Origin of the sequence: Curtobacterium sp. NPDC089185 (assembly GCF_040685235.1) — a bacterium.
In the GTDB taxonomy this organism is placed as follows: Bacteria; Actinomycetota; Actinomycetes; order Actinomycetales; family Microbacteriaceae; genus Curtobacterium; species Curtobacterium citri.
Genome location: NZ_JBFBHK010000004.1, coordinates 1 through 55,558 on the forward strand (window position 1 = coordinate 1; position 55,558 = coordinate 55,558).

Below are 55,558 nucleotides of genomic sequence, written 5' to 3' on the forward strand. Positions count from 1 at the left end.
CCCTGGTCATCGTCGAAAGCCTGAAGGACGCGCAGAGCCTTCTGGCCGAGATCGACGCCCTGGCCCAGGTTTGCGACGCGGGCACCAAGGTGCTGGCACCGCGCCTCCCGTCCGTTCGTGGTCGGATGTCGACCGCAGGATCAGGCGATCCGCTTGAACGCCTTGTCGACGTAGCGGTCGATCGTCGCGCGCGCCTCGCGCGCGTACCGGTCGACGGTGGCCGTCCGCTCCGCGTCCGGCTGGTACGCGCGGTCGAGCCGCGCAGTGGCCGCAGCGAGGACCGCGTCGGTCAGCTGCGGGTTGAGCGGCAGGATCGGGCCCTGCGTGTGCGTGCCGAACGAGGTGCCGACGATCGCGCCCTCGACCGGGGCCCCGGCCTGGTTGCCGCCGCCGGACACGACGTCGGCGAAGGGCTCGACGCCGGCGCCGAGCTCGATGCGGGTGGCGTGGTCCTCGAACCCCGCGAGGCGCGTCGACGCACCGCCGAGCAGCGGGTACCGCGTGTCGAGCACGAAGTAGTTGACCCGTCGCTCAGCGCCGCGGACGGCACGCGCGTCGAACACCCCGAAGCCCGCCACCGGCGCGCCCTCGGTCGGCACGACCTCGTTCGTCGCCAGGTCGAACCCGCCGCCGACCGCGACGACCGGGACACCGGCGGCTGCGAGGTCGCGGACCGCACCGCCGACGCGCGTGACGTCGGCGCCGAGCGAACGCATGGCGCTGAGCGGGCCGTTGCCGACGACGACCACGTCCGCCGTCGCGGGCACCGGGTCGCCCGGCGCGTACTCGACGACCTCGGTGGCGATGTCCGCGGCCTCGGCACGGCGGACGAGCGCCGCGACGTTGCCGCGGTCGCCCGAGACGCCCATCTGGCGCGGGTAGACGTGCAGGATGGTCAACCGGTCGGCGGTCATGCCGTCTTCTCCATGTCGCCGTGGCCGAGGGCCTTGCGGGCGATCATCATGATCTCGTAGTTGACGATGAAGTTCTTCGTGCCGCTCGACGTCGCACCGAGACCCTGCATGTGCCTGATGGCGGCCTCGACGTCGGGCTCCACGCGGCCGATGCGGACACCGGCGTGCTCGAGCGCGATCGCGATCTGCCAGGCCTTGTCGCCCGAGACGACGTCGACGTGGTCGAGCTTCGAGAAGTCGATGTCGTAGATCCACGAGATGTCCGGCGTGCCCTCGTCGATCGCCATGAGGACCTGCTCCGGGTGGTCCGGCAGGGCGTCGAGGTTGAGCTGCAGGCTCGCGGCGTTCTTGAACATCGTGAACTCGGCGGACTCCCCCGCGATGGGCAGCCGCTCACCGCGCCCGTACGCCGGCTTCATCGTGCCGAACGCCTTCGTGACGGCGTCCGCGCGGAACTGCGCTCCGAGCGCGGCACTCGCGGTGGCCGTCGCGGCGGCGGCGTCGACCGCGTAGTGCAGCCCCCGCGCCGGCAGGCGGACCGGGATGTCCGTCCCGTCGAACCGCACGGTCGCACCGTCGCCGGTGTTCGTCACGACCTCGGACTCGGCCGGGTTCGGTTCCCCCGCGGTGCGGTCGAAGTCGTCGGCGTTCTGCAGGCCGTTCGGGGCGGCGGCCACGACCTCGGCACTCGCGCCGAAGCGGAGCACGCGCTGGCCGGAGCGACCGACGTACGCGTCGAGGAACTGGTCGTCGCGGTTCGTGACGACGTTCGCGGTCGACAGCGCAGCGGTGTCGAGCATCATCGTCGCGACGCGCTCGGTCTCGAAGAACCGGTAGAGCTGGTCGACCTGGACGTTGAGCATCGTCACCGTCGACGGCGACAGGATGCCGGCGAGCTCGACCGCGAAGGCCTCGTCGACCTCGAGGATGCCGATGTCCGCCTTGAGCCGACCGGTCAGCGACACCTCGGACAGGAGCGCCGAGGCGATGCCCTGCGGCAGGTTGGCACCCGAGGGGTTCGTGAAGACGCGGAGGCCGTGCGCCCGGACGATGTCCGAGATCATGTGCGTCGTCGTGGACTTGCCGTTCGACCCGAGCACGAAGACGACGCCGTTCGGGAACTGCTTCGTCACGTGCTGCAGGAAGTCCGGCACGAGCTTCAGGACGATGTAGCCCGGGTAGGCGGATCCACCGCCCCGCGCTCGTGCGAGGGCGCGGAGGATCCGCCCGACCAGGATCGGGACGAGGAAGCGCATGCCGGCTTACTCGAGGTAGTCGCGGAGCGACTGCGACCGGGACGGGTGGCGGAGCTTCGCCATCGTCTTCGACTCGATCTGGCGGATCCGCTCGCGCGTCACGCCGAACGTGTCACCGATCTGGTCGAGGGTCTTCGGCTGGCCGTCACCGAGGCCGAAGCGCATGCGGATGACGCCCGCCTCGCGCTCGGACAGGGAGTCGAGCAGGCTCTCGAGCTGCTTCTGCAGCATCGTGAAGCCCACCGCGTCGGCCGGCACGACCGCCTCGGTGTCCTCGATCAGGTCGCCGAACTCCGAGTCGCCGTCCTCACCCAGCGGGGTGTGGAGCGAGATCGGCTCGCGACCGTACTTCTGGACCTCGACGACCTTCTCCGGGGTCATGTCGAGCTCGCGGGCGAGCTCTTCCGGCGTGGGCTCGCGACCGAGGTCCTGGAGCATCTGGCGCTGCACGCGGGCGAGCTTGTTGATGACCTCGACCATGTGCACCGGGATGCGGATGGTGCGGGCCTGGTCGGCCATCGCGCGGGTGATCGCCTGACGGATCCACCACGTGGCGTAGGTCGAGAACTTGAAGCCCTTGGTGTAGTCGAACTTCTCGACCGCACGGATCAGGCCCAGGTTGCCCTCCTGGATGAGGTCCAGGAACTGCATGCCGCGGCCGGTGTACCGCTTCGCGAGCGAGACGACGAGACGGAGGTTCGCGCCGAGCAGGTGCGACTTCGCGCGCTGACCGTCACGGGCGACCCAGCGGAGCTCGCGCTCCTCGGGCTTCGACAGACCGGTCGAGTGCTGGAGCTTGTCCTCCGCGAACAGGCCGGCCTCGATGCGCATCGCGAGCTCGACCTCCTGCTCGGCGTTGAGCAGCGCGACCTTGCCGATCTGCTTGAGGTAGTCCTTCACCGGGTCGGCGGTCGCACCCGTGATGGTGGTCGAGTAGACCGGTGCCTCGTCGTCGTCGGACTGCGAGATGACGAGCGCGCCCGCGGCGACCGCAGCGGCGGCGTCCGGCTTGGCGGTCTTGTCCTCGGTGTCGTCCGTCGTGTCCTCGGCGTCGGTGTCGTCGGGGGTCTCGACGGCGTCGTCGGCGGGCTCGACGGCCGCGTCGTCCTCGTCCTCGTCGTCGGCCTGCTTCTTCGCGCGGGTCGACGCCTTCTTCGGTGCGGCCTTCTTCGCGGCGGTGGTCTTCGCTGCGGTGGTCCTCGTGGCGCGCTTCTTCGGCGCAGCCTTCCCCTCGGCCGCGTCGGCGTCGTCCGCCGCGACGGCCTCGGGCTCGTTGTCCTTCGTGGGATCGATCGTCGTGCTCCGGGCAGCCATGCGATCACCTCTCTCGTCGTGCCACGTTCGTGGGGTCGTGGCCTCCCTCGCCGCCCAGGGCCTGGGCCGCAGTCCCCCGCGTCGTCAGGTCCTACCGTTCCGGGCAGCATGAGGACCCATGTCAAGTCCCCCGACTTCCACGGCGCGGTGCAGTGCCGTGGAGATCCGGGGCCCGATGGGTCCGTCCTCCATTATTGCACGGCCTTCTTCCGCAGGCGTGCAACCAGTGCAACCCAGAGCGGGCCCACCCGTATTCCGTCCTGCGCGTGCATGTCCCGCCGGGTCCGCCGGCGGGCGAGCAGGAGCATCACGACGCCGAGACCGACCACGACGTACTGCACCGTCAGCGCCACGCGGAAGTTCTCCCAGTCGAAGACCGTCCGCCCGGTCGCCCCGGAGACGACGTCGAGCAGGGTGCCGATGAGGAACATCATCACGAAGGCCGCGAGGAAGCCGCCGACGTTCACCACGCCGTTCGCCGAACCGAGGGACCCGACGGGGTTGAAGCTCCGCGCGAAGTCGAAGCCGATGAGCGACCCGGGCCCGCCGACGCCCATCGCGAGCACGAGGAGCACGAGCAGCCACGTCGGCGGGTGCCCGGGCCAGAGCAGCACGGCCGTCCAGACGACCCCGAGCGCCAGGACGATGCCGAGCACCAGGTTCGATCGGCGGAGCGGGAAGCGCGCGCAGAGCACGCCGAGCACCGGGCCGGCGACGAATCCCGTGACGACGATCACCGTGAGGAACCCGGCCGCCTCGCTCGGGGTGTAGCCGAGACCACGGAGCATCGGGACGCCCCAGAGCAGGGAGAACACCGTGCCCGAGGACTGCGTGACGTAGTGCGACCAGAACCCGAGCTGCGTGCCGGGGCGCCGGAGCGCGTGCCCGAACGTGTGGAACGCGCCGCGCCACGAGTGCGGGAGGGGCAGCGGGATCGTGTCGGTGCGGACCGGCACCGGACCGTTCCGCACGAAGGCCACCGCGAGCAGCAGGCCCACCAGGCTCGCGGCCGCCGCGACGCCGAAGGCCGGCGTCCACCCCGCCGTGTGCAGGAGCACGGCGAACGGGAAGGCCGAGAGGACCTGGCCGACCTGGCCGAGGTTGCCCGTCCACTGCGAGATCTGCGGCAGGATCCGGCCGCTGAACCACATCGGCACGAGCCGGATGACCGAGATGAACGTCATGGCGTCACCGGCACCGACGAGCACCCGTCCCGCGATCGCCGGTCCGATCGTCGGCGAGAAGGCCACGACGGCCTGCCCGACCACGAGGAGGGCGGCCCCGAGGAGCACGAGCTTCCGCGGCCCGACACGGTCGAGCGCGATGCCGACGGGGATCTGCAGACCGGCGTAGACGGCGATCTGCACGACGGCGAGCGTCGACAGGACCGCCGCGGAGACCGCGAAGCGGTCCTGCGCGTCGACCCCGGAGACGCCGAGGGACGAGCGCTGCACCACGGCGAGGACGTAGGCGAGCACCGCGACGCCCCAGACGAGGAAGGCACGGCGGGAGTTCACCCGACCAGGCTAGCGACGTGCGCACCGCGCCCGGACCGACCTGTGGAGGACGCGGTGTGCGGGGCGGACGGTGGATCAGCCTCCCGGCCGCGACCGGTGCCGGCGACGCGCCGTCAGTCCGTGGGGGCGTCCCCGTCGGGTCGACGGTCGGCGAGGAAGCGTTCCAGCTCCGCGGCGATCGCGTCGGCCGTCGGGACCTGCCCGTCGACACCGGTCAGCGGCGACGCGACCGCGTTGCCCTCCATGTAGGTGTCGTGCCGTTCCTCGAGCACGGCGACCAGGCGCTGCAGCTCGGGGTTGCCGGCGACCTGCTCGTCGACGCGCGTGCGGAACTCGCGGTCGGCCTCGCGCAGGGCGTCGGTCGGGAAGATCAGGCCCGTGGCGGCCGAGATGCTCGACAGGCCCGTGACGGCGGCGTCCGGGAACTCGGTGTCGCCGAGGTAGTGCGGCACGAGGAGGACGAGCCCGGTGACCTGCTCGCCGAGCTGCGTCAGCCGGTGCTCGACGAGGTGCAGGACGTTCGCGGGAGCCTGCGTCTCGGGCTTCCACACGCTCATCTGCTCGACGAGGTCGGCCCGGGTGCCGGACACGGTCAGGTTGATCGTCCGGGTGTGCGGCACGGGCATCGGGATGGACTGCAACCACGTCGTGTCCGCCACGCCGAGGTCGTCGGCGAGCCCGGTGACGGCGTCGACGAAGCGGTTCCACTGGAAGTCCGGCTCGTACCCGGTGAGGAACAGGAACGGCTGCCCGAGCTCGTCGCGCACGAGGTGCAGTGCGAGGCGAGGGGGCTCGACCGCCGTGATGTGGTCGTGCTCGAAGGTGATCACCGGTCGCCGTGCGCGCCAGTCGAGGAGCACGTCGGGGTCGAACTCGGCGACCAGCTCGTGGTCGAGCCCGTCGAGGATGGACGACGTCACCTGCGCGACCGCGGACCCGGCGTCCACGAAGCCGGTCAGGCCCGCGACCAGGTGCAGCCCGGCCGGGACGGTCGGTGCGCCGACGGCGACGGTGTACAGGTCCTCAGGGTGGTCCACGTCCCCATGCTAGGCGGCGCCCCCGACCGTCCCGTGCGCGGTCCCGACGCTCTCGGCGAACACGTGCTGGATAGGCTTGCCGCATGGTCCGACCGACGCTCTCCACCACCTCCACGACCCTCTCCGACGTCGACGCCGACGTCCTCGTGCTCGGCGTCCGCGCCGGCACCGACGGCGGCGCGCCCGCGATCGCGCCGAGCGCGGCGGGCACCCCCGACGCGCTCGCCGACCTCGACCTCGGTTCGATCGGCGTCACCGGCGCGAAGGACCAGCTCGTCCGGCTCCCCGGCACCGGCGTCGCCGCGGCCGGCATCGCGCTGGTCGGCCTCGGGACGGCCCTCGACGCCGCCGCCGTGCGCGCCGCCGCGGGCAGCGCCGTCCGCCAGCTCCCCCAGGTGTCGTCCATCGCCCTCGCGCTGCCGACCGACTCGGCCGAGCTCGTCGAGGCGGCACTCGAGGGTGCCGCACTCGGTGCGTACGCGTTCACCCGGCACAAGGGAACCGGCACGACCGGCCCGACCCGGGGCGACCAGCGGATCGAGGTCGTCGCGCCCGCCGACACCGCGGCGGACGCGACCGTCCGCCCGGCGATCGTCGCCGACGCCGCGGCGCTCGTGCGCGACCTGGTCAACACCGCCGCCGGCGACCTCGGCCCCGCGGACGTCGCCGACGTCGCCGTGGCCCAGGCCGAGGGCCTCCCCCTCACCGTCGAGGTCCTCGACGAGCACCAGCTCGAGGAGCAGGGCTTCGGCGGGATCGCCGGGGTCGGCCGCGGTTCCGAGCGCCCGCCGCGCCTGGTCGTCGTCCGCTACGAGCCGGCGTCCGCGAGCAGGCACCTCGCCCTGGTCGGCAAGGGGATCACGTTCGACTCGGGCGGCCTCTCGCTCAAGCCCGCCGCGTCGATGCTCGGCATGAAGACCGACATGACCGGCGCCGCGACCGTGCTCGCCGCGACGATCGCCGCGGCCCGCCTCGGGCTCGACACGCGCGTGACGGCCTGGCTCTGCCTCGCCGAGAACATGCCCTCCGGGTCCGCGACCCGTCCGGGCGACGTCCTGACGCTGAAGAACGGCAAGACCGTCGAGGTCACGAACACCGACGCCGAGGGCCGGCTCGTCCTCGGCGACGGAATGGCCGCGGCCTCGCTCGAGCAGCCCGACGCGATCGTCGACGTCGCGACGCTGACCGGCGCGCAGGTCGTCGCACTCGGCGACCGCACCACCGGCCTGATGGGCAGCGACGACCTCGTCGCACGGGTCCGGGCGGTGGCCGACGCCGCCGCCGAGCCGATCTGGCCGATGCCGCTGCCCGAGGAGCTCGACGCACGGCTCGCCAGCGACGTCGCCGACATGGTGAACGCGACCGTCGGCAACCCCGCCGGCGGGATGCTCCTGGCCGGCAAGTTCCTCGAGCGGTTCGTCGGCGAGGGCATCGAGTGGGCGCACCTCGACATCGCCGGCCCGTCCGAGCACAAGGGCGGCGGCTACGGCTGGCTCGGCAAGGGTGCCACCGGCGTCATGGTGCGCACGCTCGTCGGACTCGCAGAAGAGCTCCAGTCCAGGTAGTAGGTTGGACCCGGCGGGCTGCGCACCGACGCGCGCCCGCCGGAACCAGCGGGACGGGACCGGAACCATGCGGTCCGACCGTCGGACGCCGCCGCCGCGGTGTCCAGCGGGGTCCGACCCGGGCCCCGACACGCACGAGGGAGTTGCACCAGGTGACGGAACAGACTTACGACGTCGTGGTCCTCGGTGGCGGTAGTGGTGGCTACGCGGCCGCGCTCCGGGCCGCCGAGCTCGGCATGAGCGTCGCGCTCATCGAGGGAGACAAGCTCGGGGGCACCTGCCTGCACCGCGGCTGCATCCCGACCAAGGCGCTGCTGCACGCCGCCGAGGTCGCCGACGCCACCCGCGACGCCGAGCAGTACGGCGTCATCGCCGAGTTCGCCGGCGTCGAGGTGCCCAAGGTCATCGACTACCAGCAGGGCGTCATCAACTCGAAGTACAAGGGCCTGCAGGGCCTGGTCAAGGCGCGCGGCATCACCGTCGTCCAGGGCTGGGGCCGCCTGACCTCGCAGAACACCGTGCAGGTCGGCGACCAGACGGTCACCGGTCGCAACGTCGTGCTGGCCACCGGCTCGTACTCGAAGTCCCTGCCGGGCCTCGAGATCGGCGGCCGCGTGATCACGTCCGAGACCGCGCTCAAGATGGACTACGTCCCGAACAAGGTCGTCATCCTCGGCGGCGGCGTCATCGGTGTCGAGTTCGCCAGCGTCTGGAAGTCCTTCGGCGCCGAGGTCACCATCGTCGAGGGCCTCCCCCACCTCATCCCCGCCGAGGACGAGTCGATGTCGAAGCAGCTCGAGCGCGCGTTCCGCAAGCGCGGCATCGAGTTCTCGCTCGGCATCCGGTTCGACCACGTCGACCAGCACGAGAACGGCGTGGTCGTCACGCTCGAGGACGGCAAGACCTTCGAGGGCGACGTCCTCCTCGTCGCGGTCGGCCGCGGCCCGCTCACGCAGAACATGGGCTTCGACGAGGTCGGCGTGGCGATGGACCGCGGGTTCGTCACCACGGACGAGCGCCTCGCCACGAACCTGCCGAACGTCTACGCGGTCGGCGACATCGTCCCCGGTCTGCAGCTCGCGCACCGCGGCTTCCAGCAGGGCATCTTCGTCGCCGAGGAGATCGCGGGCCTGAACCCGGTCGTCATCTCCGACACGAACATCCCGAAGGTCACCTACTCCGACCCGGAGGTCGCCTCCGTCGGGCTGTCCCAGGCCAAGGCCGAGGAGCAGTACGGCAGCGACAAGGTCGACACCTACGAGTACAACCTCGCCGGCAACGGCCGCAGCCACATCATCGGCACCTCGGGCGCCGTCAAGGTGGTCCGCGTCGTCGACGGCCCGGTCGTCGGTGTGAGCATGATCGGCGCGCGCGTCGGCGAGCTCATCGGGGAGGCGCAGCTCGCCGTCAACTGGGAGGCACACCCGGAGGACGTCGCGCCGCTCGTCCACGCGCACCCGACGCAGAACGAGGCACTGGGCGAGGCCTTCCTCCACCTCGCGGGCAAGCCGCTGCACGCGCTGTGACCACCACGGCACCCGTGCGCACCGAGACAATGACCACCACCACCACAGCAACCCGCGAACAGGAGCCCACCCGATGAGCGAATCCGTCAACCTCCCGGCGCTCGGCGAGAGCGTCACCGAGGGCACGGTGACCCGATGGCTGAAGAACGTCGGTGACCGCGTCGAGGTCGACGAGCCGCTGCTCGAGGTCTCGACCGACAAGGTCGACACCGAGATCCCGTCGCCGATCGCCGGCACCGTCGAGGAGATCCTCGTCCAGGAGGACGAGACCGTCGAGGTCGGGACGCCGCTCGTGAAGATCGGCGACGGTTCCGGTTCGGGTTCCGACTCCGGTTCGTCCGACGGCCAGGCGGCCGACCAGGGCGCCGACGAGGCAGCAGCCGACTCGAGCGAGCCCGAGACGGCACCGAGCACCGAGCAGCCCGAGGAGCAGAAGGCTCCGGAGCCGCAGCAGGCCGACCCGGCGCCGGGTGGTCAGACCCAGCCCGCCGCCCCGCAGGCGCCGTCGGCTCCCCCGGTCCCGCAGGCCGCTCCGGTCCCGCCGCCCGCTGCCGTGCCGGCAGCGGTCCCCGCCCCGGCTCCGGCCGCTGCCCCGGCTCCGGCCGCTGCTCCGGCCCCGGCTGCTGCGCCCGCGGCATCTGGCGCGAACGCCTCGGCGTCCGTCCCGACGCCCAACCAGGACGCCTCGGCGACCGGCTACGTGACGCCCCTCGTCCGCAAGCTCGCGAACGAGCAGGGTGTCGACCTGTCGACCGTCACCGGCACGGGTGTCGGTGGGCGGATCCGCAAGGAGGACGTGCTCGCCGCCGCCGAGCAGGCGAAGTCGGCGGGTGCTCCGGCCCCCGCCGCCGCGCAGTCCGGCCCGTTCGTCGCCGAGACCTCGCCGCTCCGCGGGACGCGCGAGAAGATGTCGCGCCTCCGCAAGGTCGTCGCCGAGCGTGCCGTGCAGTCGATGACCTCGACCGCGCAGCTCACCAGCGTCGTCGAGGTCGACGTGACCAAGGTCGCGCAGTTCCGAGACGCCAACAAGGCCGCCTTCCAGGAGCAGACCGGCTCGAAGCTGAGCTTCATGCCGTTCTTCGCCCTCGCGGCGTCCGAGGCGCTCAAGGCCCACCCGAAGATCAACTCCACGGTCGAGGGCGACGAGATCGTCTACCCGGACCACGAGAACGTCGCGATCGCGGTGGACACCGAGCGCGGCCTGCTCACCCCGGTGATCAAGGACGCGTCGGGCCTGTCGCTCGCCGACTTCTCGAAGGCGATCGCCGACCTGGCCGAGCGCACGCGCAACAACCAGCTCAAGCCCGACGAGCTCGCGGGCGGCACGTTCACGCTGACCAACACCGGTTCGCGCGGCGCGCTGTTCGACACGCCCGTCGTGTTCCTGCCGCAGTCGGCGATCCTCGGCACGGGCATCGTCACGAAGCGCCCGGCGGTCGTCAAGGTCGACGGGCAGGAGGCGATCGCCATCCGTTCGTTCGTCTACCTCGCGCTGTCGTACGACCACCGGATCATCGACGGCGCCGACGCGTCGCGGTACCTCGTCGCGGTGAAGAACCGCCTCGAGGAGGGCAACTTCGGCCCGAACCTCGGCTACTGAGTCGACGGTCCGATCCACACCGGACGGCCCCGGTCCCGCGCAGGGACCGGGGCCGTCCGGCGTTCCGGGAGGGAGCACCGGGTCGTCCGGTCTCCACGTCGGTCAGCGGACACCGACCGCAGCGGCGACCAGCCCGCCGGTCACCAGGGTCCCGACGAGCGCGATCCGGACCGGCAGCCGGCGGGTGCTCCCGACCGGGATGCCCCGTTCGACGAGGTCGCGTGCGAGGGCGACGAGCGCAGCCCCGGCGGCGGTGCCCACGGCGGTGCTCGCTGCCGCGGCCCGCGCTTCCTGCCCGGGGACGGTCGTCGCTCCGTCGTCGAAGGTCGCTCCGTCGTCGAAGAGCGCACCGAGCGGCCGCGTCCACCGCACCGGCCGCGGCGGTGCCGCCGCGAGCACGAGTGCGAGTGCGGCGCGCACGTCGTCCGCACCACCGTCGACCGCGGCGTCGAGGACGGGATCGAGGGACTCCCGGACCGGGGTGCGCGCGTCGACGCGGTCCCACACCGTCCGCGCCGCCAGCACGAGCTGCCGCGACCCGTCCGCGTCCCGCGGCGAACGAGTCGGTCGGCCCACCGGTACCGTCACCGACTCGGTCGGCGTGGTGCCCGACGCCGGGTCGTCGCGGCAGGGCGGCACCGCGCCGGGCGGACGATCGGCGACGAGCACGGCGCCGGCCTCGTCCACGCCGATCTCCTCGACGGAGAGCACCCCGAGCTCCAGGGCCCCGGCCCGTGCTCGGGCGGCCAGCTGCAGCAGCGGCACGGTGAGCGTCACGGCGACGCCCTCGGTCGGGGTGCCGACGACGTCGAGGGCCTCGTCGAGGGCACGCACGGGCGGACGGAGCACCTCGACCGCCGGGTGGCCGTTCGGACAGCGCCCGGCGCGGAGCACGGGCACGAGGTGGGTACCGCACCCCGCGGACCGGTCGGCGAGCCACCGCGCGAATGCGGGCGGGTCCGCGGCACCGCACCAGTGGTCGGTGGAGTCGGTCGTGGTCACGGTGACCAGCGTGACGGAGCCGGTGCGGGCCTCCCGTCCGCAGGAGCAGACCTGTGGAGGACCGTGTTCGCCCACAGCCTGAGCAGCGGCGGTCTGCGGCGGATGACCGAGGCCGTATCCTGGTCGCATGGCACGCAGCACTCCCCAAGCGCCCAAGGCGAAGGAGCCGGGTCGTCTCAAGCAGATGTACCAGGTCTTCACCATGACCCGTCGGGCCGACCCGAAGTCCGTCTGGTGGTTCCTGCTGGCGTTCGTCGGCCCCGTCGTCCTCGGCGTCCTGCTCGCCCTGCTCCTGCCGGGTCAGAACTGGCTCGCGATCACGCTCTGGATCCTCGCCGGCGTCCTGCTCGGTGTGCTGCTGTTCCTCATCGTCCTCGGTCGGCTCGCCGAGCGCGCCGCCTACTCCCAGATCGCCGGCCAGCCCGGTGCCGTCGGCGCGGTGCTCTCGAACTCCCTGCGTCGTCAGTGGCGGTCGAGCGAGATGCCCGTCGCCGTCCACGGCCGGTCGCAGGCCGCGGTCTACCGCGCGGTCGGCACGCCGGGCGTCATCCTGATCACCGAGGGGCAGCGTGGCAACCTCAAGCGCCAGGTCGACGAGGAGCGCCGCAAGGTGCAGCGCATCGTCCCGAACGTCCCGGTGCACGTCGTGCACGTGGACGACGACACGGACGGCGTGACCCTGCACAAGCTGCCCAAGGCGATGAACCAGTACAAGAAGGCGCTGAACCGGAACGAGGTCCTGGCGGTCGCGAACCGACTCGACTCGATGACCCACGGTCCCGCCGCGGCGATCCCGAAGGGCATGGACCCGATGCGTGCGCGGGCCGGGCGTCCGCGCTGATCTGCGTTCCCCTCTGCCGAGCGACGCCCCCGACCGTGCCAGGTCGGGGCGTCGTCGTGTCGGGGGCGTCGTCGTGTCGCGGGCTCCCGAGTGCCGCCGTCGGTCGTGCGCGTGCATCTTCCGACATCCCGCGCGTCGATCGACCGGTGCGGTGTCGGATCATGCGCGCGTACAGGGTGCACGGGCATCTTCCGACATCACACGCGTCGATCGACAGCTGCGGTGTCGGATCATGCGCGCGTACAGGGTGCACGTGCATCTTCCGACATCCCGCGCGTCGATCGACCGGTGCGGCGTCGCAGACCGCGCGAGCCCCGGCCACGCGCAGCCCGCCGCCGCGGCCCCCGCCGGGTCAGCGCCGGACGAGCACCGTCCCGGCGATGCGGTCGTGCGCCCCGCGGCTGTCGCGGTCGATGATGAGCGCGGGGACGACCAGGCAGAGCAGGACCGTCCGGACGACCGGCCGCCACACCCCGACGTAGCCCCCGCGGATCGGGACGACGCGCAGGCCGACGCAGACGTGGCCGAACGACCCCGACAGCAGGCAGATGAACAGCACCTGCAGCGCCGCGAAGATCGCGAGCTGGATCCAGGTGTGCGCGATGTCGCCCGAGCCCTCGAGCGGTGACCACACCCCCGTGACGAACGCGACGAGGTCGGCGAGGGCACCGTCGATCAGCAGCGCGACGACCCGGCGACCGATGCGCCCGACGCTCCGCGGGCCCTCCTCGGGGAGCCCCAGGTCCTTGCCCGGCCAGCCGTCCGGGTGCTCCCCGCTCGGGTGTGCGGAGGACGCGGAGGGCGGGGTGGTGCTGCGGGCCATGCCCCCAGGGTAGGCGACCGCACCGACGTAACACGCCCGAAACAATGCAGTCATGTCCGGGAAACCCGGTGTCAATAGCCTCGTCGGAGGTGCACCTGCGGCATCCATCGACATCACCTACCCCCCAGGAGATCGACACACATGTTCAGCGATTCCTCCGAGGTCCTGGCCTTCATCAAGGACACGGACGTCAAGTTCCTCGACATCCGATTCACCGACCTGCCCGGTGTGCAGCAGCACTTCAACATCCCGGCGTCCACGGTCGACGAGGACTTCTTCTCGGTCGGACAGCTCTTCGACGGCTCCTCGATCCGCGGCTTCGCGTCGATCCACGAGTCGGACATGCAGCTCATCCCTGACGTGACGACCGCCTACATCGACCAGTTCCGCGCCGAGCGCACGCTGATCATGGTCTTCGACATCTACAACCCGCGGAACGGCGAGATCTACGGTCGCGACCCGCGTCAGGTGGCGAAGAAGGCCGAGAAGTACCTCGCGTCGACCGGCATCGCGGACACCGCGTTCTTCGCCCCCGAGGCCGAGTTCTACATCTTCGACGACGTCCGCTACTCGGTCACGCAGAACAAGTCGTTCTACTCCGTCGACTCGGAGGAGGGCGCCTGGAACACCGGCCGCGAGGAAGAGGGCGGGAACCTCGCCAACAAGACCCCGTACAAGGGCGGCTACTTCCCGGTCTCCCCCGTCGACAAGACGGCGGACCTGCGCGACGACATCACCCTGAAGCTGATCGAGGCGGGCTTCACGCTCGAGCGCTCGCACCACGAGGTGGGCACCGGCGGCCAGCAGGAGATCAACTACAAGTTCGACACGATGGTCCACGCCGCGGACGACATCCTGAAGTTCAAGTACATCGTCAAGAACACGGCCGACCAGTGGGGCAAGGTCGCCACGTTCATGCCGAAGCCGCTCTTCGGTGACAACGGCTCGGGCATGCACACGCACCAGTCGCTGTGGAACGACGGCAAGCCGCTGTTCTACGACGAGAACGGCTACGGCGGACTGTCCGACACCGCGCGCTGGTACATCGGCGGCCTGCTGAAGCACGCCCCGGCGCTGCTCGCCTTCACGAACCCGTCGATCAACTCGTACCACCGCCTGGTCAAGGGCTTCGAGGCGCCGGTCAACCTGGTCTACTCGGCCGGCAACCGCTCGGCGGCGATCCGCATCCCGATCACGGGCACCAACCCGAAGGCCAAGCGCATCGAGTTCCGCGCGCCGGACGCCTCGGGCAACCCGTACCTCGCCTTCGCCGCACAGCTCATGGCGGGCCTCGACGGCATCCAGAACCGCATCGAGCCGCACGAGCCGGTCGACAAGGACCTGTACGAGCTCCCCCCGGAGGAGGCCAAGGGCATCCCGCAGGTGCCGGGCTCCCTCGACGAGGCGCTCGAGGCGCTCGAGGCGGACCACGAGTTCCTCACGAAGGGCAACGTCTTCACCGAGGACCTCATCCAGACCTGGATCGACTACAAGCGCGAGAACGAGATCCTCCCGCTGGCGCAGCGCCCGCACCCGTTCGAGTACGAGCTCTACTTCGGCGTCTGATCCCCGCTGAGCACGAAGGGCCCCGCACCGTCTCGGTGCGGGGCCCTTCCGCGTGCGGCGGGGCGGTGCAGGTGACGGCCTGGAGGCCCGGTGCCGGTCCGGCGGACCGACACCGGGCCTCCAGGCGGTCGCCGCACCCGCCTGCCCGATCCTTCCCAGGACGGTTGCGATGGCTGGCAGGAACGGGCGTACCCGGTCGGAACGAACGACCAGCCAAGCCCGGCGCGACCAGGTACGCCCGGGACGACCAGGTACGCCCGGGCCCACCCGGCGCGACCGCTGCGGCCCCGCGGGCACGGAAACGGGGCCCGCGCCGCCCCCGGCACGGACCCCGTCTCGCACGGACGCGACGACTACCGCGCTGTCACCAGCACGTCGTTCGCCCCCGCGGCCACGCTCACGGGCGCACCCGTGACCGGCGTGGGCCGCCCCAGGGAACGGACGGACCACCCCGCTTCCACCCAGTCGGCGACCGGGAGGCAGTTGCGGGCGTCGATGACGGTCCGGCGCCCGACGAGGGCTCCGAGCGCCGTCGGCGACGCCTGCACGATGTCGTCCCACTCGGTGAGGACGAGGACGACGTCGGCACCCTCGACCGCGTCCTCCTTCGACGCCGCGTAGGACAGCGTCGGGAAGGAGCGCCGGGCCGTCTCGTTCGCCTCCGGGTCCCAGAGCGTGACCTGGGCACCCCGGAGGTGCAGCGCGGCGGCCACGTTGAGGGCCGGCGAGTCGCGCACGTCGTCCGTGAGCGGCTTGAACGCGGCACCGATGACGGCGACGCGACGGTTGAGCACCGAGCCGCCGAGCGCCTCGATGGTCATGTCGATGACGCGCTCGCGCTGCCCCATGTTGATCTCGTCGACCTGCTGCATGAGGCCGACGACCCGACCGGCACCGATCTCGTTCGCACGGTGCATGAGCGCCCGGATGTCCTTCGGCAGGCAGCCGCCCCCGAAGCCGAGGCCGGCGTCGAGGAACTTCCGGCCGATGCGGACGTCGTGCCCGAGCGCGTCGGCGAGCGTCGTGACGTCCGCGCCGGTGATCGCGCACATCTCGGAGATCGCGTTGATGAACGAGATCTTCGTGGCGAGGAAGGCGTTCGCACTGACCTTCACGAGCTCCGCGGTGGCGAGGTCCGTCGTGATGACCGGTGTGCCCTCGGCGATCGGTGCCGCGTAGACCTCGCGCATGACGGCGTCCGCGGCGGCGGAGGCACCGCCCCAGACGAGCCGGTCCGGGTGCAGGGTGTCATCGACGGCCTTGCCCTCGCGGAGGAACTCGGGGTTCCAGACGAGCTCGGCGGCGATGCCCGACGGCGTGAACTCGCGGACGATGCCGCGGAGCCGTTCGGCGGTGCCGACCGGGACGGTCGACTTGCCGACGATGAGACCGGGGTGTGTGAGGTGCTCGGCGACACCGCGGGTGGCGGCCTCGACGTAGGACAGGTTCGCGGCGTGCGACCCGGCCTTCTGCGGGGTGCCGACGCAGACGAAGTGGACGTCGGCTGCCGCGACCGCCTCGGCGATGTCGGCGGTGAACCGGAGCTTCCCGGTCGCGACGTGCTTCGTGATGAGCTCGGGCAGGCCCGGCTCGTAGAAGGGGACCTCGCCGGCGGACAGCGCCGCCAGCTTGGCCGGATCGACGTCGACGCCGATGGTGTCGAAGCCCATCTCGGCCATGGCGGCCGCGTGGGTGGCGCCGAGGTAGCCGGTGCCGATGACGGAGATGACGGGGGCCGGGCGCACGTCGGCGCCGTCCTGCTGCTGTTCGCTCACTGTTCCTTCACTTCCTGGAGGTCGTACCCGATGTCGTCGCGCCGGATCCCCGTGCTGAACGCCGCGAGGCTGTCCTTGCGGGAGTTCAGGCGCCAGTCGTTGGTCGCGCGCTTGCCGTCCGTGACCGAGGTCGCCACCTCGCTGAAGTACGCGAAGCCGATGACGTCGCCGTTCGCGGGGTCGGCCAGGGCGGCGAAGAGCGAGGTGAACCACGCCGCCTTCTGCGACTCCGACACGGCGGTGCCGGACTCGGTCGCACCGATCTCGTTGAGCACGATCGGCTTGCCGGGCGCGATCTGCCGGAGCTGCCCGAGGGTGGCGTCGAACGTCTTGGCGAAGGTCGCCGGGTCGCCGGCGTTCCGGTAGTAGCCGCTCATGCCGACCCAGTCGACGTACTGCGCGCCGGGGTAGTACTTCGCCGTGTAGTCGACGGTGCGGTAGGTGTCGCTGCCGAGGTCGTCGATGCGCGTCGGCGACCAGTTCCAGATGACCTCGTCGTTGGCGCCGTTCGCCTCGAAGACCTGCCAGACGTGCTGCCACATCTGTCGGTACGTGCCCGGGGCGTTCTGCGGCCGCTCCACCTTCGACGGGTTGAAGGGCTGCTCGGACCAGTTGTACCAGGAGCCGTTCATCTCGTGGTCGAGGCGGATGACGATCGGCTGTCCGTTCGCCTTCACGGCCTGCGCGTACTTCGTGAGGTAGGCGTCGAAGTCACCGTCGATGACGTCCTGGTTCGAGTACCCGGGCACGTTCGGCTTGTCGTTGCCGACGTTCAGCGGCTTGGTCTCCCAGGTCATCATCGGGAGTCGGCCGTTCGCCCACGAACGCTGCACGGCGCTCGCGTTGAAGTCCTGGTCGAAGCCCTGGAAGAACCCGACCATGTTCGAGGCCTTGCCGACCTGCTGCTGGACCTCGTCGTACTCGGCCCAGTTGAAGGGCGCCTGCGCCGTGTAGAGGCCGTACCACCGGGCCTGCTGCGCGAGGACCTCGGCCTTGGTGGGGGCGGCGGGGAGCGTCGGGGACGGGTCCTTCGACGGACCACCGTTGCCGGTGCCGACCGGGTGCGTCGACCCGGACCCGTTCGATCCTGCGACGCCGCCGTGGTCCACGGCGGAACCGGTGCTGCCACCGTTCGTGCCGCTGCCCCCGCCGCTCGTGCCGCCGCCCCCGCCGCCGGCCCCGCCCTTGCCGGCGAGGCCCTCGGCACGGCTCTTCGCGGCACCGAGCTGCGACTGCAGCGACGCGAGCTGGGCCTTGAGCGTCGTGATCTGGTCGCTCCGGGAACCGGACTGTGCGTCGGTCGACTCGAGCTTGCCCTCGAGCTCCCAGATGCGCTGCTGGGCGGCGTCGAGCTTCGCCGTGAGCTCAGCGGCGGTGGGCTGCGCCGCCTGCTTCTTCGGGGTGACCCCGAGGGCGGTCTGGACGGCGGAGGACACCGGGCCGCTGGGCGAGACCCAGACGGTCCAGGTGATGAGGCCGAGCACGAGGACGATCGCGGTCGTGCCGATCGCGGTCCGTCGGGCGTGCTTGCTGGACTGTGCCCACCAGGTGCTGGTGGACCGGATGAGGTCAGACAATGAGGAACGCCTCCAGGGCGAAGATCGCGAACCCGATGAGGTACGGGATCGCCGCGTAGGGGTTGAGGCGACGACGTGCCGTCGTCGGAGCCGGGCGGGCCGCGGGTGCAGCCGAGGCCGCGACGGCCGCCGAGCGCCGCGTGGCGAGCACCGTGGCGGTCGAGTTCGTGGTGGCGTCGGGTCCGAAGAGCTCGTCGAACGCCCGGTCGGCGGCGGCCTGGTCGGTCCGGCCCTGCTCGCCGAGGTCCACCGGGCTCACCGGCGGTGCGCCGAGTGCGGCGGGCTGCACGGCGTCGGCGGGGTCCTCCTGCACCGGACCGCCGGCGTACGCCCCGGCACGGGTGCCCCAGCCGGACGCGTGCGCCAGGCGGAAGAAGCCGATGAGCCGGATCGGCATGAGGAAGAACGTCGACACGATGATGAACATCGGCAGGCGGAAGAAGTCGCTCGGCTTCTCGGCCAGGTGGCGCATCTGTCGGATCGCCATGCTCAGCACGCTCGAGACGACCATCAGGCCGGCGACGTAGACGAAGCCCGTCGAGAAGCCGTACTGCTGCAGGATGCCCTGGTACAGGTTCTCGCCCTGCCCGGTGACCGCCCGGTAGATCCAGCCGGCGATCACGCCGAAGAGCATGAACGGCAGGATGATGTCGGTCAGGAAGAAGACCGCCAGGATCGGCGCGTGGCCGAGCATCCAGGGCAGCATCCGGAGCGTGTTGTACTGCGAGCCACGCGCCCAGCGCAGCTGCTGCTTGAACAGCTTCTTCACCTGCAGCGGAGCGTCCGTGTACACCAGCGAGGTGTACTGGTAGACGGTCCGGTACCCCTCCTTGAGCGTCAGGTTCGTCAGGGTCCGGTCGTCGGACACCTCGAGGAAGACACCCATGAACTCCTCGTGCATGAACCGGTCCATGACGCGGGCCAGGATGCTGCGGCGGAACGCGATGGTCCGTCCGGGCAGGCAGCCGATCTGCCCGAGCACGCTCTGCGCGGGCATCGAGTAGAGCGCCCGGGAGTTCTCGAGCCAGTCCGCCCAGCGGGTGATCCAGGAGCGGGTCGGCTCGAGGATGCGCTGCCGGGTGGTCACGCCCCCGACGGACTCGTCGGCGAACGGCTTGAGCAGCTCGTCGAGCGTGCCGGGCGTCCAGACCGTGTCCGAGTCGACGAGGATCGTGATGTCGCCGTTCGACATCTCGGTCCCGACCTTCACGGCGTTGCGCTTGCCGGGGATCGGGGTGTGGGTCCAGCGGACGAGCGGGGCGAACTCGTCGCAGACCCCTTCCAGCGCCTCGTTGCGGGCGCCGTTGATGACGACGATGATCTCGCCCGGACGCTGCTCGACCATGCGGCCGATCACGTCACGGAAGAGGTCGAGCGGCTCGTCCACGACGGGGACGACCACGCTGGTCGTCCCGACGAAGGTGCCGGTGTAGGGGCGGTAGCGGGCCGACAGGATGACCTTGAGCAGCCAGAGCAACCAGATCACCGCGGAGTACACGGCGAACAGGTAGAACTCGGGGTGCCCTTCGACCATCTGCCGGATCTGCAGAATGAAGGTGAACATCGATCCCTGCTTCAACGTTCGAGGTGGGGATTCCGCTTCATCGAGGAACCAGTGGTCGGTTCGGGTGAGGCAATTGAGACAGAAGCCGGGCACCGGCGCAACGCGCCCCTCGTGCGGGGGTACCGTCGCTTCGTTCCGGGGTACAACACTGTCCTCCACCGGCGGTCGCGAGCGTGTCCGCACTGCTGCTGACAGCAGCAGTGCGGACCGGACGGTGGCTCGCGACGCCGCTCGCGGTCGGTCGAGCGGCCGGGAGGCACGACCGCACCACCCGGGGAAAGCCCTGTTCAGGAGATGGTGCGGTCCGCGCGGCGCTCGCTCAGCGCGCGTCCGTCGCCGCGCCGGACCACCCTGTGCCCCCGCTGAACGGAGACATCCCGCGGGGGACCCACCGGGGTACGCAGTCTCGGCGACCGGGGTACGGATCCGCCCGCGCGGAAGTCGCTACTGACGACATGTCATCTTCGCGTGCTCCGCGTCGTCCCGGGCGTGTCGCCGCGGGGTACCGACCGTCGGGGCAGCCTCGTCAGGCGCCGTAGAACTCGCGCTCGAACACCTGCCGAGCACGCCGCGTGACGCCCAGGTAGTCCTCCTCGAGCAGCGAGGCGGACCCGGGCGGGTACTCCAGGAGGCGAGCGATGCCCTCGAGCTGGACCCGGTCCACGGGCAGGACGTCGGTCGTCCGCCCGGACCAGAGCACGAGCGCGCTCCGGGTGCGGGAGGCGAAGCGCCAGGCGGCCTCGAGCCGCTCGGCGTCCTCGGGGGCGACGAGGTCGGCCGCGGTGGCGGCGTGGAGGGCCTCGAGGGTCGACGTCGTCCGGAGGCCCGGGACGGTCGTGGCGTGCTGCAGCTGCAGGAGCTGGACGAACCACTCGACGTCGCTCAGCGAGCCGCGCCCGAGCTTGAGGTGCCGGGCGGGGTCGGCGCCGCGGGGCAGCCGTTCGGACTCGACGCGCGCCTTGATCCGGCGGACCTCACGGACCTCGCGGTCGTCGATGTGCTCCGGGTACCGGGTGCGGTCGGCCAGGTGCTCGAAGTCCCGCAGGAGCCGGTCGTCGCCGACGGCACCGCGGGCACGGAGGAGCGCCTGCGCCTCCCACGTCAACGACCACCGCGCGTAGTAGGCGCCGTACGACTCGAGCGTCCGCACCACGGGACCGTTCTTCCCCTCCGGACGCAGGTCGATGTCGAGCTCGAACGGGTGGACGGCGTCGTCGGTCAGCCGCGACAGCTCACGGACGATCCGCTGCGCCGCCCGCGAGGCCTGCTCGGACTCGAGGCCCTCCGGTGCCCGGTACACGTAGAGCACGTCCGCGTCGGAGCCGAAGCCGAGCTCCCGGCCGCCGAACCGACCCATCGCGACGATGCCGAACGCGAGTCCCTCGGGAGCGTCCCGTCGCGCGAGGGTGAGCGCTCCGGTCAGGGTGGCCTCGGAGACGTCGGACAGCGCCGGACCGAGCGCGTCCACGTCGAGGTGTCCCAGGACCGCGGCCATGCCGAGCCGGAGCGTCTCGCGACGTCGGGCGGACCGCACGAGCGCAGCGGCACCGTCGACGTCGTCGCCGTGCCGGGCGGTCGTCGCGGCGTGCTCGGCGAGCAGCGACGCCAGCGGGCGGGGCCGGAGGAGCGCCTCCGGCTCGTCGAGCCACGCGACGGCCTCCGGGAAGCGCTCGAGGAGCCCGGCGAGGAACGCGGACTCGGACAGCACGGTCGTCAGCGAGTGCGCCGCGCCGGAGGAGTCGCGGAGCATGCGGAGGAACCAGCTCGACTCCCCCAGGGTGTCGCTCAGGCGCCGGAACGCGAGCAGGGCGCGGTCCGGAGCCGGCCCCTCGGCCATCCAGCGCAGCAGCACCGGGAGCAGGTTGCGCTGGATCGCGGCCCGTCGACTCGTGCCCTGCGTGAGCGCGCGGATGTGCCCGAGCGCGCCCGAGGGGTCCGCGAAGCCGATCGCGCCGAGTCGGTCGGCCGCCTGGTCGCTCGTCAGCACGATCTCGCCGTCCGTCGCCGCCACGGCGGAGAGCAGCGGACGGTAGAACAGCCGCTCGTGCAGCCCCCGGACCTCGAGCTTCACCCCGCGCCAGCGCTGCTCGAGCGCGACGGCGGAGGTCGCGAGGCCGGTCGAGCGCGCGAGGATCCGGAGCTCGTCGGGGTCGTCCGGCATGAGGTGGGTGCGCTGCAGGCGCCGGAGCTGGATGCGGTGCTCGAGCAGGCGCAGCAGGGCGTAGTCCGGCCCGAACCGGGCGGCCTCGGACCGGCCGACGTACCCGGCGGCCGCGAGGGCGTCCATCGCCTCGAGCGTCGACCGCACCCGCACCGTCTCGTCGTCGCGCCCGTGCACGAGCTGCAGCAGCTGCACCGTGAACTCGACGTCCCGCAGCCCGCCGGGCCCGAGCTTGAGCTGCCGGTCGACCTCGGCGTCCGGGATGTGCTCGGTGACGCGCTCCCGCATCCGCTGCACCGACTCGACGAACCCGGGCCGCCCGGCCGAGGTCCACACGAACGTGGCCACCGCGGCGGCGTACCGCTCCCCCAGGTCGCGGCTGCCGGCGATGGGACGCGCCTTCAGCAGCGCCTGGAACTCCCACCCCTTCGCCCACCGCTCGTAGTACGCGACGTGCGAGTCGAGCGTGCGGACGAGCGCGCCGTCCTTGCCCTCCGGCCGGAGGTTCGCGTCCACCTCCCACAGTGCGGGCTCCGCCGCGAGGTCGGTGATCGCGTGCGTCGCGGCGATCGCCAGGCGCGTCGCGATGAGCACGGCACGGTCGGTGCCGACGCCCGTGTCGGCCGCGTCGTCGCGCGTCGGTTCGGTGACGAAGATGACGTCGACGTCGCTGACGTAGTTGAGCTCGCGGGCGCCGGCCTTGCCCATCGCGATCACGGCCAGGGGCGTCGTTGCCACGTCGGCGGCCGGGAAGGGCACCTCGCGGCGTGCCACGCCCACCGCGGCCTCGAGCGCGGCACCGGCGAGGTCGGCGAGACCGGCCGCGACGGCGGGGAACGCGGCCGTGGGGGCCGGGTGGAGCACGTCGAAGAGCGCGATCTGCGCGAGGTGTCGCCGGTAGCGCACGCGCAGGCGGAGCCGGGCGTCCTCCCCCGTGGCGCCGTCGACGGCCTCGGCCAACGATGCGGTGTACTCGTCCTGCGTCCACGGCGGGGTGACCGGGTCGAGCAGCAGCGCGATCTCCGCGGGCCGACGGTGCAGGAACTCCCCCAGCCCGACCGAGGCCCCGAGCAGGCGGACGAGCCGCTCGGTCGCGGCCTCGTCGGCCAGGACGGGGCGGAGCTCGTCCGGCGCGCGGTCGAGGAGCCGTTCCAGCAGGCGCAGCGCGCCGTCCGGGTCGGCCGTCGACTCCCACAGTGCCGGGGCGTCCGCGACCGGCACCCGCGCGTCGGGGCCGGTGCGGGCCTCCAGTCCGGCGATCCGTTCGAGGCTCTCCGACAGCTCCGCGAAGCCCAGGCGGGCCAACTCGGAACGGGACGTCCGCGTCCGACCGGTCATGTGGTGCGCTCCGGGCGTGCTGCTAGAGCGCGCCGAGGTTGGTGTTCAGCTCGAACGGCGTGACCTGGTCGCGGTAGGCCTTCCACTCCTGCCGCTTGTTGAGCAGCACGAAGTTGAAGACCTGCTCGCCGAGCGTCTCGGCGACGAGCTCGGAGTCCTCCATCAGGCCGAGGGCGTGGTCGAGGCTCGCCGGGAGCTGCTTGTAGCCGAGGGCCTTGCGCTCGGCGTCGGACAGGCTCCAGACGTTGTCCTCGGCCTCCGGCGGGAGCTCGTAGCCCTCGTCGATGCCCTTGAGACCAGCGGCCAGCAGGAGCGAGTAGGCCAGGTACGGGTTGGCCGCGGAGTCGATGCCGCGGTACTCGACCCGAGCCGACTGGCCCTTGTTCGGCTTGTACAGCGGGACGCGGACGAGCGCCGAGCGGTTGTTGTGGCCCCAGGTCACGAACGACGGGGCCTCGTCGCCGCCCCAGAGCCGCTTGTACGAGTTGACGAACTGGTTCGTCACCGCGGTGATCTCGGGGGCGTGGCGCAGCACCCCGGCGATGAAGTGCTTCGCGGTCTGCGAGAGCTGGTACTCGCCGCCCGCCTCGTAGAAGGCGTTCTGGTCGCCCTCGAACAGCGACACGTGCGTGTGCATGCCCGAGCCCGGCTGGCCGGAGAGCGGCTTCGGCATGAAGGTGGCGTAGACGCCCTGCTCGATCGCGACCTCCTTCACCACCGTGCGGAAGGTCATGATGTTGTCCGCCATGGTGAGGGCGTCGGCGTAGCGCAGGTCGATCTCGTTCTGCCCGGGACCGGCCTCGTGGTGGGAGAACTCGACGGAGATGCCGAGGTCCTCGAGCATCCGCACGGAGCGGCGGCGGAAGTCGTGCGCGCTGCCGCCGGGGACGTTGTCGAAGTAGCCGGCCTGGTCGACGGGCTGCGGCCCGCCGTCCTTCCAGTCGCGGCTCTTCAGGAGGTAGAACTCGATCTCCGGGTGCGTGTAGAACGTGAAGCCGCGGTCGCTCGCCTTGGCCAGCGTGCGCTTCAGGACGTTCCGCGGATCGGCGACGGCGGGCTGCCCGTCCGGCGTCGTGATGTCGCAGAACATGCGCGCGGTCGGGTCGATCTCGCCCCGCCACGGCAGGATCTGGAACGTCGAGGGGTCCGGGTGCGCGAGCACGTCGGCCTCGTAGCTGCGGGTCAGGCCCTCGATCGCGGAGCCGTCGAACCCGATGCCCTCCGCGAACGCGCCCTCGACCTCGGCCGGGGCGATCGCGACGGACTTCAGCGTGCCGATGACGTCGGTGAACCAGAGTCGGATGAACTTGATGCCCCGCTCCTCGATGGTGCGGAGCACGAAGTCCGTCTGCTTGTCCATGGACGCCCTTTCCGTGGTGCTGCTGGGGCCTCCAGCCTATTGGTCCCCGTCGTCCCAGCGCTCGTTGTTCGCCTTGATGCGGTCCAGGGCGTGTTGCGCCTCGTCACGCGTCGCGAACGGGCCGATGCGGTCGCGCTGCGGGGACTGCGGGCCCTGCTCGACCTGCCCGGTCTTGTCGTTGAACCACCACTGGGACTCGATGCGTTCGTCGCTCATGGCGCCACCGTACCCACGGGGGCCGGGCCACGCCCGGGCGCGCTGCGCGCTGGGCCGAGGCTCGCGCTGGCGGACAGGTTCGCGCGTCGGGACCGCGAGTCTCGTCCGCGGGGCCGAGCCTCGTGTGCGCCCCGCGCCCGACGCGACGGCCTGGAGGCCCGGTGCCGGCCCGCCGGGCGCGCACCGGTCCTCCAGGCGCTCGCCCTGCGGCGGGGCCGGGCCGCGGGCGCGACGGGCTCGTGCCGCACCCGGTTAGAGTGGTCGCCATGCCCCGGGACGCACACGGACACCTGACCGCCGGCCGGATCTCCCCCCAGCGCCCCGTCCCGAAGGACATCGAGCGCCCCGAGTACGTCGGGCGCGCCGAGCCGCACGAGCACGGTCTCGGCGACACCTACACGCCCGACGAGGTCGAGCGGATCCGGGCGGCCGGCCGCATCGCCTCGCGGGCGATCGACGCCGTGGGCGAGGCGATCCGTCCGGGCGTCACCACCGACGAGCTCGACCGCATCGGCCACGAGTACGTCGTGTCGCACGGCGCCTACCCCTCGACGCTCGGCTACCGCGGGTACCCGAAGTCGCTGTGCTCGAGCCTCAACGAGGTCATCTGCCACGGCATCCCGGACGACACCGTGCTGCAGGAGGGCGACCTGGTCAACATCGACGTCACCGCCTTCAAGGACGGGATGCACGGCGACACGAACCGCACGTTCGTCGTCGGCGAGGCATCGCAGGAGGTGCAGGACCTGGTCGACCGCACGCGGCTCGCGCTCGAGCGCGGCATCAAGGCGGTCGCCCCGGGCCGCCAGGTCAACGTCATCGGCCGCGCCATCGAGGCCTACGCCAAGCGCTTCGGCTACGGCGTCGTGCGGGACTACACCGGGCACGGAGTCGGGCGGGCCTTCCACTCCGGCCTGATCATCCCCCACTACGACGCACCCCAGTACGACACCGTCATCGAGCCCGGCATGGTGTTCACCATCGAGCCGATGCTCACCCTCGGCGGCATCGACGCGGACATCTGGTCGGACGACTGGACCGTCAGCACCCGCGACAAGTCGTGGACCGCACAGTTCGAACACACCCTCGTCGTCACCGAGCGCGGCGCGGAGCTCCTCACCGTCTCCTGACGGACCTCCTCCCCCAGAAAGGCACACCCATGACCACCCTCGCAGTCGGCGTCGACATCGGCGGTACGGGCATCAAGGGCGCGATCGTCGACGTCACCACCGGCGAACTCCAGACCGACCGGATCAAGAAGGCCACCCCCGAGGGCGGCAAGCCCCACGACATCGTCGCCGTGGCGAAGTCGATCCTCGACGAGCTCGCCCCCGCCGCCGACGTGCCGGTGGGCGTCTGCTTCCCCGCGATCGTCCGCGACGGCAAGACCATGTCGGCGGCGAACGTGTCGAAGAAGTGGATCGGCTTCGAGGCCGAGGCGCTCTTCGAGAAGGAGCTTGGCCGCTCCATCCACTTCGTCAACGACGCCGACGCCGCCGGGTTCGCCGAGCAGCAGTTCGGTGCGGCGAAGGGCAAGGACGGGCTCGTCGTGGTCACGACGCTCGGCACCGGGATCGGCACCGCGCTCATCAACGACGGCGTGCTCATCGTGAACTCCGAGCTCGGGCACCTCGAGATCGACGGGCACGACGCCGAGTCCCGCGCGTCGTTCGCCGCCAAGGAACGCGACGACCTGTCGTGGAAGCACTGGGCGAAGCGGCTGCAGAAGTACTACTCGACGCTCGAGGCGCTGCTCTCCCCGGAGCTCTTCGTGGTGGGCGGCGGCGTGTCGAAGCACCACGAGGAGTTCCTCCCGCTGCTCGACCTGCAGGCCGAGATCATCCCGGCGACCCTCCGCAACAACGCCGGGATCATCGGCGCGGCGACCCTGGCGGCCACCAGCAGGTAGTCCGGTCCGGCCCTGCGGCGACGGGTCGTCCTTCCACACCCTCGACGCGCCCGGCCTCCGTCGCCGAGGTTCCACGACCCGCCGCGGTCGTCCCGTCGCGGATCCGGGGAGACAGACCGCGCGGCCCGAGATGCCGACATCGTGGAACCTCGGGAAGCTGCGGCCGAGGCGCACTCGCGCCCCGGACTGCCGGTACAATCGCTGGTGCGAACGGGTCGGTGAGACGGTCGCGTCACTCCCCCGGGAGTGCCGAGGAACGTCCGGGCTCCACAGAGCAGGGCGGTGGGTAACACCCACCCGGAGCAATCCGCGAGACAGTGCCACAGAAAGCAGACCGCCGGCGGCGACGTCGGTAAGGGTGAAACGGTGGTGTAAGAGACCACCAGGGGTCCGGGTGACCGGATCCGCTCGGTAAACCTCGCCCGGAGCAAGGTCAGACAGAGGACGACGAGGCTGCTCGCTGAGTCCTCGGGTGGACCGCTGGAGGCCGGCGGCAACGTCGGTCCGAGAGAGATGGCCGTCACCGCGAGAGCGGGACAGAACCCGGCGTACGGCCGGCCCGTTCGCACCACACGCCCGCCGCGGGTCTCGCACATCCGCAGCGAGACTCCGCAGCGAGATCGGCGCCTCGGCGTGCGCAGGCACGCGTAGACGGACGGGAGGCGCGGTGCCAGCCGGCACCGCGCCTCCCGTCCGTCGTGTGGTCGCGCTACAGGCCGGACTCGGCCGTCCGCACCAGGATCGCGTCGCTGTCCGGGCAGAGCACGACGTCGTCGGGCGCCGCCTGCCGGATCGTCTGCAGGTCGGAGTTCGTGAGCGTCACGCCCGACGCCGTCGACACGCCACCCTGCAGCAGCGACGCGCCGAAGCCGTAGCGATCCCGCTGCCGGTCGTAGAGCGCCAGCAGGTCAGCGGGCACCTTCGCCGCGACGCTCGCGCGGCTCTGCACCGCGGCGTCCCGGTCGGCCTGCACCCGGGCGATCTCGGCGTCGCGCTCCCCCACGAGCGTGGTGCGGTCGGCCTCGACGCGGGCGAGCTCCGCCTCGATGTCCCCGACGCGGGCGCGGTGCACGTCGAGCTGCTCCATGACCTCGAGCTCGGCGGTCTCGAGGTCGCCGATGCGCCGACGCAGCGACTCCATCTCGCTCTGCAGTCCGGCGACGTCCTTGGCGTTCGACGCGTTCTGCAGCATCGTCGTGTCGCGCTCGATGCGGGCCTGAGCGGTCGCGGTGTCGGACTCGAGCCGTGCGAGGTCACGCTCGGCGTCCTCCACCTGGCCGGTCGCGGCGGCCAGCTGCGCACGGAGCGACGCCGCGGCGGTGCCGAGCTCGGTGAGCCGGTCGCCCTTCTGCAGCGCGGTGATGCGGTGCGTCAGCCGCGTCACGTCGTTGTCGAGGCGCTGGAGGTCGAGGAGGACGACCTGGTCCTCGGGTGCTGCCTTCACGGTCGGTCTCCTTCGGGGGCGGGTGCGGACGCCGGCTCGGCGTCCGCTGCGGTCGGGCTGGCGGGTCCGGCTGCCGGCAGGACGGCGAAGTCCCAGGGGTCGGTGCGGAGGTCGCTGACGGTGACCCGGACACCCGTCGCGCGACGGAGCTGCTCGGCGGCCACGTCGAGCCACAGCCACTCGGTCGCCCAGTGCGACGTGTCGACGAGCGCCGGGCCGTCCACGAGCAGGGCCTGCTCGCGGAACTCCGAGGCGGGGTGGTGCCGGAGGTCGCTCGTGACGTAGACGTCGGCGGCGCGGACGGCCGGGTTGCCGAGCAGGGAGTCGCCGGCACCGGCGCAGAGGGCGACCGTGCGGACCGGACGGTCGAAGTCGCCGGAGACCCGGACGCCCGTCGCGGTGGGTGGCAGGAGGTCGACGAGCGTGCGGGCGAGGGCACCGAGGGTCGTACCGGCCGGCAGCACACCGACGCGGCCGATGCCCGTCGCGGCGTCCTGCCCCGGCTCGAGGGGCCGCTGCTCGGTGAGACCGAGCCGGTCGGCCAGCACCGCGGAGGTGCCCGTGGTCACGACGTCGGCGTTCGTGTGCGCGGCGAGCAGGGCGGTACCACCCCGGACCAGGGTGGCGAGCACGCGGCCCTTCGCGGTCGTCTCGTCGATGGTCGTCACCCCGCGGAGCAGCAGCGGGTGGTGCGTCAGGAGCAGGTCCGCTCCGAGCGCCACGGCCTCGTCGGCGGTGGCCGGCACGGCGTCGACGGCGAGGTGCACGTGCTCGATCGGCTGGTCCGGGTGCCCGGACACGAGCCCGACGGCGTCCCAGGACTCGGCGCCGGCGGCGGGCCACAGGTCCTCGGTGACGGCCTGGAGTTCGCGGAGCGTCGGCATCCCGTCAGTCTACCGAGCCGTCGGCAGCGTGCGGTCCGGCAGCGTGCGGTCCGTCAGCGACGGCCGAACAGGGCACGCAGGCGCGCGACGAGTCGTGTCCACCACCCGGCGTCGGCCGAGGCGTCGACGGTGTCGACGGGTGCGTCGCCCGCCGTGGCGTCGCGCTCGACCGGGAGCGAGACCGCCTCCGGCAGCACGACCGGGGTGCTCGCCGTCGTGCCGGCGTGCGCCGTGAGGGCAGCGGCGAACGCGGCACGGTCGATGACGGTCGGTCCGGTCGCGGGCTGCACGAGCGGGGTGGGGCGCGTCGACGCGGAGACCGGCGGGCCGGCCTGGAGGGACAGCGCCGGTCGCACCGGCTCGTCACGCACCGGGGCGGTCACCTCGGCGCCGGTGGCGGTCACGGTGCGTCGGGTCGTGCTGGCTGCGGTCGTCGCGGGCGCGGTCGCGGCGGGTGCGGGCACCGCGGTCCGCGTCGCACGGGCGGCCGCCGCGTCGCGGACGGGCGTCGGCAGCGGGCCGGTGGCCGCACGACGGGCGGCGGCGCGCTCGCGTCGCTCGGCCTCGTCGGCGGCGTCGGCGAGCAGGTCGGCGAAGACGGCACGGGCGAAGGCGCGGGCGGCCTGCACCTCGGCGTCGTCCAGGTCGGCGACCGTGGTCTCCCAGGCGGCGAGTCGGGCGAGGTCCTCGTCACGGCGGCGGACCTCGTCCTCCAGCAGGACGATGCGCTCGATCGTGGTGCGGCCGCTCGACGCGGCGACCTCGACGGCGAGGTCCTCGAAGCGCAGGGCGATCCGGGCCGGGGGTTCGGGGAACGCGGGGGCGCACGCGGCGACGTGACGGGCACGGTCACGACGGCGGAACGCGGTGGCGTCCGTGCTGGTGGCGGTCGCCGACGGGGTCGCCGGCGACTCGACGACCGGCGACGCGGCGGTCTCGTCAGCGGGCACCACCGGCCGCTGCACGGGACCCGTGACCGGCGGCACCACGAGGTCCGCCAGGTAGGGCGACCGGGTGGCCGGGACGTCCCGGAGCCACTCCTCGAGCTCGCGCCCGAAGGGGTCCACGAGGGGGGTGCGCGCGCCGGGCTGGGTCTCCATGTGACGCAGGATAGATTTCACGGGCTGGCGAGGGTGGGAGATCCGCGGTGTGTCGCGCATCCCGCCGCACTGTACGTGACGTGTCGGTCCGGACGTGAGCGGCGTGTCAGCGTCCCACGGCGTCGCGGACGAACCCGTCGAGGAGCCGTCGTCCCTCCGGCCACGCCCCGACGCCGCTCGCCACGTTGACGTGCTGCCGCTCCCCCACCCGGAGCACCCGGGCACCGAGCGTGGACGCGAAGGCCGTGGCCCGCTCCGCCGAGCAGTACGGGTCGTCCTCGCTCACGACGAGGGCCGTCGGCGTCGTGACCGCGCCGCCGGGTGGCCCGAAGCCCCGTGCGGCGTCGGGGAAGGCCGGAGCGGTCGGGTCGGGCGGTGCGACCAGGAACGCGCCGGCGGCCCCACCGTCGTCGTGCGCGGTGAGCCAGCGGGCGGCAGCGAGCACCCCGAGGCTGTGCGCGACGAGCACCGGAGGGCGGTCGCACGCGGCGACCGCGTCCGAGATCGCCCGGTCCCAGTCGTCCGGGTCCGGCGCCGACCACGACGCGGGAGCGATGCGGACGGCCTCCGGTCCGCGGTCGTCCTGCCAGCGCGACTGCCAGTGCTCCGGGTCCGAGTCCCAGATGCCCGGCACGACGACCCACGGGTACCGGTCGGCGGCGTGCTCGTGCTCGTGCATCCGGGCAGCGTAGCGGGACGTGCCGCGTCAGCCGTGCAGGGTGTCGCGGGGGTACTCGCCGAAGCGCTGGTGGTACGCCGCCGAGAAGCGTCCGAGGTGCGCGAAGCCCCACTGCACGGCGACGGAGGCGATCGTCAGCTGGCCCGGGCTGCCCGCGACGAGCTCCTCGCGCACGCGGTCCATGCGGATGCCGCGGAGCATCGCGTTCGGTGCCGTGCCGACCTGGCGCTGGAACGCCTGCTGGAGCCCACGGACGCTCAGCCCGACGTGCTCGGCCACGTCCGTCGTGGTGATGGGCGTGTGCGCGTACGCGTGCATGTACTCGACCGCCTCGCGCACGCGGCTGGTGGCCCCCTGCGGCACGGGCGACTCCGGCGCGAGCTGCTGGTGCGGGAAGGTGTGGAGCATCGCGAGCGCCGTCTCACGGGCGGTCTCGGCGAGCAGGAGCGGGGACGGCTCGGCGGGGCCGAGCACGACGCGGGCGGCACGGGCGACCTGGGCGTTCCACCCACGGAGGTCCTCGGTGCGCGGGCGCTGGGCGTGGTCGAACACGAGCGGGCCGGCCTGGCCGCCGTGCTCCTCGGCGGCGACGCGCTCGAGGAAGCGCCGGTCGAAGTGCACGAGGTTCTGCCGGATGTCCTCGAGCTCGAAGACGAACGGCCGGCCGCTCGGGAACACCACGGGCGTGCCGGGCGCGAAGGTCACGTCGTCGCGCCCCACGTCCACGGTGCCGCCGCCGTCGGTCGTCCACATCACGACGTACTCGTCGCCGGCGGTGGCCTGCCCGGTGGCCTTCGCGTCGAAGTGCGTCGTCCGCAGGGACATCGAGCCGTCCCCGACCATGCGGAACCGGTACGCGAAGGAGCGCTCCGTGTTCGCCCCGTTGAAGTGCGCACCCTCGTAGGCGTCGGAGAAGAGGTCGAGCGCCGCGCCGAGGTCGGTACCGGACGCCTCGTAGCGCAGTCGTGGGTCCGCGCGGGTCTCGGTGCTCATCAGGGTGAGCGTGTCACCCCGACCGGTCCGGGGCACGGTCGGCTCCGCAGGGTGCGCGGAACGGCTGCCCGAGTGCGTGAACCGGATGGTCGTCCACCCCCGCACGGGGTGCACGTCCGTGCCGTCTCAGTGCCGTCCGCGCCGGACGACCCACTGGTTGCGCCCGTCGACCCGCTCGTAGCGCAGGTCGTCGACGACCATCTGCACGAGCGCGAGTCCGCGTCCGCCCTCCGCCATGGCGTCCGGCAGGTGCGCGGCGGACGGGTCGACCGACACGGGGACGCCGTCGTCCACCATCGTCACGACGACGTCGTCGGGCCGGACGGCGAACCGCATGGAGCACGCGATGCGGCTGCCGGCCGCACCGTGCTCGATGACGTTCGACGCGAGCTCGACGAGGGCGAGTTCGAGCGCCATGCGGTCCTCGACGGACAGGTCCGGCTCGCGGTCCCACACCGAGGACAGGAAGGCGTGCACCGCCGTCACGTCCTCGGGCGGGCAGGCGAGATCGAGCACGTGCTCGCCCATGGTGACGGTCATCCCCAGTTCGTGACCGCGGCGTCCCCGTCGGGGTACGTCCGCAGGATCTTGTCGATGTTGGACAGCTTGAGGACCATCTGGACCTGCTCGGAGGGCGCCGCGATGCGCAGGTCCCCGCCGGCCTGGCGCGCGGTCTTCAGGCAACCGACCAGCGCGCCGAGCCCGGACGAGTCCATGAACTCGACGCCGGAGAGCTCGACGACGAGTCGTGCCCGGCCGCCGCCGACCACCTTCGCCACGGTCTCGCGGAACGCGCCCGCGCTGACCATGTTCAGCCGGCCACTGCACTCCAGCACGGCCGTGTCGTCCGTTGCCTCGTGTACGACGATGTCCATGCAGGTGCCTCCTCGGTCCGGAACGGGTGCACGTTGCAACCTACCGGGTCGGTGCCCTCAGGCGGAACGGCCCCGCCGCGTCGCGACGAGCTGGACCACCACGGCCGCCGCGATGAGGGTGGCCATCACGGCCCCCATCGCGGTCGCGGTGCCGCCGAGCGCACCCGCGAGTGGCGTCCCGAGGCCGCCGAGCCCGAAGGTCAGCCCGCCCTGCAGCGCCGCCGCCGTGCCCGGGTGCGCCGCGCCGACCGCCTGGGTCCGCGTCATCGCCGCCGGCAGCACGAAGCCCCACGCGCCGGTGACGACGGCCAGTGCGCACCAGACCGCCACGGGGCCGGTGCCGGCCACGGCGAAGACCAGGACGGCCGCGCTCCCCATCGCACCGACGACCAGACCGGCCGTCAGGAGCGTGTCCTCGGAGAACCGCCCGACGACCCTCCGGAACACCAGCGTCGTGACGATCATCATCGACGCGTTCGTCGCGAACACGAGCGTGTAGAGCTGCTCCGAGAACCCGTACTGCCGCTGGAACACGAACGAGCTCGTCGCGATGTAGGCGAAGAACCCGATCGTCGAGAGCACGCCGGTGAGCACGTACGCCCGGAAGCGCCCGATCGCCATGAGGTCGCGGATGCGTCGGCCGTTCGCCCGGAACCCGGTGCCCCCGCGCGCCGTCGCGGGCAGGGTCTCGCCGAAGCGGAGCGCCACGGCCGCGGTGAACACGGCACCGAGCACCGCGAGCACGACGAACATGAGCCGCCACGAGCCGACGGTCAGGACGGCTCCCCCGGCGAGCGGGGCGACCACCGGCCCGATCGCGTTGATCGCGGCGAGCGTGCCGAACACCTTCGCGGTGCGCGGCCCCGTCGTCGTGTCGGACACCATCGCACGTCCCGCGACGGACCCGGCGGCGCCCGCCAGGCCCTGCACCACCCGCGCCACGACGAGGGTGGTCGCGTCGGGCGCGAGGGCGCAGCCGACCGAGGCCAGGGCGAACCCGGCGGTGCCGACGAGCAGCAGCGGGCGCCGGCCGATGCCGTCGCTCACGGGGCCGGCGAGCAGCTGTCCGACCGCGAACGCGACGAGGAACGCGGTGAGCGAGAGCTGCACGACGCTCGCCGACGTCCCCAGCTCGCGCGCGATGGTCGGCAGCGCCGGGATGTACATGTCGGTCGCGAAGGGCGAGACGCCGACGATGAGCGCGAGCGGGACGATCGGCGGCAGCACGCCACCGGTCGCGGGTCGGCCGGTCCGTTCGCGCTCCGTCGTCACGAACGCAACGCTACGCGTCCGCGAATCGATTCGACAGGACCCTCACCGTGGTCGCACCGGACGGGAGGCGCGGCACCCGCCGGCACCGCGCCTCCCGTCCTGCACCGGGTCGCGATCGCGACCCGTCGGGGGAACCCGTCGGATCAGCCCGTGTTCTGCAGGCCGGCGGCGATCCCGTTGACCGTCAGGAGCAGCAACCGGTGGTCGCCGTCCGTCGGGTCGGTGCTGCCGGTGGTCCGGATCGACCGGAGCGCTCGGAGCTGCAGGTGCGACAGTGCGTCGACGTACGGGCTGCGGAGCCGGACGGCGCGGGCGAGCACCGGCCGGTCCTCGAGCACGTCGCTGCCGCCGGAGACCCGGAGCACCCAGTCGCGGGTGCGGAGCATCTCGTCGAGGACCTTCGCCGCGAGGTCGTCGCGGTCGGCGAGCTCGAGGTACCGGCGGGCGATCTGCTCGTCGGTCTTGGCGAGGGACATCTCGACGTTCTTGATCATCGCGCCGAACAGGGGCCACTCGGCGTACGCGGCACGGAGGACCTCGACGTCGCCGACGGCCTCGAGCGCGGAGCCCAGGCCGTACCAGCCGGCGAGGTTGATGCGCGCCTGCGTCCACGAGAACACCCACGGGATGGCGCGGAGGTCCTCGAGGGACTCGACGCTCAGGCCGCGACGGGCCGGCCGGGAGCCGAGCGGCAGCAGCCCGATCTCCTCCATCGGCGTCACGCGGGCGAACCACGGCGCGAAGCCGTCGGCCTTGACCAGGTCGTAGAACGCCTGCCGGGAGACGTCGTCGAGCTGCTGTGCGAGCTCGGCGAACCGGGTGGCGGCGACCGCCGTCCGGTCCTCGTTCGACGGCGACGACGCGAAGAGCGTCGCCGAGGCCATCTGCTCGAGGTGCCGCGCGGCGATGTCCTGGTCGCCGTACTGGGCGAAGATGACCTCGCCCTGCTCGGTGAGCTTTAGGCGCCCGTCGATCGACCCCGGCGGCTGCGCGAGCACCGCCTCGTTCGCGGGTCCGCCACCACGGCCGAGTGAGCCGCCGCGTCCGTGGAAGAGCGTGAGCTCGACGTCGTTGTCCCGCGCCCAGTCGGCGATCCGCGCCTGGGCGTCGTAGAGCGCGAGGTTCGCCGACACCGGGCCGACGTCCTTCGACGAGTCCGAGTACCCGAGCATGACCTCGAGTCGCCGCCCGGTCGCCGCGAGCCGTCGCTGGAACGGTTCGGTGCGGACGGCCTCGTCGAGGATGTCGACGCTCGCGTGCAGGTCGGCGAAGGTCTCGAAGAGCGGGATGACGTCGAGCACGGGCGCCGCGTCGCCGCACGCCGCCGTCGCCAGCTCGTGCACGTTCGCCAGGTCGGCGGCGGACTGCGTGAAGGACACGATGTACCGGTGCGCCGACCGCACGCCGTAGCGCTGCTGCAGGTCCGCGACGGTGCGGAACACCGCGAGGACCTCCTCGGTCGTGTCGCTGAGCGGCTCCCCCGAGCGGATCTCGGCGAGGGCGGTGCGGTGGACCTGCGAGTGCTGGCGGACCTCGAGCTCGGCCAGGTGGAAGCCGAACGTCTCGACCTGCCACACGAGGTTCTGGAGCTCGCCGTTCGCGGTGCGGGCGGCGCCGGCCGCGACGAGCGAGGCCTGGATCACCCGGAGGTCGGCGAGCAGTTCCTCGGGGCCGCCGTACGCCAGACCGTCCTTCCCGCGGCGGGTCGCACGGATCCGCGCGGCCACGAAGAGCAGCGCCCGCCGGTGGGTCTCGTTCGGCGCGCGCACGCCGATGCGCTCGGCGATGCCCGGGTCGAGCGCCTCCTGCGCGGCGACCAGCGCCTGGAGCCCGGCGTCGGCCGGGGTCTCGGCGGCGTCGAGGGTCAGCGCGGCGCCGATGCGGGTGGCCGCGCGCGACAGGCCGAGCAGGATGTGCTCCGCCGCGATGTCGGCGGCCTGCCGGGTCACGGCCGCGGTGACGTGCGGGTTGCCGTCGCGGTCGCCGCCGATCCACGTGCCGAAGCGCACGAAGGCGGGAGCGCTCACCGGCGCCCGGCCGGCGTCGTCGCCGAGCAGCCGGTCGTCGAGCAGGCGGTAGACCTGCGGCACGATCTCGAACAGCGTCTGGTCGAAGACGCTCATCGCGGTGCGGACCTCGTCGAGCGGGGTCGGTCGCGTGGTCCGCAGCGGCGAGGTGCGCAGGAGCGTCGTGATCTCCTCGAGCAGGCGCCGCTCGTTCTCGGCGCGCGCGGTCGCGTTGCGGGTGTGGTCGCGCTCGTCGATCAGGTCGGTGATGCGGCGCACGGCCGTGGTGACCGCGCGGCGGCGGGCCTCGGTCGGGTGCGCGGTGAGCACCGGGTGGAAGCGCAGGTCGGCCAGGCGCGCGGCGGCCTCGTCGGCACCGACCTGCTCGACGAGCGAGGCGTAGGTGGCGGGGAACGAGTCGCCGGCGAGACCGCCGTCGTCGCCGCGGGCCCGGAGCACGCGGACGCGGTGGTGCTCCTCGGCCAGGTTCGTGAGGTGGAAGTAGGTCGTGAACGCCTGCGCCACGGCCTCGGCCCGCTCGGCGGACATCTCGGCGACGATGGCCTCGGCTCGTGCGGCACCCTCGGCGTCGGACCCCTCGTAGGCGCCGATGACCGCGGCCCGCAGGCTCTCGACGTCGTGGAGCAGCTCGTCGCCACCGGTCTCCCGCAGCACCCGCCCGAGCAGGTTGCCGAGGTACCGGACGTCCGCGCGCAGGTCGCTGTCGACCGCTCCGCTGACGTCGTCCCGTGCGCGCCCGTGGCGCGTCGATCCGTCGATCGCCGTCATGGGTTCCTCTCACGTTGCGCCGGGACCGCGTCCCGGGTCCCCAGCACTGTACCGGCGCACGACGGCACGTGACGACGACCGTCCGGACGGACCACTGCGGGGGTGGACGCCGGGGCCGCGACGTGTGCGCAGGAGCACCCCTGCACGGCGCGCACACGCCACGGCCCCGACGGGTCGGGGACCGTCGTCAGGCGAGGAGGGGGTGCACCGCGTCGCCGTGCGCCGCGGTCGGGGACGCCGGTCGACGCAGCGACGCCACGAGCGCCCGGTCGAGGCGTGCGGCCAGGTCGACCTCGGCGAGCACGGCCTCGCGCTCTGCTGCGGTCCAGGGCGCGGCGTCGAGCTGGGCGCCGTAGGTGTCCTCGAACGCCGCGGGGTCGGCGACCTGGTCGAAGATCGTGAAGAGCACGCCGTTCGTGTCGAAGCCGAACCGCTCCTCGAGCAGCCGCCCGAGCGTCGGTCCACCGGACAGGTCCCCGAGGTACCGCGTGTAGTGGTGCGCCACGAATCCGCCCGGGGAGGTCGCGGCGACCTCGTTCAGCCGGCGGACGTACGCCGTCGTCGCGGCCGTCGGGCAGCAGAGCTCGGACCAGTCGGGCCCGACGAGGTACTCGAGGTCGGCGCGGATCGCGGGCATCCGGGTGAGCTGGGTCGTCACGAAGGGTGCGGCGACCGGGTGGTCGGCCATCCGCTCGGCGGCGCGCTCGAGCGCGTCGTACACGACGGCGTACTGTCCGAGCAGGTCGGCGTAGTCCGCGACGTCGCAGTCCCCCGCCAGCAGGTCGTGCGCCCCGCCCGCCCAGGCGGAGGCACCGGCGGTCGCGCCCGCACCGGTGCGGGACCGCCGCCGCAGCAGCTCGGAGAACGGCGTCACGGTCGGACTCATGAGGTGAGGCTAACCTCAGTTGCTGAGAAGGTCGAGCACCGGAAGAGGAAGCCCCACGATGAGCCCGAGCCCCAAGCGCACCCAGCACGTCTTCGTCGTCGACCGGACGGAACGGATCACCCCGCACACGGTGCGCGTGCACCTCGGCGGTCCGGCCTTCCGCGACTTCGTCGACGGCGCCGACCCGGACCGGCTCGCCGCCACCGACAAGTACGTCAAGCTCCTGCTCGCTCCGCCCGCGAGCGGCCTCGTGCCGCCGTACGACCTCGACGCGCTGCGGGCCGACCTGCCGAAGCACGAGCGTCCGGCCCGCCGCACCTACACCGTGCGGTCGGTGGACCACGAGGCGGGCACGATCGCGATCGACTTCGTCGTGCACGGCGACGAGGGCCTCGCCGGTCCGTGGGCGGTGGCGGCCCGGCCCGGCGACCTGCTCGCGCTCTCCGGTCCCGGCGGCGGGTACACCCCGGCCACCGACCCCGACGTCACCCACGTGCTGCTCGGCGACGACAGCGCGCTGCCGGCGATCGGTGCGGCCCTCGCGGCGATGCACGAGGACGCCACCGGGGTCGCGCTCGTCGAGGTCGCCTCCGCGGCCGACGAGCAGCCGCTCGTCCACCCGGCCGGTGTCGACCTGCGGTGGCTGCACCGCGACGCCACCGGCGCGGAGCCGGGCACGCTCCTGCTGGCGGCGGCCGAGGCGCTGCCCCGTGCCTCCCGGCCGGTGCAGGTCTTCGCGCACGGTGAGCGCACGGCGGTGAAGGCGATCCGGCGGCTCCTGCAGGACGACTGGGGTCTCGAGAAGGCGGACCTGTCCCTGTCCGCGTACTGGGCGCTCGGTCGCGCCGAGGACCGGTTCCAGGAGGAGAAGCGCGAGCCGGTCGGGGTGATCTTCGCCGACTGAGCGGACGGGAGGCACGGGTCGCGTCGGTGGTGCCCGCTAGCGTCCGGCGCGTGGTCACCCCTCCCTCCGTCCCCGCCTGCTGCGTCCCGGGGTGCGACGCACCGTCCGCCGACGGCTTCGCCGCGGTCCTGCCGCTCTGCGGCGGCCACGTCGCGCTCGTGACGGACACGGCGGCCGAGCAGGTCGGCACCGAGGACGCCCTGCCGGGACCCTGCCCGGTCTGCGGGTCGCGGCTCGGTGTCCGCTGGCCGACCGCGACGACCTGCGCGACCTGCGAGTGGCCGTGGGGCGACGTGCCGGACGGCGAGCTGCCCCCGCCGCGCGTCGACGTCGTGTACTACCTGCGGCAGCGGGACGACTTCGGCGACCGCGTCAAGATCGGGACGACCGCGAACCCCCGGCAGCGGCTCGCCGCGGTGCCGCACCAGGAACTCCTGGCGTTCGAACGCGGCGACCGACGGGTCGAACGCCGCCGGCACGCCGTGTTCGCCACGGACCGGTACCCGCGGACGGAGTGGTTCCGGACGACGCCGGCGCTGCTGGCGCACGTCGCGACCGTGGCGGCCGGGGTCGAGGACCCGTGGGCGCTGCACGCGCGGTGGACGAGCGAGGCGCTCGCACTGCGCGGCTGAGGCCCGCGCGCAGCCGCGGTCGGGCGACGGGCGGCGGTGTGCGCCGCCCGTCTGCCCTCAGGCGGCGACGGCGACCGTCCGGGCCCGGTCGGCCGCGGGGTCGTCGCGGAGGAACCGGTCGGCCGTCCGGAGCGAGAGCGCCATGATGGTCAGCGCCGGGTTCGCGATGACGGCACTCGGGAACACCGAGTTGTCGCAGACCCAGAGGTTCGGGACGTCCCACGAGCGCCCGGCCGGGTCGACGACGGACGAGCCGGCGTCCGTCCCCATGCGCGCGGTGCCGATCGTGTGCGCGGTGCGTTCGAGGACACGGACGTCCGTGCCACCCGCCGCCTCGACGATCGCGCTCATGGTCCGGACGGCGTGCGCCCGGATCGCCTCCTCGTTGGACCCGGGCGAGAACGTCACGCGGGCGCGCGGGACCCCGTGCTCGTCGAGCTCGTCGGAGAGCACGAGCCGGTTGTCGTCGTACGGCAGGCACTCGGCGTTGATGCCGACCCCGGCCATCCGCGGGTAGTCGCGCATCGCCCGGACGAGCTCGGCGCCCCGCAGTGACCCGCCGCGGACGAGCGTCGTCGCGAAGGTCAGGGGCTGCACCCCGAGGCTCTGGATGAGGTAGCCCCCGGCGAAGTCGGCGTCGGCCGGCCGGACGAAGTCCTCGGTGATGATCGACGACGGGTACCCGCGGTACGAGCGCATCGACTCGTCGAAGGTCGCCCAGACCTGGGTCGCCCCGTGCGCCGTGAAGTTCCGGCCGACCTGACCGCTGCTGTTCGCGAGTCCGGTGTGCAGGAGCAGCCGGGGCGTCTCGACACCACCGGCTGCGAGGACGAGCGACCGGCAGCGCTGACGCCGTTCGCGGCCGTCACGGGTGTAGAGCACCGCGCACACCTTGCCGTCGGCGTCGAGCTCGATGCCGTGCACGAAGGACTCCGGTCGGATCTCCGCGCCGAAGGCCACGGCGGCGGGCAGGTAGGTCGTGTCCATCGAGACCTTGGCGCCGTTCCGGCAGCCCTGGTGGCAGGACCCGCACGACACGCAGGCCTGACGGAGACCGTGGTGCTCCTGGTGCCGGTCCTCGGTGGTGAGGCCGACGGGGGCGTCCGTCGCCGTGATGCCGAGCGCGGCGGTCCCGCGCATCATCATGTCCGACGACGCGTTCCGCGGCGGCGGACCCATCCGGTACCGACGGGACGGGTCCCAGGGGTAGTGCTCGGGCCCGGCGACGCCGACCTCGTGCTCGACGCGCTCGATGTACCCGGTGAGCTCGGCGTGGTCGATCGGCCAGTCCTCGCCCTGCCCGCTCTCGGTGCGCAGCCGCAGGTCGTGGACGCTGGGCCGCGGGGTGAACGCGCCCCAGTGCAGGGTCGAGCCGCCCACGCCGGTGCCGCTGTTGTTCGGTCCGAATGCCGTCGGCGTCGCGCCGCCGCTGATCCGCTCGTCCATCCAGTTGATGTCGGCGGGGGCCTCGACCTCGTCCGGGGTGTGGTCGCCCGGCTCGGTGTTGCGACCGGCCTCGAAGGCGACCGCCGTCAGGCCCTCGCGTGCGAGTCGGGCCAGGAGCGGTGCGCCGCCGGCACCGGTCCCGACCACGACCACGTCGACGACCTCGTCGTCCTGGTAGCGCCGCTGTGCGTCGAGTCTCATCGTGCTGCTCCCTCGGGTTCCCATGCTTCCCGTTGCCCGGCACCGAGCACCTGGAAGCCCTGCTTGCGGACGCCGTCGCCACCGTTGGCGAAGCCGTCGTAGTCGATCTCGGACATGGTGGCGGGGTGGGCGAGCCACTGCTTGACCAGGTCCACGCTCGCGTCCTCGAACCACGCGCGGAGCTGCTCGGCGTCGAGCGCGCCGTCCGACCGGTACCGTCCGGCGGCGACGTCCTCGAGTGCGTCGGCCAGGGCGTCGGACCCGGCCGCCGGAGCGAGCACGTCGAGGGCTGCGCGGTACGCCTCGACGTCGGTCGGCATGCCGTCCGGCCGCCACCCGTCGCCCTGGCCCGCGGCCAGCTGCGCGTCGACCCGGAGCGCCAGGTCGACCTCGTGCTCCCCCGGCTGCGGGACGACGATCCGGGCGACCGCGCGGAGCGTGTCGAGCTGCTGCTGGTCGAGCGCGTCCGGAGCCGCGCCCGGGTCGTCGGCGAGGGCACGGACGGCGAGCAGCCCGCGGGTCCGCGCGCTCACGCGCGGCGAGGCGATCACGCGGGCGTCGTCGGCGGGCACGACCGGGGCGTGCGCGACGCGCCGGGTCCAGAAGTCGCGGACGATCGCGGCCACCTCGACCGGACGCTCCCACGGCAGCAGGTGTGCGGCACCGGCGACCTCGTGCAGTTCGGCGGCGGGCCAGTGCGGCAGGGTCAGCCGGCGCTGGGCGTCGGCGGCGAGGTCGCCGTCCTCGGCTCCGGCCAGCACGAGCGTCGGCACGGGGTTCGGTGCGGCCGTGGCCGACCAGTCCTCGCGGCTGCCGCGGAGCAGCCAGTCGCGCCAGGCGCGGGGGTCGGTCCGGCGGACGTCCTGCACGGCCTGCTCGTGGCGGTCGGGCGGTAGCACCTCGGCGGTGTTCGCGTCGACGAACTCGGCGGCGTGGTCCTGCTCGATCGGTCCGTGCTCGGCCCACGCGAGCATCGACGTGCGGCGCTCCTCGGCCATCGGTTCCGGCGCCAGGGGCGACGGGGCCAGGAGCACGACGGCGCGCAGCCCGAACAGGCCGTTCGCGCCGGAGACGGTCCGGTCGGCGACGACCGTGGCGACCTTCCCGCCCATCGAGTGCCCGACGAGCACCCACTCCGTGGCGCCGCTGGCACCGATCGCACGCTCGACCCGGACGGCCATCTCCTCGACGGTCGTGCCACCCGAGGCGGGGCTCCGCCCGAACCCCGGCAGGTCGATGCCGACGAGGTCGAGGTCACCGGCGAGCTCCGAGCGGAGGAGCGCGAACTCCTCGGAACTGGAGCCCAGCGCGTGCAGGCAGAAGGCGGTCGCTGTCATGCTTCGTTCCTACCGTCCACGGAACGCGGGACCCAGCGAACCTGTACCCCGGCGATGTACCCCGACGTGGTCGTCACCGTGCGTACGCGTCCACGAAGAGCGGACCGCGGAGCTCGCGCAGGGTGTCGACGAGCCGCTCGATCGTGCCCCGGGAGATCCCGGACACCTCGAGGTCGTACGGCCCGAGCGCCGGCAGGCGGCCGGTCCGGATCCGGACGACCTCCCACCCGACGGCACGGACGGCACGGTCCTTCCGCCGGTCGGTGTCCTGCCGCGGACCGACGTGCTCCAGACCGTGACGACCGGTGCTGTCGTACTCGATCGCGACCCGCAGCTCGGGCAGCACGATGTCCGGCCAGGCCTCGACGTGGTCGAAGAACGGACGGTCGAGCCGGATCGCGGTGTGGTCGAAGGTCAGCGCGAACCGCTCCTGCAGCGCGGCGCGGAGGTCCGCCTCGACCGCCGAGGCCGTCGCGGGCGCGCACCGGCTCGTGAACGACTCCCCCGAGGGCAGTCGCGGGGTCTTCGGGCAGATCGTCCGCGGGACCGGCTGCGCGGCCCGACCGGTCCGCGACCGACCGGGACGGGCGCGAGCGCTGGCGACCGCTCCGGTGGGCACGGCACCGGCGCTCGGGAGCCCGGCACCCGGGACCGCTCCGCGCGCCGGTGCCGCTCCGCGCGCCGGGGCAGCGGGGAGCGTCTGCCGCCCGCGGACCCGCTCGGCGCGCTGCGGTGCCGGGACCGCGCTCGGCCAGTCCGCCGGCAGCACCGGCCAACGACGCGGGGTGGCCTGCAGCTGGCACTCCGGGCACCAGACCGACCGCCGCCGCTCACGCCCGGGGCGCGACCGCTGCTCGGCCGGCGTCGCGACGAAGACGTGGCCGACGTCGCACTCCCAGGTCAGCAGGACCTCGGCGAGCGGCGGGACCTGGGTGAGCACGACGCCGTGGTTCCGGTCGGGGTGGTACTGCCGGACGAGCACCGGGTACGACGCCCACGCCGAACGGAACTCGCCGACCGCGTACGGCACCGCCGTGCCGCGGGACCACTGCCTCCGCCGCCACCACGCCTCCACGGGTTCGACCACGGCACCACGCTAGGCAGCGCCACCGACAACCCGGCAGCGGGGCGTCAGGACCCGAGGGCGTTCCGGACGTACCCGACCACGGCGTTGGCGTGTCCGTGGCCGAACCCGTGCTCGTCCTTGAGCCAGGCCACCACCTCCATGTGGCGGTGGTCGTCGAGCCGGTCGGCCACCAGGTCGAGCCACTCCTGCACGGGGCGGCCGTACGTCTTCTCGATGCTCGGGAAGTACGAGGCGGGCCCCTTCGGCTTCGCCCCGTCCGCCGGGAGTGCCGGAGCGGGAACGCGGTGCGTCGTCATGCGGGTCACGGTAGTCGTCCGCGCGCGTCACCAGCGGATGCGGTCGAACTCCTCGCGCAGGCGTCGCGCTCGCCCCGGGTGGACCTGCTCGACCCACCCGATCCGCCCGAGCAGGTGCGCGCGGAAGTCCGGGTGGCCCGTCCGGTCCTGCGACGCAGGCCCGTGCACGGCGGCGTTGTGCAGCAGCGCGTGCAGCCGGTCGACCTCACGCCGGCCCGGGGACGGTCGGTCGTTGACGACCACGCCCGTGACGGACTGCCGGCTCCCCCGACGCCGGACCCGCGACTTGTGCGGGGCGAGGCGGTACCCCTGGTCGTCGACGATGCGGCCGACGCCACGGAGGAAGGCCTCGGGCCGCGCCGCGAGCCGGTCGCCGCCGCTGAAGGTCAGGTCGTCGGCGTACCGCGTGTAGACCGCGTCGCTCGCCGCCGCCCACCCGGCGAGCCGGGCGTCGAGGTGCCGGAGCGCGGTGTTGGCGAGCGCCGGCGAGGTGGGCGCGCCCTGGGGCAGGTGGGCGACCGCCAGCGACCGACGGAGTGCCGCGCGGTCCTCGGGACTGCCGCCCGGGGGCATGCCGGTCAGCACGTGCGGCGGGACCCGGTGCGTGCAGAGCCCGGCGAGGACGTGCGCGAGCGGTTCCGCGAAGCCCGCTGCCCGGAAGACGCCGTACACGGTCGGCGCGGTGACGCTCGCGAAGAAGGAGGTGAGGTCCGCGGTGACGACGACCTGCTGCCCGGTGTGCACCGCGGCGCCGGTCACCACGCTCCGGCCGGGCACGAACCCGTGTGCGGCGTCGTGCACCGGCAGGGCGACCAGCAGCTCGTCGAGGACGGTCCGCTGGGTCCGCTGGAGCAGGTCCATCGGCTTCTCGAGCAGCCGCGGGACCCGACCGGGACGCACCACCCACCCGTACCGGAAGTGGTGGAGCGGGCTCGACGGCCCCGCGTGCCGGTTCCAGGCCCGCGTGTCGGCGAGCCAGAGCAGCCGGCCGAGCGTGACCCCGAGCGCCCGGGCCAGCTCCGGCAGGGTGTCGACGAGCAGGGGGCTGGCGGTGTCCGGACGGGCCCGGACGGCGGTGGCACGACGGGCGAGCACCCGCACCGGACGACGCGCGGCGCGAGCGCGGTGCAGTTCGGCGAGCCGGGCATCGTCGGCGAGCACGGCGGCGAGCTGCCGCGGTGCGTCCTCCGGCGGCCGCGGGTACGTGCGGAGGGCCGCGTCGACCGCGAGCCCGACGACGGCGCGCTCGACCCCGAGCACCGCCCATCCGGCGGCGGTCAGTTCGTCGGGCGCCCACCGCTCGGCGGTGAGGAACGCGTCGGCGAGCGCCGTGGCGACCTCGGCGAGGGGCGTGGGGTTCCCGGGGGACCCGTCGGTGCCTCCGTGCGGCGTCGCGCGCGGAGCGCGCCGTCCCGCTCGGGGCGTGTCGTCCTGCTGGTCCTGCGTGCCCCGGGGTGCCCCCGGAGAGGTCGACGCGTCACGCGCGCCGGCCGCCTCCCCCGGGAACTCCACGCGCTCACCCTACGGCGACGGACCGACGGACGGGAGGCTCGGGGCGGGGCCGGCACGCGCCTCCCGTCCGGCGGTCGTGGACCACACCCACGGGCGGCCGGCCGAGCGGGCAGGACACGCCGCGCGTGGTCCGCCGAGCGGGCGCGACCCGTCGTCACCCGTCGCCGACCGTGACGGATGCGGCTCGGTGACGCGGCACCGGGCCCGGCGACACAGCACCCGACCGGGTGCCGCGGCCCGGTAGCGTGACGGACGACACCGACGTCCCCCGTGAGGAGCACCATGTCCGATCCCACCGGCGCCCGGTACCGCGACCTGCGGACCGAGGAGAAGCTCGCCGTCCTGCTCGCGGAGGAACGCGAGCTCGACCTCGACGCGTTCGACCTCGACGAGGCCTGGGCGGTGGGGTCCTGGCTCCGCGCGACCGCCCTCGACCGCGGCCTCGGCGTGGCCGTCGCGGTGTCCTTCGGGGAGCAGCGGGTCTTCCACGCGGCGACGCCCGGGTCGGGCGCGGTGAACGATGCCTGGCTCGACCGGAAGTTCCGGGTGGTGCGGCACTTCGCGCACGCGACGCTCACGGTGCGGACGCAGTACGAGGCGGGCGGGTCGACGTTCGACGAGGCGGCGGCCCTCGACCCGCGGCGCTACCAGGCGGCCGGCGGCGGCTTCCCGCTGGTGGTGCGCGGGAACCTCATCGGCGCGGTCGGGGTCAGCGGCCTCGAGATGCACGACGACCACGCGCTCGTGGTCGAGGCCCTGCGCGCGCACCTGGCGCAGGGCGGTCGGCGCGCGACCACCGGCTACTGACGGCGCGGCCCGACCGCAGACGGACGGGAGGCGCGGTGCGGGTCTGCACCGCGCCTCCCGTCCGTCCGGTGGGTGGGTCAGCGACGCGGGCGGCCCAGCACGACCGTGCCGACGACCGCGGCGATGCCCGCCCAGACCAGGGGCCGGGTGACCCGGCGACGCTTCGCGACCCAGCCACCGTCGGTGGCGTTGCCGGCGTCGGCCGGGGCGTAGAGGTTCCCGTCCGTGGGGGCGCCCCTGCCGCGCAGGGCGAAGGTCTCGACCATGGGCTTCGTGATCTTGTGGAACAGCCCCGGGAACACGTACTGCAGCGGCACGAGGGACGCCTGGATGCGCCCCACGAAGCGGTAGCGCTTCGGGTGCAGGGCGGCCTGCACGACGGCCTTCCCGGCGCGCTCGACGGAGACCGTCGGCGGCAGCGGGTGCGAGTTCTTGCCGGTGTAGTTGGCGCCGTTCTGGTAGATCGGCGTGTCGATCGTCGAGGGCAGCAGGGCGGTGAACTCGATGTCGGTGCCGGCGAACTCGTCGCCGAGGACGTCGACCAGGCCGAGGGCGGCGTGCTTGCTCGTGACGTACGCCGACTGGTACGGCGCCGAGAGCAGCGACTGGATCGACCCGACGAGCACGTACGTGCCCTTCCCGCGCTGCTTCCAGTGCGGCAGGAGCGCGGTGATCGCGTGGAGGTGTCCGTAGAGGTTCGTGTCGACGACGCGCTTGAACGCCTTCGTCGGGGTCTGCTCGAAGAGCCCGTAGATGAACAGTGCGGCGTTGCCGACGAAGACGTCGATGCGGCCGAACCGGGTGGTCGTGGTGGCGACGAGGTCCTTGACGGCGTGCTCGTCGGCGACGTCGGTGGGGATCGCGATCGCCTCGGCGCCGAGCTTCCGGCACTCGGCGGCGGCGGCCTCGAGGGACTCGTGCCCGCGTGCGGCGAGCACGAGGGTGGCGCCCTGCCGGGCGAACTCGTGGGCGGCGGCCCTCCCGATGCCGCTCGATGCTCCGGTGACGACGACGATCTTCCCGCGGAAGCGCTTTGACATGTCCTCGTTGCTACCCGGTGGCGGCTGCGGTCTCCCCCAGGACGGCGGGTGCCCGGGCTCCCGCCCGCGGTGTCGGCTCCGGTGTCGGCCGCGGTGTCGGCCGCTGACCGCAGGCTCTTCCGGACGACGTCGTGCAGGTGCGACGATGGGCCCATGCCGAAGGACGAGCTCACCGTCGAGGAAGCCACGGCGATCGCCGAGCACGCCCGCTCCGGCTCGCTGCCGCTCGAGGACCCCGAGGTCCGGAGGGTGGTCGAGCAGGCGAACCGCACCCTCGTCCGCGCGCAGATGTGGGGCGAGGACCGCAGCCCGAAGCTCCGTCGGCGCCGCCGGTGGCTCGCGGTCGGGGCCCTCGTGATGGTGCTCGTCTGGGTCGCCGGGCTGCTCGTCCCGCTCGCCCTCCGCCTCGGGCTCTGACGCGGGCTCTGACGCGCTCCCGCGCCGTGGACGACGTCGTGCTGCGACGATCCGTCCTGGACAGCGAGCGCGGCGGCGCGCCCGGCCCTCGGAGTGGGGTTGCTCCCGCGGGCCGCACCGAGGTTGACTCGATTCCGTGACGAGCACCGCGGACCGCCCGTCGTCGACGCGCACGTGGACGACCACCGTCCGCGACGACACGGGTCCGATCGTCCTCGCGGGCATCCGGACGTCCTGGGCCCCGCTGGCGAAGCAGACGCTCATCACCGCGCTCGTCGTCGGGGCGGCCGTCGCGAGCAGCCTGTCGCCCTGGCTCCTCGTGACCTCGGCACCCTGGATGTGGACCGGTGTCGCGATCGCCGTCGCCGCCCTCGCGGCCGCAGCGGTGCCGGCGCGGTGGCCCGGCACCATGCGCCTGGAGCTCCTCGTCCCCGCGCTCGACTTCTTCGCCATCGGCCTGCTCCGGTACGGCACCGGCGACAGCCGGTCGGTCTTCACCACCATCGTGGTGCTCCCGCTCATCTGGGTCGCCGCGAACCCCGGCCGGTGGAACGTCCTCTGGCCGGTGCTCGGGACCGCCGGGGCACTCCTGCTGCCGTACCTCATCGCACCGACGGAGGCGCAGGGCAGCGAGTTCGTCCGCCTGTTCACCGTGGTGATCGTCTTCGGCGCGACCGCCGCCGTGACGAACGAGCTCGCGCGCCAGGCGAGCCTGCAGCTCGCCGCGGTGCAGCGCCGTCGCCGCGTGGCCGAGGGCGAGATCGACCGGGCCGCCCTGGTGCAGCAGTCGCTCCTGCCGACGACGACCGCCGGCCTGCCGGACGAGGTCCGCGCGGTGGGCGTCTGCATCCCGGCGCGGACCGTCGGCGGCGACTTCTACGACTGGTTCGCGACCCCCGGCGGTGCCGCGTTCACCCTCGGGGACGTCATGGGCAAGGGCGTGGGCGCCGGCATGATCGCCGCGGCCGTGCGCTCGCTCATCCGGAGCACCGTCGACGAGACCGACCCCGCCGTCGCGGTCCGCCGTGCCGCGACCGGCCTCGCCACGGGCGCCGCCGACCTCACCAGCGGCCAGTTCACCACGTGCTTCCACGTCCGCGTCGACCGCGACGGCCACGCCCGCTGGGTGGACGCCGGGCACGGGCTCACCCTCCTCCGGGGTGCCGACGGCAGCGTCCGACCGCTCCGGTCCGGACACCTGCCGATCGGTGTCGGCACGAGCTGGACGGCGGAGGACACGTTGCTCGTGCCGGGTGACGTCATCGTCGCCGTCAGCGACGGCGTGCTCGACCTGTTCGGCGGCGACCTCGACTCGCTCGACCGCTTCGAGGCGTGGGTCGCCGAGCGTCCCGATCCCCAGCAGGTCGTCGCCGGCATCGCCGACCTGGCCCACGCCGGCGAGCACCCGGACGACGTCACGGTGCTCTGCGTCGCCTACCGGCCCTGACCGCGGCCGCGTGCCCCCCGAACTGCGGACTGGCGGTGGCGCGCCCGGCGGGTGATGATCCAGTGCCCCGTCCGTTGGCGGGTCCGCCGACCCGGGACGACCTGATGACGAACGACCCCACGCCCGCGCACGACGACGCACCCTCGGTCCACCGCGACGACCTCGGCCGACGCCGCTTCCTGACGCTCGGCCTGACCGGCGCCGCCGCTGCGACCGCCGCCGCCGGTACCGTCCTCGGCGCCGGCGCACCCGCCGAGGCCGCCACGAGCGGTGGCACGCTGCTCGCCGCCGACGAGTTCGACGGCGCCGCGGGCAGCGCACCGAACCCGGGGATCTGGCGCTTCGACACCGGCGCCGGGGGCTGGGGCAACGCCGAGCTGCAGACCTACACCGACTCCCGTCGCAACAGCGCCCTCGACGGCGCCGGCAACCTCGTCGTCACCGCCCGCCGCGAGGCCGACGGCTCGTACACCTCCGCCCGTCTGAAGACCGAGGGCACGTTCACCGCGCAGTACGGCCGCATCGAGGCGCGCATCCGGATCCCGCGGGGCCAGGGCCTGTGGCCGGCGTTCTGGATGCTCGGTGCCGACATCGGCCAGGTCGGTTGGCCCGCGTGCGGCGAGATCGACGTCATGGAGAACGTCGGGTACGAGCCAGCCGTGGTCCACGGGACGGTGCACGGCCCCGGGTACTCCGGGGCGCAGGGGCTGACGGCGTCGTACACGCAGCCGAACGGTGCTGCCTTCGCGGACGACTTCCACGTCTACGGGGTCGACTGGCGCCCCGGCTCCGTCACGTGGACGGTCGACGGCGTCGCCCGTCGGACGGTCACCCGCGCCGACGTCGGGTCGGCGCCGTGGGTGTTCGACAAGCCGTTCTTCGTGGTGCTGAACGTCGCGGTCGGTGGCACCTGGCCGGGGTCGCCGGACGCGACCACCCGGTTCCCGCAGCAGATGACGGTCGACTGGGTGCGCGTCTGGCAGCAGGCCTGACGGACGGGAGGCGCAGGGCCACGCCGCCACGCGCCTCCCGTCCGACGGCGGTCAGCGACGGGCGCGGGCCAGCAGCCAGAGGTAGGTCGCGTGGCCGACCAGGGCCAGACCGAAGAAGACCGCGCCGACCGCGTAGACCCGGTCGAGTTCGCCCTGCCCGATGACGAGCATCACCACGCAGAACAGCACGGCGGCCGCGAGCACACCCACCTGGATCGTCGACCAGATGCGACGGAAGCGGGGCATGCCGGAGTCGTCCACGGACCCATTCTGCCGCAGGCCGCCCGGGGTCACTCCTCGGACTCACCCCGCGGGCTCACTCCCCGGGATCACTTCTCGGGGTCGTGGCCCCAGTTCATGAGCGACCAGCGCCACTTCGAGTCGTGGGAGTCGCCCTTCGGCTCCTGCTTCGCGTGCCGCGCCACGTACCCGACGACCTTCCGCATGTGCGCGTAGTCGTCGTCCGTGTAGTCGCCCTGCTTCTTCTCGAGGATGGCGACGATGTGCCGCCCGCTCTCGTGCCCGGTGGACTCGCCGCCGCCGTCCGGCTTCTGCCCGACCTCCTTCGACTCGTCGGTGTCGAGCCACTCCTTCAGCTGGGACGCGGTCATGTTGACGGCGTCGGCGAAGTCGTCGCGGGTCTGCTCCTCGTCGTGCTGGTCGTCGCTCATGCGCGTCAGCGAACGCGCCGCGCCTGGGCGGGTCCGCAGCACCCGCTGTCCCCCGGTGCGGTGCGCAGACCGGACGGCGCTCCGCGCGCGTCCAGGGCCGTGCGCGTTGTGTGTCCCCCGAACACCCCACGACAGGAAAGCGAGAGCGACATGCGCGCAGTGGTCTGGCACGGCATCGGGGACATCCGTCTCGACGAGGTCCCGGAACCCACCATCCAGCACCCGGAGGACGCGATCGTCCGGATCACCCGCAGTGCGATCTGCGGCACCGACCTGCACTTCGTGCGCGGCACCATGGCGCCGATGCAGGAGGGCACGATCCTCGGGCACGAGGCCGTCGGCGTCGTCACCCAGGTCGGCGACGCCGTGCGTGGCTTCTCCGCCGGCGACCGCGTCGTCATCAACTCGACCATCTCCTGCGGCGCCTGCCGGTACTGCCGGATGGGCAAGACCGCGCAGTGCGACGTGGCGAACCCGAACGGTCCCCAGGCGGGCACGAGCTTCTTCGGCGGCCCCGAGTCGACCGGTCCGGTGAACGGCCTGCAGGCCGAGTTCGTCCGCGTGCCCTACGCCCGCAACACGATGCACCCGCTGCCCGAGAACGTCAGCGACGAGCAGGCGATCCTGCTCTCCGACATCTTCCCGACCGGGTGGTTCGGCGCCGAGCTCGCCGGGGTCACCCGCGGTGACGTCGTCGTCGTGTTCGGTGCCGGCATCGTCGGCCAGTTCGCCGCCGCGTCGGCGTACAAGCTCGGCGCCGCGCGCGTCATCGTCGTCGACGGTGAGGAGACCCGTCTCGCCGCCGCGCTCGCGCAGCACTGCGAGGTCGTCGACTACAACCGCGAGGACCCGGTGCAGGCGATCATGGACCTCACCAACGGCATCGGTGCGGACGCCGTGATCGACGCCGTCGGCGTGGACGCCGAGCGCCCGAAGCGAGGCCCGGCCGCGGTCTCCGAGGAGCAGGCCCGGCAGTTCGACGCCGAGGTGCAGCAGGTCGCGCCCGACGCGTCCCCGGACGGCTTCGGCGAGCAGCAGCAGTGGAAGCCCGGCGACGGCCCGTCGCAGGTCGCGCAGTGGGCGGTCGCCTCGGTCGCGAAGTACGGCCGCATCGGCATCATCGGCGTCTACGGTCCGACCGCGCAGTCGTACCCGATCGGCGAGGCGATGAACAAGAACCTGACGATCCGGATGGGCAACTGCGACCACCACTCGGTGACGCCGCCGCTCATCGACCTGGTGGCGTCGGGCCAGTTCGACCCGACCGCGCTCATCACCGAGCACGAGCCGATCGGCTCGGCGATCGAGGCGTACGAGGCCTTCGACCGCCGCGAGCCCGGCTGGGTCAAGGTGGAGCTGGAGGCGACCCGATGAGCACCTCGCCGGTCGACCAGTACGCCTTCGGCGACCCCCGGAGCCGCTACCCCGACGTCTCCCCCGAGCCGCAGACGCAGGAGGAACCGGGGCTGCAGTCGCAGATGACCCCGGTGCCCGACCTGGGCGAGTCCAGCTACCGCGGGACCGGGCGGCTCGAGGGCCGCAAGGCCGTGATCACCGGAGCGGACTCGGGCATCGGCGCCGCCGTGGCGATCGCCTTCGCCCGCGAGGGTGCCGACGTCGTCCTGGCCTACCTGCCCGAGGAGCAGTCCGACGCCGACCACGTCGTCGAGCAGATCGAGGCCGCGGGTCGCAAGGCCGTCGCCGTCCCCGGGGACCTCCGCGACAAGGCGTACGCCGGGCAGCTCGTCGAGCGCGCCGTCGCCGAGCTCGGCGGGATCGACGCCCTCGTCAGCGTCGCCGGCAAGCAGCGCTGGCAGCCGGACCTGCTCGACATCACGGACGAGCAGTTCGAGGCGACCTTCGACGTCAACGTCTTCGGCCTGTTCCGCCTCGTGAAGGCCGCGCTGCCGCACCTGCAGCCGGGCTCGACCGTCACCACGACGGCGTCCATGGAGGCGTACCAGCCCGCTCCGGACCGCCTCGACTACGCGGCGTCGAAGGGCGCGATCAACAACTTCTCGAAGGGCCTGTCGCAGCTGCTCGTCGAGCGCGGGATCCGCGTCAACATCGTCGCCCCGGGCCCGACGTGGACCGTCCTGCAGCCGAGCGGCGGCGTCGACCCGGAGTCACTCCCCGAGTTCGGCAGCAGCGAGTCCCCCATGGGCCGTGCCGCCCAGCCCGCCGAGCTCGCCCCGGCGTACGTGTTCCTCGCCTCGCAGGAGTCGAGCTTCGTCGCCGGCGAGACCCTCAACGTCAACGGCGGCATGGTCACGCCGTGATCGGGAATGCCGGACGGCCGTCCGGTGTCGAACTGTCCACACCACATGCGAAGGAGCACTCATGAGCCTCGACCTCCACGAGGGGACCGGCGTCGACACCGAGCGGCACTGCGTCCCGACCAGCACCCTGAAGGCGCTGCACGACGACCAGCAGGAGCCGGCCTTCGGCCGCTGGCTGGGCCAGATCAACGGACACCGGTGATCTGATGCTCCACGGCACGCCCAGGGCGTGACGACGGACGGGAGGCGCGGTGCCGGCTGGCACCGCGCCTCCCGTCCGTCCGAGGTCGGTCAGCCCGCGGCGCCGCTGATGTTGACGAGCCAGGTGACGCCGAAGCGGTCGGTGAGCATCCCGAAGGTGTCGCCCCACGGAGCCTTCGTCAGCGGCTCGATGACGGTCGCGCCCTCGGCCAGCCCGTTCCAGTAGCCGGTCAGGAGTTCCTCGTCGTCGCCGCTGAGCGACACCGAGATGCGGCTCTCGGTCGGCGTGGGCATGCTCGCCGGAGCGTCCGAGGCCATGAGCAGCAGCCCGGCTTCGGTCTGGATCTGTCCGTGCATCACCTTGTCGGCGTCCGCGGGGTCCTGCGCCATGCCGCCCTCGGCGAAGGTCATCGACTTCAGCTCGCCACCGAGGACGCCGTGGTAGAAGTCGAGCGCCTCGCGCGCCTGGTCACGGAAGCCGAGGTAGGGGTTCAGGAAGACGGACACGGGTGCTCCTTCGGGTCGGGCGGACTCCGCCGTCCGCGTCGGCACGATCATGGCAGACGGCCGTGCCCCGTGGTGGTCGGCCCTCCTGCGACGGTCGGACGCGTGAAGTGGACGTGCACCGGCGGGACCGGCCGGTACCCGTGACCGCGGTACGGCACGGCGGACACCGGGACAGTCTGGACGGAGCCGTCCGACCGGACGGACCACCGACGAGGGACGGAGACGACCCGTGCGACCGAACCTCGCCGCCCTGCACGCCGAGCCCCGGGAGTGGCACCGTCGCGGCCTCCGGCACCCTGACGAGATCGCGTCGATGGTGCACGCGCGGCTGCTCGCCGACCTGCCCGCCGACCCGTGCTACCGCGACTTCTTCGTCACGTCGTGAGCGTGGGTCGTCAGAGATCCCGGAGCATCCGACCCGCCACGGCGTCGTTCCAGGACGTCGTCGCACCGGCCTCGGCGGCGATGTGCATGCCGACGTGTCCGGCGTCGAGTCCACAGCGCCACCGGTCGAAGACGCTCATGCACAGGGACCGGCCCGACCGGGTGGGTGGGACGACCGGCGCGTCCGGAGGCGGACCGGCGGGCTCGTGGTGCGGTCGGGGGTGTGGCGGTGGTCTCGTCGTGCATGTCACCAGTGGGACGTCCCGCAACGCCGATGTGTCACGAACCAGGCCCGTCGACCGCGCCCGGACGCGGACGCGGACGCGCGCTGCCGTCGCGGTGCATGCTCGGAGTGGACCGGCCCGTCGGCCGGCGCTCGACGGACGGAAGGCGGCGATGAGCGGCGGAGGACCCCTGCAGGACGCCTCGGACGCGACGCTCGTCGCCCGTGCGTCCGACGGTGACGTCCCCGCGTTCGAGGTGCTCGCCCGGCGCCACGGTCCGCTCATGCGCGTGTACGCGGAGCAGGTGCTCGGCTCGAACGACGAGGCCGACGACGTCGTGCAGGAGTCGTTCCTGACCGGTTGGCGGAAGCTCGGGGACCTCGAGGACCCGGGGCGCTTCCGACCGTGGATGGTGCAGATCGTCACCCGACGAGCGCTCGACCGGCTGCGGCGCCGTCGACACCACGACGACCTCGACGCGGTCGAGCGGCCCGCCGACCCGCGACTGACGCCGGAGCGTACCGTCGAGACCAGGATGCAGCTCGACGCGATGTGGGCGGCACTGGAGCGGATGCCGGTCGACCAGCGACGGTGCTGGCTCCTGCGGGAGACCGCCGGGCACAGCTACCAGCAGATCGCCGAGGAACTCGAGCTCCCGACCTCGACCGTGCGGGGGCTCCTCGCCCGGGCACGACGGTTCCTCTCCGCGGAGATGGAGGGATGGCGATGACGGACGACGACCTCCCCGTGCCCGACGACGACCTCGACGGACACACCATGGAGGAGCTCGCGGACTACCTCGACCGCGGCCGGACGCCCGTCGACCCGTCCATCGAGGGCTCCGCCGCCTGCCGACTCGCCATGGCCGGCATGCAGCGGCTCCGCGAACTCTCGGTCGGTGCCCTCGAGCGGCGCGCCGACTCCGAGCGCGACCGGGAGTCCGGTTGGGTCGACCGACTCCTCGACGCCATCCGGGCGGAGGTCCGCCCCGGCCGCGACGTGCCCGTGGCGCACCCGGACCCCCGACTGCGGCTCGCGCTGACCGAGGCGGCCGTCCGCGGGCTCGTCCGCCGGGCCGGCGACACGATGGGCGGCGTCGTGATGGGCCGCTGCGTCCTCGAGGGCGACCTCGAGCAGCCCGGTGCCACCGTGCGGATCGACGTGACCGCCGGCCTTGCCTACGGTGAGCCGGCGGAGCCCACCGCCGACCGGCTCCGTCGGACCGTCACCGAGACCGTGGAGCGGCACACGGGACTGGTCGTCGAGGCCGTCGACGTCCGCTTCGACGACGTGTACCTGCCCTGACCCGGCGACCCTGAGACTCCGACCGACCCTGACCCGAGTACCGACCCTGAGGAGTGCGGATGGACGACGAAGCGCTCGCG

Annotated in this window: 53 protein-coding genes and 1 other RNA gene (1 of these 54 cut by a window edge); 21 read left to right on the forward strand and 33 right to left on the reverse strand. The window is 72.9% G+C overall.

Features of this window, described 5'->3' with window-relative positions; all coding sequences use genetic code 11:
- Positions 1–140: 140 nt before the first annotated feature.
- From AB0N84_RS05125 to AB0N84_RS05145, 5 genes are all read right to left on the reverse strand, one after another.
- Positions 141–914: a hypothetical protein gene (locus tag AB0N84_RS05125; RefSeq protein ID WP_363544188.1), complete on the reverse strand. Its 774-nt coding sequence runs from the start codon at positions 912–914 to the stop codon at positions 141–143.
- Complete coding sequence (locus tag AB0N84_RS05130; RefSeq protein WP_363544190.1) at positions 911–2,170, reverse strand: MurT ligase domain-containing protein; 1,260 nt, start codon at positions 2,168–2,170, stop codon at positions 911–913. The genes AB0N84_RS05125 and AB0N84_RS05130 overlap by 4 nt, the downstream gene beginning before the upstream one ends.
- Positions 2,171–2,176: 6 nt before the next feature.
- A complete protein-coding gene (locus AB0N84_RS05135) occupies positions 2,177–3,484 on the reverse strand; it encodes an RNA polymerase sigma factor (protein WP_363544192.1) in 1,308 nt (435 codons plus the stop codon).
- Positions 3,485–3,675: 191 nt separating this feature from the next.
- On the reverse strand, positions 3,676–5,001 hold the full coding sequence (locus AB0N84_RS05140) for an MFS transporter (RefSeq protein WP_363544194.1): 1,326 nt from the start codon (positions 4,999–5,001) through the stop codon (positions 3,676–3,678).
- A 113-nt stretch (positions 5,002–5,114) separates the two neighbouring features.
- Complete coding sequence (locus AB0N84_RS05145) at positions 5,115–6,038, reverse strand: PAC2 family protein (RefSeq protein WP_069711034.1); 924 nt, start codon at positions 6,036–6,038, stop codon at positions 5,115–5,117.
- Between the two features lie 83 nt (positions 6,039–6,121).
- On the opposite strand from AB0N84_RS05145, the gene AB0N84_RS05150 reads away from it, so the two are divergent.
- The 3 genes from AB0N84_RS05150 (at position 6,122) to sucB (ending at position 10,729) form a co-directional block, all read left to right on the forward strand.
- Positions 6,122–7,603, forward strand: a complete 1,482-nt coding sequence (locus AB0N84_RS05150; RefSeq protein WP_363544196.1) for a leucyl aminopeptidase — start codon at positions 6,122–6,124, stop codon at positions 7,601–7,603.
- Positions 7,604–7,755: 152 nt separating this feature from the next.
- Positions 7,756–9,129: a dihydrolipoyl dehydrogenase gene (gene lpdA, locus AB0N84_RS05155; protein ID WP_069711036.1), complete on the forward strand. Its 1,374-nt coding sequence runs from the start codon at positions 7,756–7,758 to the stop codon at positions 9,127–9,129.
- A 73-nt stretch (positions 9,130–9,202) separates the two neighbouring features.
- On the forward strand, positions 9,203–10,729 hold the full coding sequence (gene sucB, locus AB0N84_RS05160; RefSeq protein ID WP_182047535.1) for a 2-oxoglutarate dehydrogenase, E2 component, dihydrolipoamide succinyltransferase: 1,527 nt from the start codon (positions 9,203–9,205) through the stop codon (positions 10,727–10,729).
- A 102-nt stretch (positions 10,730–10,831) separates the two neighbouring features.
- Here sucB and AB0N84_RS05165 read toward each other — a convergent pair whose 3' ends face one another.
- A complete protein-coding gene (locus AB0N84_RS05165) occupies positions 10,832–11,731 on the reverse strand; it encodes a hypothetical protein (protein WP_363544199.1) in 900 nt (299 codons plus the stop codon).
- Positions 11,732–11,858: 127 nt separating this feature from the next.
- Here AB0N84_RS05165 and AB0N84_RS05170 point away from each other — a divergent pair, with 127 nt between their 5' ends.
- Positions 11,859–12,572 carry a DUF4191 family protein gene (locus AB0N84_RS05170; RefSeq protein WP_182047533.1) on the forward strand — a complete coding sequence of 238 codons (714 nt, stop codon included), beginning with the start codon at positions 11,859–11,861 and terminating at the stop codon, positions 12,570–12,572.
- A 352-nt stretch (positions 12,573–12,924) separates the two neighbouring features.
- On the opposite strand, the gene AB0N84_RS05175 is transcribed toward AB0N84_RS05170, so the two are convergent.
- Positions 12,925–13,395: an RDD family protein gene (locus tag AB0N84_RS05175; protein ID WP_069711040.1), complete on the reverse strand. Its 471-nt coding sequence runs from the start codon at positions 13,393–13,395 to the stop codon at positions 12,925–12,927.
- A 141-nt stretch (positions 13,396–13,536) separates the two neighbouring features.
- On the opposite strand from AB0N84_RS05175, the gene glnA (AB0N84_RS05180) reads away from it, so the two are divergent.
- Positions 13,537–14,961, forward strand: a complete 1,425-nt coding sequence (glnA, locus tag AB0N84_RS05180) for a type I glutamate--ammonia ligase (protein ID WP_069711041.1) — start codon at positions 13,537–13,539, stop codon at positions 14,959–14,961.
- Between the two features lie 353 nt (positions 14,962–15,314).
- Here glnA (AB0N84_RS05180) and AB0N84_RS05185 read toward each other — a convergent pair whose 3' ends face one another.
- From AB0N84_RS05185 to AB0N84_RS05210, 6 genes are all read right to left on the reverse strand, one after another.
- On the reverse strand, positions 15,315–16,736 hold the full coding sequence (locus AB0N84_RS05185) for a UDP-glucose/GDP-mannose dehydrogenase family protein (protein ID WP_182048142.1): 1,422 nt from the start codon (positions 16,734–16,736) through the stop codon (positions 15,315–15,317).
- Positions 16,733–18,313: a glycosyl hydrolase gene (locus AB0N84_RS05190; protein WP_363544202.1), complete on the reverse strand. Its 1,581-nt coding sequence runs from the start codon at positions 18,311–18,313 to the stop codon at positions 16,733–16,735. The genes AB0N84_RS05185 and AB0N84_RS05190 overlap by 4 nt, the downstream gene beginning before the upstream one ends.
- On the reverse strand, positions 18,306–19,877 hold the full coding sequence (locus AB0N84_RS05195; RefSeq protein ID WP_182047663.1) for a glycosyltransferase family 2 protein: 1,572 nt from the start codon (positions 19,875–19,877) through the stop codon (positions 18,306–18,308). The genes AB0N84_RS05190 and AB0N84_RS05195 overlap by 8 nt, the downstream gene beginning before the upstream one ends.
- A gap of 526 nt (positions 19,878–20,403) precedes the next feature.
- A complete protein-coding gene (locus AB0N84_RS05200) occupies positions 20,404–23,376 on the reverse strand; it encodes a bifunctional [glutamine synthetase] adenylyltransferase/[glutamine synthetase]-adenylyl-L-tyrosine phosphorylase (protein ID WP_363544205.1) in 2,973 nt (990 codons plus the stop codon).
- Between the two features lie 22 nt (positions 23,377–23,398).
- The gene (gene glnA, locus AB0N84_RS05205; protein ID WP_182047659.1) at positions 23,399–24,736 is read right to left on the reverse strand and encodes a type I glutamate--ammonia ligase; all 1,338 of its coding nucleotides are present in this window, start codon (positions 24,734–24,736) and stop codon (positions 23,399–23,401) included.
- Between the two features lie 36 nt (positions 24,737–24,772).
- Positions 24,773–24,952 carry an SPOR domain-containing protein gene (locus AB0N84_RS05210; protein ID WP_069711047.1) on the reverse strand — a complete coding sequence of 60 codons (180 nt, stop codon included), beginning with the start codon at positions 24,950–24,952 and terminating at the stop codon, positions 24,773–24,775.
- Between the two features lie 266 nt (positions 24,953–25,218).
- Between AB0N84_RS05210 and map the strand changes: the two genes are divergently transcribed.
- The 3 genes from map (at position 25,219) to rnpB (ending at position 27,427) form a co-directional block, all read left to right on the forward strand.
- The gene (map, locus tag AB0N84_RS05215; protein ID WP_289458488.1) at positions 25,219–26,082 is read left to right on the forward strand and encodes a type I methionyl aminopeptidase; all 864 of its coding nucleotides are present in this window, start codon (positions 25,219–25,221) and stop codon (positions 26,080–26,082) included.
- Positions 26,083–26,111: 29 nt separating this feature from the next.
- The gene (gene ppgK / locus AB0N84_RS05220) at positions 26,112–26,861 is read left to right on the forward strand and encodes a polyphosphate--glucose phosphotransferase (protein WP_069711048.1); all 750 of its coding nucleotides are present in this window, start codon (positions 26,112–26,114) and stop codon (positions 26,859–26,861) included.
- A 211-nt stretch (positions 26,862–27,072) separates the two neighbouring features.
- Positions 27,073–27,427: RNase P RNA component class A (gene rnpB, locus AB0N84_RS05225), an RNA gene on the forward strand.
- Between the two features lie 143 nt (positions 27,428–27,570).
- Here the strand turns inward: rnpB and AB0N84_RS05230 are convergent.
- The 10 genes from AB0N84_RS05230 to AB0N84_RS05275 all read right to left on the reverse strand — a co-directional run bounded on the left by AB0N84_RS05230 (position 27,571) and on the right by AB0N84_RS05275 (position 37,789).
- Positions 27,571–28,305 carry a hypothetical protein gene (locus AB0N84_RS05230; RefSeq protein ID WP_182047655.1) on the reverse strand — a complete coding sequence of 245 codons (735 nt, stop codon included), beginning with the start codon at positions 28,303–28,305 and terminating at the stop codon, positions 27,571–27,573.
- On the reverse strand, positions 28,302–29,189 hold the full coding sequence (locus AB0N84_RS05235) for a Nif3-like dinuclear metal center hexameric protein (RefSeq protein ID WP_363544208.1): 888 nt from the start codon (positions 29,187–29,189) through the stop codon (positions 28,302–28,304). Before AB0N84_RS05235 ends, AB0N84_RS05230 begins: the two co-directional genes overlap by 4 nt.
- A 53-nt stretch (positions 29,190–29,242) precedes the next feature.
- Complete coding sequence (locus tag AB0N84_RS05240) at positions 29,243–30,289, reverse strand: hypothetical protein (protein ID WP_363544210.1); 1,047 nt, start codon at positions 30,287–30,289, stop codon at positions 29,243–29,245.
- Between the two features lie 106 nt (positions 30,290–30,395).
- The gene (locus tag AB0N84_RS05245) at positions 30,396–30,968 is read right to left on the reverse strand and encodes an alpha/beta fold hydrolase (RefSeq protein ID WP_363544212.1); all 573 of its coding nucleotides are present in this window, start codon (positions 30,966–30,968) and stop codon (positions 30,396–30,398) included.
- Between the two features lie 27 nt (positions 30,969–30,995).
- Positions 30,996–31,961, reverse strand: a complete 966-nt coding sequence (locus AB0N84_RS05250) for an AraC family transcriptional regulator (RefSeq protein WP_363544214.1) — start codon at positions 31,959–31,961, stop codon at positions 30,996–30,998.
- Positions 31,962–32,087: 126 nt separating this feature from the next.
- Positions 32,088–32,501, reverse strand: coding sequence for an ATP-binding protein (locus AB0N84_RS05255; protein WP_083263638.1), 414 nt, complete (start codon positions 32,499–32,501; stop codon positions 32,088–32,090).
- A complete protein-coding gene (locus AB0N84_RS05260) occupies positions 32,498–32,836 on the reverse strand; it encodes an STAS domain-containing protein (protein WP_069711054.1) in 339 nt (112 codons plus the stop codon). The genes AB0N84_RS05255 and AB0N84_RS05260 overlap by 4 nt, the downstream gene beginning before the upstream one ends.
- Before the next feature lie 57 nt (positions 32,837–32,893).
- Complete coding sequence (locus AB0N84_RS05265; RefSeq protein ID WP_363544217.1) at positions 32,894–34,108, reverse strand: multidrug effflux MFS transporter; 1,215 nt, start codon at positions 34,106–34,108, stop codon at positions 32,894–32,896.
- A gap of 143 nt (positions 34,109–34,251) precedes the next feature.
- Positions 34,252–36,903 (reverse strand): phosphoenolpyruvate carboxylase, encoded by a 2,652-nt coding sequence (locus AB0N84_RS05270; RefSeq protein WP_363544219.1) that lies wholly within the window; start codon positions 36,901–36,903, stop codon positions 34,252–34,254.
- 187 nt (positions 36,904–37,090) lie between these two features.
- The gene (locus AB0N84_RS05275) at positions 37,091–37,789 is read right to left on the reverse strand and encodes a biliverdin-producing heme oxygenase (RefSeq protein ID WP_363544221.1); all 699 of its coding nucleotides are present in this window, start codon (positions 37,787–37,789) and stop codon (positions 37,091–37,093) included.
- 58 nt (positions 37,790–37,847) lie between these two features.
- Here AB0N84_RS05275 and AB0N84_RS05280 point away from each other — a divergent pair, with 58 nt between their 5' ends.
- Both AB0N84_RS05280 and AB0N84_RS05285 read left to right on the forward strand, forming a co-directional pair.
- Positions 37,848–38,693, forward strand: a complete 846-nt coding sequence (locus tag AB0N84_RS05280; RefSeq protein WP_182048113.1) for a siderophore-interacting protein — start codon at positions 37,848–37,850, stop codon at positions 38,691–38,693.
- A 128-nt stretch (positions 38,694–38,821) separates the two neighbouring features.
- Complete coding sequence (locus AB0N84_RS05285; RefSeq protein WP_182048116.1) at positions 38,822–39,325, forward strand: GIY-YIG nuclease family protein; 504 nt, start codon at positions 38,822–38,824, stop codon at positions 39,323–39,325.
- Positions 39,326–39,382: 57 nt separating this feature from the next.
- Here the strand turns inward: AB0N84_RS05285 and AB0N84_RS05290 are convergent, their stop codons facing one another.
- From AB0N84_RS05290 to AB0N84_RS05310, 5 genes are all read right to left on the reverse strand, one after another.
- Positions 39,383–40,972 carry a GMC family oxidoreductase gene (locus AB0N84_RS05290; RefSeq protein WP_363544223.1) on the reverse strand — a complete coding sequence of 530 codons (1,590 nt, stop codon included), beginning with the start codon at positions 40,970–40,972 and terminating at the stop codon, positions 39,383–39,385.
- A complete protein-coding gene (locus AB0N84_RS05295; RefSeq protein WP_363544225.1) occupies positions 40,969–42,309 on the reverse strand; it encodes an alpha/beta fold hydrolase in 1,341 nt (446 codons plus the stop codon). Before AB0N84_RS05295 ends, AB0N84_RS05290 begins: the two co-directional genes overlap by 4 nt.
- A gap of 73 nt (positions 42,310–42,382) precedes the next feature.
- Complete coding sequence (locus AB0N84_RS05300) at positions 42,383–43,396, reverse strand: hypothetical protein (RefSeq protein WP_363544227.1); 1,014 nt, start codon at positions 43,394–43,396, stop codon at positions 42,383–42,385.
- Between the two features lie 44 nt (positions 43,397–43,440).
- Positions 43,441–43,692, reverse strand: a complete 252-nt coding sequence (locus AB0N84_RS05305) for a DUF4287 domain-containing protein (protein ID WP_289458513.1) — start codon at positions 43,690–43,692, stop codon at positions 43,441–43,443.
- 27 nt (positions 43,693–43,719) lie between these two features.
- A complete protein-coding gene (locus AB0N84_RS05310; protein WP_363544229.1) occupies positions 43,720–45,204 on the reverse strand; it encodes a reverse transcriptase family protein in 1,485 nt (494 codons plus the stop codon).
- 282 nt (positions 45,205–45,486) lie between these two features.
- Here AB0N84_RS05310 and AB0N84_RS05315 point away from each other — a divergent pair, with 282 nt between their 5' ends.
- Entirely contained in the window at positions 45,487–46,011 is a 525-nt protein-coding gene (locus AB0N84_RS05315) for a heme-degrading domain-containing protein (protein ID WP_182047222.1), read from the forward strand.
- A 77-nt stretch (positions 46,012–46,088) separates the two neighbouring features.
- Here AB0N84_RS05315 and AB0N84_RS05320 read toward each other — a convergent pair whose 3' ends face one another.
- Positions 46,089–47,051, reverse strand: a complete 963-nt coding sequence (locus AB0N84_RS05320) for an SDR family NAD(P)-dependent oxidoreductase (RefSeq protein ID WP_363544231.1) — start codon at positions 47,049–47,051, stop codon at positions 46,089–46,091.
- A gap of 153 nt (positions 47,052–47,204) precedes the next feature.
- Here AB0N84_RS05320 and AB0N84_RS05325 point away from each other — a divergent pair, with 153 nt between their 5' ends.
- From AB0N84_RS05325 to AB0N84_RS05335, 3 genes are all read left to right on the forward strand, one after another.
- Positions 47,205–47,468, forward strand: coding sequence for a hypothetical protein (locus AB0N84_RS05325; protein WP_069711065.1), 264 nt, complete (start codon positions 47,205–47,207; stop codon positions 47,466–47,468).
- A 136-nt stretch (positions 47,469–47,604) separates the two neighbouring features.
- Entirely contained in the window at positions 47,605–48,915 is a 1,311-nt protein-coding gene (locus AB0N84_RS05330; RefSeq protein ID WP_289458520.1) for a PP2C family protein-serine/threonine phosphatase, read from the forward strand.
- Between the two features lie 104 nt (positions 48,916–49,019).
- Positions 49,020–49,907 (forward strand): glycoside hydrolase family 16 protein, encoded by an 888-nt coding sequence (locus AB0N84_RS05335; RefSeq protein ID WP_363544234.1) that lies wholly within the window; start codon positions 49,020–49,022, stop codon positions 49,905–49,907.
- A 51-nt stretch (positions 49,908–49,958) separates the two neighbouring features.
- On the opposite strand, the gene AB0N84_RS05340 is transcribed toward AB0N84_RS05335, so the two are convergent.
- Positions 49,959–50,168, reverse strand: coding sequence for a hypothetical protein (locus AB0N84_RS05340; protein WP_363544235.1), 210 nt, complete (start codon positions 50,166–50,168; stop codon positions 49,959–49,961).
- A gap of 68 nt (positions 50,169–50,236) precedes the next feature.
- Positions 50,237–50,578, reverse strand: coding sequence for a DUF3140 domain-containing protein (locus AB0N84_RS05345; RefSeq protein WP_363544237.1), 342 nt, complete (start codon positions 50,576–50,578; stop codon positions 50,237–50,239).
- Positions 50,579–50,728: 150 nt separating this feature from the next.
- Between AB0N84_RS05345 and AB0N84_RS05350 the strand changes: the two genes are divergently transcribed.
- From AB0N84_RS05350 to AB0N84_RS05360, 3 genes are all read left to right on the forward strand, one after another.
- A complete protein-coding gene (locus AB0N84_RS05350; protein WP_289458526.1) occupies positions 50,729–51,952 on the forward strand; it encodes a zinc-dependent alcohol dehydrogenase in 1,224 nt (407 codons plus the stop codon).
- A complete protein-coding gene (locus AB0N84_RS05355; protein WP_363544239.1) occupies positions 51,949–52,857 on the forward strand; it encodes an SDR family oxidoreductase in 909 nt (302 codons plus the stop codon). Before AB0N84_RS05350 ends, AB0N84_RS05355 begins: the two co-directional genes overlap by 4 nt.
- Before the next feature lie 61 nt (positions 52,858–52,918).
- Positions 52,919–53,059 (forward strand): hypothetical protein, encoded by a 141-nt coding sequence (locus AB0N84_RS05360; RefSeq protein ID WP_189319506.1) that lies wholly within the window; start codon positions 52,919–52,921, stop codon positions 53,057–53,059.
- An 89-nt stretch (positions 53,060–53,148) separates the two neighbouring features.
- Here the strand turns inward: AB0N84_RS05360 and AB0N84_RS05365 are convergent, their stop codons facing one another.
- The gene (locus tag AB0N84_RS05365; protein ID WP_363544241.1) at positions 53,149–53,565 is read right to left on the reverse strand and encodes a VOC family protein; all 417 of its coding nucleotides are present in this window, start codon (positions 53,563–53,565) and stop codon (positions 53,149–53,151) included.
- Positions 53,566–53,794: 229 nt separating this feature from the next.
- Between AB0N84_RS05365 and AB0N84_RS05370 the strand changes: the two genes are divergently transcribed.
- Positions 53,795–53,950, forward strand: a complete 156-nt coding sequence (locus AB0N84_RS05370) for a hypothetical protein (protein WP_182047232.1) — start codon at positions 53,795–53,797, stop codon at positions 53,948–53,950.
- A gap of 10 nt (positions 53,951–53,960) precedes the next feature.
- Here AB0N84_RS05370 and AB0N84_RS05375 read toward each other — a convergent pair whose 3' ends face one another.
- The gene (locus AB0N84_RS05375; protein ID WP_259346207.1) at positions 53,961–54,089 is read right to left on the reverse strand and encodes a hypothetical protein; all 129 of its coding nucleotides are present in this window, start codon (positions 54,087–54,089) and stop codon (positions 53,961–53,963) included.
- A gap of 256 nt (positions 54,090–54,345) precedes the next feature.
- On the opposite strand from AB0N84_RS05375, the gene AB0N84_RS05380 reads away from it, so the two are divergent.
- The 3 genes in view from AB0N84_RS05380 to AB0N84_RS05390 are tightly spaced (at most 59 nt apart) and all read left to right on the forward strand, a layout consistent with a single transcriptional unit that may run on beyond the window.
- Positions 54,346–54,903 (forward strand): sigma-70 family RNA polymerase sigma factor, encoded by a 558-nt coding sequence (locus AB0N84_RS05380; protein ID WP_182047233.1) that lies wholly within the window; start codon positions 54,346–54,348, stop codon positions 54,901–54,903.
- Positions 54,900–55,478: a hypothetical protein gene (locus AB0N84_RS05385; protein WP_289458535.1), complete on the forward strand. Its 579-nt coding sequence runs from the start codon at positions 54,900–54,902 to the stop codon at positions 55,476–55,478. The genes AB0N84_RS05380 and AB0N84_RS05385 overlap by 4 nt, the downstream gene beginning before the upstream one ends.
- Before the next feature lie 59 nt (positions 55,479–55,537).
- Positions 55,538–55,558 carry the beginning of a hypothetical protein gene (locus AB0N84_RS05390; RefSeq protein ID WP_289458537.1) on the forward strand. The gene runs 333 nt beyond the window's last position, so only the first 21 of its 354 coding nucleotides appear in the window; the start codon lies at positions 55,538–55,540; the stop codon falls past the right edge of the window.

What these genes read in the sequence shown, in the direction of transcription:
- AB0N84_RS05335 (WP_363544234.1), top strand. Translation starts at nt 49,020, where the DNA reads ATGACGAACGACCCCACGCCCGCGCACGACGACGCACCCTCGGTCCAC.
- map (WP_289458488.1), top strand. Translation starts at nt 25,219, where the DNA reads ATGCCCCGGGACGCACACGGACACCTGACCGCCGGCCGGATCTCCCCC.
- AB0N84_RS05345 (WP_363544237.1), bottom strand. Translation starts at nt 50,578, where the DNA reads ATGAGCGACGACCAGCACGACGAGGAGCAGACCCGCGACGACTTCGCC.
- AB0N84_RS05385 (WP_289458535.1), top strand. Translation starts at nt 54,900, where the DNA reads ATGACGGACGACGACCTCCCCGTGCCCGACGACGACCTCGACGGACAC.
- ppgK (WP_069711048.1), top strand. Translation starts at nt 26,112, where the DNA reads ATGACCACCCTCGCAGTCGGCGTCGACATCGGCGGTACGGGCATCAAG.
- AB0N84_RS05130 (WP_363544190.1), bottom strand. Translation starts at nt 2,170, where the DNA reads ATGCGCTTCCTCGTCCCGATCCTGGTCGGGCGGATCCTCCGCGCCCTC.
- AB0N84_RS05255 (WP_083263638.1), bottom strand. Translation starts at nt 32,501, where the DNA reads ATGACCGTCACCATGGGCGAGCACGTGCTCGATCTCGCCTGCCCGCCC.
- AB0N84_RS05150 (WP_363544196.1), top strand. Translation starts at nt 6,122, where the DNA reads ATGGTCCGACCGACGCTCTCCACCACCTCCACGACCCTCTCCGACGTC.
- AB0N84_RS05320 (WP_363544231.1), bottom strand. Translation starts at nt 47,051, where the DNA reads ATGTCAAAGCGCTTCCGCGGGAAGATCGTCGTCGTCACCGGAGCATCG.
- AB0N84_RS05240 (WP_363544210.1), bottom strand. Translation starts at nt 30,289, where the DNA reads ATGGAGACCCAGCCCGGCGCGCGCACCCCCCTCGTGGACCCCTTCGGG.
- AB0N84_RS05175 (WP_069711040.1), bottom strand. Translation starts at nt 13,395, where the DNA reads ATGGCCCGCAGCACCACCCCGCCCTCCGCGTCCTCCGCACACCCGAGC.
- AB0N84_RS05360 (WP_189319506.1), top strand. Translation starts at nt 52,919, where the DNA reads ATGAGCCTCGACCTCCACGAGGGGACCGGCGTCGACACCGAGCGGCAC.
- AB0N84_RS05235 (WP_363544208.1), bottom strand. Translation starts at nt 29,189, where the DNA reads ATGCCGACGCTCCGCGAACTCCAGGCCGTCACCGAGGACCTGTGGCCC.
- AB0N84_RS05325 (WP_069711065.1), top strand. Translation starts at nt 47,205, where the DNA reads ATGCCGAAGGACGAGCTCACCGTCGAGGAAGCCACGGCGATCGCCGAG.
- AB0N84_RS05350 (WP_289458526.1), top strand. Translation starts at nt 50,729, where the DNA reads ATGCGCGCAGTGGTCTGGCACGGCATCGGGGACATCCGTCTCGACGAG.
- AB0N84_RS05355 (WP_363544239.1), top strand. Translation starts at nt 51,949, where the DNA reads ATGAGCACCTCGCCGGTCGACCAGTACGCCTTCGGCGACCCCCGGAGC.
- glnA (WP_182047659.1), bottom strand. Translation starts at nt 24,736, where the DNA reads ATGGACAAGCAGACGGACTTCGTGCTCCGCACCATCGAGGAGCGGGGC.
- AB0N84_RS05195 (WP_182047663.1), bottom strand. Translation starts at nt 19,877, where the DNA reads ATGTTCACCTTCATTCTGCAGATCCGGCAGATGGTCGAAGGGCACCCC.
- AB0N84_RS05305 (WP_289458513.1), bottom strand. Translation starts at nt 43,692, where the DNA reads ATGACGACGCACCGCGTTCCCGCTCCGGCACTCCCGGCGGACGGGGCG.
- AB0N84_RS05270 (WP_363544219.1), bottom strand. Translation starts at nt 36,903, where the DNA reads ATGACGGCGATCGACGGATCGACGCGCCACGGGCGCGCACGGGACGAC.
- AB0N84_RS05375 (WP_259346207.1), bottom strand. Translation starts at nt 54,089, where the DNA reads ATGAGCGTCTTCGACCGGTGGCGCTGTGGACTCGACGCCGGACACGTC.
- AB0N84_RS05380 (WP_182047233.1), top strand. Translation starts at nt 54,346, where the DNA reads ATGAGCGGCGGAGGACCCCTGCAGGACGCCTCGGACGCGACGCTCGTC.
- AB0N84_RS05125 (WP_363544188.1), bottom strand. Translation starts at nt 914, where the DNA reads ATGACCGCCGACCGGTTGACCATCCTGCACGTCTACCCGCGCCAGATG.
- AB0N84_RS05250 (WP_363544214.1), bottom strand. Translation starts at nt 31,961, where the DNA reads ATGAGCACCGAGACCCGCGCGGACCCACGACTGCGCTACGAGGCGTCC.
- AB0N84_RS05200 (WP_363544205.1), bottom strand. Translation starts at nt 23,376, where the DNA reads ATGACCGGTCGGACGCGGACGTCCCGTTCCGAGTTGGCCCGCCTGGGC.
- AB0N84_RS05290 (WP_363544223.1), bottom strand. Translation starts at nt 40,972, where the DNA reads ATGAGACTCGACGCACAGCGGCGCTACCAGGACGACGAGGTCGTCGAC.
- AB0N84_RS05275 (WP_363544221.1), bottom strand. Translation starts at nt 37,789, where the DNA reads ATGAGTCCGACCGTGACGCCGTTCTCCGAGCTGCTGCGGCGGCGGTCC.
- AB0N84_RS05170 (WP_182047533.1), top strand. Translation starts at nt 11,859, where the DNA reads ATGGCACGCAGCACTCCCCAAGCGCCCAAGGCGAAGGAGCCGGGTCGT.
- AB0N84_RS05280 (WP_182048113.1), top strand. Translation starts at nt 37,848, where the DNA reads ATGAGCCCGAGCCCCAAGCGCACCCAGCACGTCTTCGTCGTCGACCGG.
- AB0N84_RS05135 (WP_363544192.1), bottom strand. Translation starts at nt 3,484, where the DNA reads ATGGCTGCCCGGAGCACGACGATCGATCCCACGAAGGACAACGAGCCC.
- AB0N84_RS05315 (WP_182047222.1), top strand. Translation starts at nt 45,487, where the DNA reads ATGTCCGATCCCACCGGCGCCCGGTACCGCGACCTGCGGACCGAGGAG.
- AB0N84_RS05260 (WP_069711054.1), bottom strand. Translation starts at nt 32,836, where the DNA reads ATGGACATCGTCGTACACGAGGCAACGGACGACACGGCCGTGCTGGAG.
- sucB (WP_182047535.1), top strand. Translation starts at nt 9,203, where the DNA reads ATGAGCGAATCCGTCAACCTCCCGGCGCTCGGCGAGAGCGTCACCGAG.
- AB0N84_RS05295 (WP_363544225.1), bottom strand. Translation starts at nt 42,309, where the DNA reads ATGACAGCGACCGCCTTCTGCCTGCACGCGCTGGGCTCCAGTTCCGAG.
- AB0N84_RS05245 (WP_363544212.1), bottom strand. Translation starts at nt 30,968, where the DNA reads ATGCACGAGCACGAGCACGCCGCCGACCGGTACCCGTGGGTCGTCGTG.
- AB0N84_RS05210 (WP_069711047.1), bottom strand. Translation starts at nt 24,952, where the DNA reads ATGAGCGACGAACGCATCGAGTCCCAGTGGTGGTTCAACGACAAGACC.
- glnA (WP_069711041.1), top strand. Translation starts at nt 13,537, where the DNA reads ATGTTCAGCGATTCCTCCGAGGTCCTGGCCTTCATCAAGGACACGGAC.